This is a genomic window from Archangium sp. Cb G35, from assembly GCF_001896145.1.
GTDB classification, from domain to species: domain Bacteria; phylum Myxococcota; class Myxococcia; order Myxococcales; family Myxococcaceae; genus Archangium; species Archangium violaceum.
On the sequence record NZ_MPOI01000024.1, the window covers coordinates 56,244 to 111,183 of the forward strand.

56 protein-coding genes (2 of these 56 only partly in view) are annotated in these 54,940 nt (G+C 68.7%); 34 read left to right on the plus strand and 22 right to left on the minus strand.

Annotated elements, in window-relative coordinates; all coding sequences use genetic code 11:
* Positions 1 to 204, plus strand: partial view of a cell envelope biogenesis protein TolA gene (locus BO221_RS49545; RefSeq protein WP_073568012.1) — the end only. The gene continues 858 nt to the left of window position 1, outside the view; 204 of the gene's 1,062 nt are visible here — the last part of the coding sequence; the start codon falls outside the window, past its left edge; the stop codon is at positions 202 to 204.
* Positions 205 to 337: 133 nt separating this feature from the next.
* Here the strand turns inward: BO221_RS49545 and BO221_RS54580 are convergent, their stop codons facing one another.
* On the minus strand, positions 338 to 1,897 hold the full coding sequence (locus BO221_RS54580) for a kelch repeat-containing protein (RefSeq protein ID WP_143196149.1): 1,560 nt from the start codon (positions 1,895 to 1,897) through the stop codon (positions 338 to 340).
* Between the two features lie 114 nt (positions 1,898 to 2,011).
* On the opposite strand from BO221_RS54580, the gene BO221_RS49555 reads away from it, so the two are divergent.
* The 4 genes from BO221_RS49555 to BO221_RS49570 all read left to right on the plus strand — a co-directional run bounded on the left by BO221_RS49555 (position 2,012) and on the right by BO221_RS49570 (position 6,445).
* The gene (locus BO221_RS49555; RefSeq protein WP_073567949.1) at positions 2,012 to 3,553 is read left to right on the plus strand and encodes a HAMP domain-containing sensor histidine kinase; all 1,542 of its coding nucleotides are present in this window, start codon (positions 2,012 to 2,014) and stop codon (positions 3,551 to 3,553) included.
* Positions 3,550 to 4,845 (plus strand): pitrilysin family protein, encoded by a 1,296-nt coding sequence (locus tag BO221_RS49560; protein ID WP_073567950.1) that lies wholly within the window; start codon positions 3,550 to 3,552, stop codon positions 4,843 to 4,845. Before BO221_RS49555 ends, BO221_RS49560 begins: the two co-directional genes overlap by 4 nt.
* Positions 4,846 to 4,956: 111 nt before the next feature.
* Positions 4,957 to 5,670 carry a lipase gene (locus BO221_RS49565; RefSeq protein WP_073567951.1) on the plus strand — a complete coding sequence of 238 codons (714 nt, stop codon included), beginning with the start codon at positions 4,957 to 4,959 and terminating at the stop codon, positions 5,668 to 5,670.
* A gap of 166 nt (positions 5,671 to 5,836) precedes the next feature.
* Positions 5,837 to 6,445, plus strand: coding sequence for a DUF2378 family protein (locus BO221_RS49570; protein WP_073567952.1), 609 nt, complete (start codon positions 5,837 to 5,839; stop codon positions 6,443 to 6,445).
* On the opposite strand, the gene rd is transcribed toward BO221_RS49570, so the two are convergent.
* From rd to BO221_RS49585, 3 genes are all read right to left on the minus strand, one after another.
* A complete protein-coding gene (rd, locus tag BO221_RS49575; RefSeq protein ID WP_073567953.1) occupies positions 6,442 to 6,609 on the minus strand; it encodes a rubredoxin in 168 nt (55 codons plus the stop codon). The two genes, BO221_RS49570 and rd, sit on opposite strands and share 4 nt — an antisense overlap.
* A 9-nt stretch (positions 6,610 to 6,618) precedes the next feature.
* A complete protein-coding gene (locus tag BO221_RS49580; protein ID WP_158080054.1) occupies positions 6,619 to 7,149 on the minus strand; it encodes a zf-TFIIB domain-containing protein in 531 nt (176 codons plus the stop codon).
* Positions 7,150 to 7,214: 65 nt separating this feature from the next.
* Complete coding sequence (locus BO221_RS49585) at positions 7,215 to 8,021, minus strand: SDR family oxidoreductase (protein WP_073567955.1); 807 nt, start codon at positions 8,019 to 8,021, stop codon at positions 7,215 to 7,217.
* A 79-nt stretch (positions 8,022 to 8,100) separates the two neighbouring features.
* On the opposite strand from BO221_RS49585, the gene BO221_RS49590 reads away from it, so the two are divergent.
* Both BO221_RS49590 and BO221_RS49595 read left to right on the plus strand, forming a co-directional pair.
* Positions 8,101 to 9,105, plus strand: coding sequence for a class I SAM-dependent methyltransferase (locus tag BO221_RS49590; protein ID WP_073567956.1), 1,005 nt, complete (start codon positions 8,101 to 8,103; stop codon positions 9,103 to 9,105).
* A 66-nt stretch (positions 9,106 to 9,171) separates the two neighbouring features.
* Positions 9,172 to 9,987: a class I SAM-dependent methyltransferase gene (locus tag BO221_RS49595; RefSeq protein WP_073567957.1), complete on the plus strand. Its 816-nt coding sequence runs from the start codon at positions 9,172 to 9,174 to the stop codon at positions 9,985 to 9,987.
* A 15-nt stretch (positions 9,988 to 10,002) separates the two neighbouring features.
* Here BO221_RS49595 and BO221_RS49600 read toward each other — a convergent pair whose 3' ends face one another.
* Positions 10,003 to 11,322 (minus strand): lipopolysaccharide assembly protein LapB, encoded by a 1,320-nt coding sequence (locus BO221_RS49600; protein WP_073567958.1) that lies wholly within the window; start codon positions 11,320 to 11,322, stop codon positions 10,003 to 10,005.
* A 40-nt stretch (positions 11,323 to 11,362) separates the two neighbouring features.
* On the opposite strand from BO221_RS49600, the gene BO221_RS49605 reads away from it, so the two are divergent.
* The 4 genes from BO221_RS49605 to BO221_RS49620 all read left to right on the plus strand — a co-directional run bounded on the left by BO221_RS49605 (position 11,363) and on the right by BO221_RS49620 (position 15,562).
* Positions 11,363 to 11,698: a hypothetical protein gene (locus BO221_RS49605; protein WP_073567959.1), complete on the plus strand. Its 336-nt coding sequence runs from the start codon at positions 11,363 to 11,365 to the stop codon at positions 11,696 to 11,698.
* 227 nt (positions 11,699 to 11,925) lie between these two features.
* Positions 11,926 to 13,545 (plus strand): PAS domain S-box protein, encoded by a 1,620-nt coding sequence (locus BO221_RS49610; protein WP_073567960.1) that lies wholly within the window; start codon positions 11,926 to 11,928, stop codon positions 13,543 to 13,545.
* A gap of 8 nt (positions 13,546 to 13,553) precedes the next feature.
* Entirely contained in the window at positions 13,554 to 14,015 is a 462-nt protein-coding gene (locus BO221_RS49615; RefSeq protein WP_233166615.1) for a response regulator, read from the plus strand.
* Positions 14,015 to 15,562: a response regulator gene (locus tag BO221_RS49620; protein WP_073567961.1), complete on the plus strand. Its 1,548-nt coding sequence runs from the start codon at positions 14,015 to 14,017 to the stop codon at positions 15,560 to 15,562. The genes BO221_RS49615 and BO221_RS49620 overlap by 1 nt, the downstream gene beginning before the upstream one ends.
* A gap of 235 nt (positions 15,563 to 15,797) precedes the next feature.
* Here the strand turns inward: BO221_RS49620 and BO221_RS49625 are convergent, their stop codons facing one another.
* Genes BO221_RS49625 through BO221_RS49640 form a run of 4 tightly spaced genes read right to left on the minus strand, consistent with a single transcriptional unit; the run spans position 15,798 to position 24,938 of the window.
* The gene (locus BO221_RS49625) at positions 15,798 to 17,300 is read right to left on the minus strand and encodes a DUF4388 domain-containing protein (RefSeq protein ID WP_073567962.1); all 1,503 of its coding nucleotides are present in this window, start codon (positions 17,298 to 17,300) and stop codon (positions 15,798 to 15,800) included.
* 17 nt (positions 17,301 to 17,317) lie between these two features.
* Positions 17,318 to 19,168, minus strand: coding sequence for a response regulator (locus BO221_RS49630; protein ID WP_073567963.1), 1,851 nt, complete (start codon positions 19,166 to 19,168; stop codon positions 17,318 to 17,320).
* Positions 19,169 to 19,205: 37 nt separating this feature from the next.
* The gene (gene dapF, locus BO221_RS49635; protein WP_073567964.1) at positions 19,206 to 20,060 is read right to left on the minus strand and encodes a diaminopimelate epimerase; all 855 of its coding nucleotides are present in this window, start codon (positions 20,058 to 20,060) and stop codon (positions 19,206 to 19,208) included.
* A gap of 15 nt (positions 20,061 to 20,075) precedes the next feature.
* On the minus strand, positions 20,076 to 24,938 hold the full coding sequence (locus BO221_RS49640) for a hypothetical protein (protein WP_073567965.1): 4,863 nt from the start codon (positions 24,936 to 24,938) through the stop codon (positions 20,076 to 20,078).
* Between the two features lie 101 nt (positions 24,939 to 25,039).
* Here BO221_RS49640 and BO221_RS49645 point away from each other — a divergent pair, with 101 nt between their 5' ends.
* The 3 genes from BO221_RS49645 to BO221_RS49655 all read left to right on the plus strand — a co-directional run bounded on the left by BO221_RS49645 (position 25,040) and on the right by BO221_RS49655 (position 27,047).
* Positions 25,040 to 25,885: an IF-2 protein gene (locus tag BO221_RS49645; protein WP_233166616.1), complete on the plus strand. Its 846-nt coding sequence runs from the start codon at positions 25,040 to 25,042 to the stop codon at positions 25,883 to 25,885.
* 96 nt (positions 25,886 to 25,981) lie between these two features.
* Complete coding sequence (locus BO221_RS49650) at positions 25,982 to 26,437, plus strand: dirigent protein (protein ID WP_233166617.1); 456 nt, start codon at positions 25,982 to 25,984, stop codon at positions 26,435 to 26,437.
* A 49-nt stretch (positions 26,438 to 26,486) separates the two neighbouring features.
* Positions 26,487 to 27,047, plus strand: a complete 561-nt coding sequence (locus BO221_RS49655) for an MmcQ/YjbR family DNA-binding protein (protein ID WP_073567966.1) — start codon at positions 26,487 to 26,489, stop codon at positions 27,045 to 27,047.
* A 66-nt stretch (positions 27,048 to 27,113) separates the two neighbouring features.
* Here the strand turns inward: BO221_RS49655 and hpt are convergent, their stop codons facing one another.
* Genes hpt through BO221_RS49670 form a run of 3 tightly spaced genes read right to left on the minus strand, consistent with a single transcriptional unit; the run spans position 27,114 to position 29,106 of the window.
* Positions 27,114 to 27,647, minus strand: a complete 534-nt coding sequence (gene hpt, locus BO221_RS49660; protein ID WP_073567967.1) for a hypoxanthine phosphoribosyltransferase — start codon at positions 27,645 to 27,647, stop codon at positions 27,114 to 27,116.
* Between the two features lie 10 nt (positions 27,648 to 27,657).
* Positions 27,658 to 28,473: a uracil phosphoribosyltransferase gene (locus tag BO221_RS49665; protein ID WP_073567968.1), complete on the minus strand. Its 816-nt coding sequence runs from the start codon at positions 28,471 to 28,473 to the stop codon at positions 27,658 to 27,660.
* 30 nt (positions 28,474 to 28,503) lie between these two features.
* A complete protein-coding gene (locus tag BO221_RS49670) occupies positions 28,504 to 29,106 on the minus strand; it encodes a thymidine kinase (RefSeq protein WP_043411671.1) in 603 nt (200 codons plus the stop codon).
* A gap of 134 nt (positions 29,107 to 29,240) precedes the next feature.
* Between BO221_RS49670 and BO221_RS49675 the strand changes: the two genes are divergently transcribed.
* From BO221_RS49675 to dnaB, 9 genes are all read left to right on the plus strand, one after another.
* Positions 29,241 to 29,642, plus strand: a complete 402-nt coding sequence (locus tag BO221_RS49675) for a DUF5658 family protein (protein WP_073568016.1) — start codon at positions 29,241 to 29,243, stop codon at positions 29,640 to 29,642.
* A 90-nt stretch (positions 29,643 to 29,732) separates the two neighbouring features.
* Positions 29,733 to 30,038 carry a septation regulator SpoVG gene (spoVG, locus tag BO221_RS49680; protein WP_073567969.1) on the plus strand — a complete coding sequence of 102 codons (306 nt, stop codon included), beginning with the start codon at positions 29,733 to 29,735 and terminating at the stop codon, positions 30,036 to 30,038.
* Positions 30,039 to 30,105: 67 nt separating this feature from the next.
* Positions 30,106 to 31,059, plus strand: coding sequence for a ribose-phosphate pyrophosphokinase (locus BO221_RS49685; RefSeq protein ID WP_047856544.1), 954 nt, complete (start codon positions 30,106 to 30,108; stop codon positions 31,057 to 31,059).
* A gap of 187 nt (positions 31,060 to 31,246) precedes the next feature.
* Entirely contained in the window at positions 31,247 to 31,942 is a 696-nt protein-coding gene (locus BO221_RS49690; RefSeq protein ID WP_073567970.1) for a 50S ribosomal protein L25/general stress protein Ctc, read from the plus strand.
* A gap of 72 nt (positions 31,943 to 32,014) precedes the next feature.
* A complete protein-coding gene (pth, locus tag BO221_RS49695; protein ID WP_073567971.1) occupies positions 32,015 to 32,593 on the plus strand; it encodes an aminoacyl-tRNA hydrolase in 579 nt (192 codons plus the stop codon).
* Positions 32,594 to 32,821: 228 nt separating this feature from the next.
* Positions 32,822 to 33,283: a 30S ribosomal protein S6 gene (rpsF, locus tag BO221_RS49700; protein WP_073567972.1), complete on the plus strand. Its 462-nt coding sequence runs from the start codon at positions 32,822 to 32,824 to the stop codon at positions 33,281 to 33,283.
* Positions 33,284 to 33,334: 51 nt separating this feature from the next.
* Complete coding sequence (gene rpsR, locus BO221_RS49705) at positions 33,335 to 33,679, plus strand: 30S ribosomal protein S18 (protein ID WP_043411652.1); 345 nt, start codon at positions 33,335 to 33,337, stop codon at positions 33,677 to 33,679.
* A 33-nt stretch (positions 33,680 to 33,712) separates the two neighbouring features.
* Entirely contained in the window at positions 33,713 to 34,159 is a 447-nt protein-coding gene (rplI, locus tag BO221_RS49710; protein WP_073567974.1) for a 50S ribosomal protein L9, read from the plus strand.
* A 216-nt stretch (positions 34,160 to 34,375) separates the two neighbouring features.
* The gene (gene dnaB, locus BO221_RS49715) at positions 34,376 to 35,749 is read left to right on the plus strand and encodes a replicative DNA helicase (RefSeq protein WP_073568017.1); all 1,374 of its coding nucleotides are present in this window, start codon (positions 34,376 to 34,378) and stop codon (positions 35,747 to 35,749) included.
* A gap of 3 nt (positions 35,750 to 35,752) precedes the next feature.
* On the opposite strand, the gene BO221_RS49720 is transcribed toward dnaB, so the two are convergent.
* From BO221_RS49720 to thiE, 4 genes are all read right to left on the minus strand, one after another.
* Positions 35,753 to 36,421 carry a hypothetical protein gene (locus BO221_RS49720; protein ID WP_073567975.1) on the minus strand — a complete coding sequence of 223 codons (669 nt, stop codon included), beginning with the start codon at positions 36,419 to 36,421 and terminating at the stop codon, positions 35,753 to 35,755.
* A gap of 80 nt (positions 36,422 to 36,501) precedes the next feature.
* Positions 36,502 to 37,242, minus strand: a complete 741-nt coding sequence (locus tag BO221_RS49725) for a bifunctional hydroxymethylpyrimidine kinase/phosphomethylpyrimidine kinase (RefSeq protein ID WP_073567976.1) — start codon at positions 37,240 to 37,242, stop codon at positions 36,502 to 36,504.
* Positions 37,239 to 38,000, minus strand: coding sequence for a gamma-glutamyl-gamma-aminobutyrate hydrolase family protein (locus BO221_RS49730; protein WP_073567977.1), 762 nt, complete (start codon positions 37,998 to 38,000; stop codon positions 37,239 to 37,241). The genes BO221_RS49725 and BO221_RS49730 overlap by 4 nt, the downstream gene beginning before the upstream one ends.
* On the minus strand, positions 37,997 to 38,674 hold the full coding sequence (thiE, locus tag BO221_RS49735) for a thiamine phosphate synthase (protein WP_073567978.1): 678 nt from the start codon (positions 38,672 to 38,674) through the stop codon (positions 37,997 to 37,999). Before thiE ends, BO221_RS49730 begins: the two co-directional genes overlap by 4 nt.
* Positions 38,675 to 38,769: 95 nt before the next feature.
* Between thiE and BO221_RS49740 the strand changes: the two genes are divergently transcribed.
* Genes BO221_RS49740 through BO221_RS49750 form a run of 3 tightly spaced genes read left to right on the plus strand, consistent with a single transcriptional unit; the run spans position 38,770 to position 39,966 of the window.
* Complete coding sequence (locus BO221_RS49740) at positions 38,770 to 39,006, plus strand: hypothetical protein (protein WP_073567979.1); 237 nt, start codon at positions 38,770 to 38,772, stop codon at positions 39,004 to 39,006.
* Positions 39,007 to 39,010: 4 nt separating this feature from the next.
* Entirely contained in the window at positions 39,011 to 39,310 is a 300-nt protein-coding gene (locus tag BO221_RS49745; RefSeq protein WP_043411630.1) for a DUF1844 domain-containing protein, read from the plus strand.
* Complete coding sequence (locus BO221_RS49750) at positions 39,307 to 39,966, plus strand: hypothetical protein (protein WP_073567980.1); 660 nt, start codon at positions 39,307 to 39,309, stop codon at positions 39,964 to 39,966. Before BO221_RS49745 ends, BO221_RS49750 begins: the two co-directional genes overlap by 4 nt.
* On the opposite strand, the gene BO221_RS49755 is transcribed toward BO221_RS49750, so the two are convergent.
* On the minus strand, positions 39,967 to 40,560 hold the full coding sequence (locus tag BO221_RS49755; RefSeq protein ID WP_073567981.1) for a hypothetical protein: 594 nt from the start codon (positions 40,558 to 40,560) through the stop codon (positions 39,967 to 39,969). It abuts the gene before it with no gap.
* A 143-nt stretch (positions 40,561 to 40,703) separates the two neighbouring features.
* Here BO221_RS49755 and clpB point away from each other — a divergent pair, with 143 nt between their 5' ends.
* Positions 40,704 to 43,307 (plus strand): ATP-dependent chaperone ClpB, encoded by a 2,604-nt coding sequence (gene clpB, locus BO221_RS49760; protein ID WP_073567982.1) that lies wholly within the window; start codon positions 40,704 to 40,706, stop codon positions 43,305 to 43,307.
* Between the two features lie 144 nt (positions 43,308 to 43,451).
* Positions 43,452 to 45,485: a TonB-dependent siderophore receptor gene (locus tag BO221_RS49765; protein WP_073567983.1), complete on the plus strand. Its 2,034-nt coding sequence runs from the start codon at positions 43,452 to 43,454 to the stop codon at positions 45,483 to 45,485.
* Positions 45,486 to 45,517: 32 nt separating this feature from the next.
* Here BO221_RS49765 and BO221_RS49770 read toward each other — a convergent pair whose 3' ends face one another.
* A complete protein-coding gene (locus BO221_RS49770) occupies positions 45,518 to 45,913 on the minus strand; it encodes a hypothetical protein (RefSeq protein ID WP_073567984.1) in 396 nt (131 codons plus the stop codon).
* Positions 45,914 to 45,931: 18 nt separating this feature from the next.
* Entirely contained in the window at positions 45,932 to 46,441 is a 510-nt protein-coding gene (locus BO221_RS49775) for a hypothetical protein (RefSeq protein ID WP_143196150.1), read from the minus strand.
* A 149-nt stretch (positions 46,442 to 46,590) separates the two neighbouring features.
* On the opposite strand from BO221_RS49775, the gene BO221_RS49780 reads away from it, so the two are divergent.
* The 5 genes from BO221_RS49780 (at position 46,591) to BO221_RS49800 (ending at position 51,315) form a co-directional block, all read left to right on the plus strand.
* Complete coding sequence (locus BO221_RS49780) at positions 46,591 to 47,208, plus strand: HmuY family protein (RefSeq protein ID WP_233166618.1); 618 nt, start codon at positions 46,591 to 46,593, stop codon at positions 47,206 to 47,208.
* A gap of 230 nt (positions 47,209 to 47,438) precedes the next feature.
* Positions 47,439 to 47,948, plus strand: a complete 510-nt coding sequence (locus BO221_RS56905; RefSeq protein ID WP_233166619.1) for a hypothetical protein — start codon at positions 47,439 to 47,441, stop codon at positions 47,946 to 47,948.
* Positions 47,945 to 48,553, plus strand: coding sequence for a head protein (locus BO221_RS49790; RefSeq protein ID WP_073567986.1), 609 nt, complete (start codon positions 47,945 to 47,947; stop codon positions 48,551 to 48,553). Before BO221_RS56905 ends, BO221_RS49790 begins: the two co-directional genes overlap by 4 nt.
* Positions 48,554 to 48,700: 147 nt before the next feature.
* Positions 48,701 to 50,377, plus strand: a complete 1,677-nt coding sequence (locus BO221_RS49795) for a serine/threonine-protein kinase (RefSeq protein WP_073567987.1) — start codon at positions 48,701 to 48,703, stop codon at positions 50,375 to 50,377.
* Positions 50,378 to 50,430: 53 nt separating this feature from the next.
* Entirely contained in the window at positions 50,431 to 51,315 is an 885-nt protein-coding gene (locus BO221_RS49800; protein ID WP_233166624.1) for a DUF2381 family protein, read from the plus strand.
* Here BO221_RS49800 and BO221_RS49805 read toward each other — a convergent pair.
* A complete protein-coding gene (locus BO221_RS49805) occupies positions 51,287 to 51,796 on the minus strand; it encodes a hypothetical protein (RefSeq protein ID WP_083682712.1) in 510 nt (169 codons plus the stop codon). The two genes, BO221_RS49800 and BO221_RS49805, sit on opposite strands and share 29 nt — an antisense overlap.
* A 538-nt stretch (positions 51,797 to 52,334) precedes the next feature.
* Positions 52,335 to 53,363: a lipopolysaccharide assembly protein LapB gene (locus tag BO221_RS49810; protein ID WP_073567989.1), complete on the minus strand. Its 1,029-nt coding sequence runs from the start codon at positions 53,361 to 53,363 to the stop codon at positions 52,335 to 52,337.
* Positions 53,364 to 53,538: 175 nt separating this feature from the next.
* On the opposite strand from BO221_RS49810, the gene BO221_RS49815 reads away from it, so the two are divergent.
* Entirely contained in the window at positions 53,539 to 54,393 is an 855-nt protein-coding gene (locus tag BO221_RS49815; protein WP_073567990.1) for a hypothetical protein, read from the plus strand.
* Here the strand turns inward: BO221_RS49815 and BO221_RS49820 are convergent.
* Positions 54,366 to 54,940 carry the 3' portion of a GNAT family N-acetyltransferase gene (locus BO221_RS49820; RefSeq protein ID WP_083682714.1) on the minus strand. 115 nt of this gene lie beyond the right edge of the window, so only the last 575 of its 690 coding nucleotides appear in the window; its start codon lies beyond the right edge, outside the window — the gene reads right to left on this strand; the stop codon is at positions 54,366 to 54,368. The genes BO221_RS49815 and BO221_RS49820 overlap by 28 nt on opposite strands.

Genomic DNA, 54,940 nt, shown 5'->3' on the forward strand with positions numbered 1-54,940 from the left:
ATGCTGGCCGAGCGCACGGAGCTGACGCCGGACGAGATGGCGGCGAGCGACCGGAAGGTGGAGGAGGCCTCTCAGGCCCGGGCCACGGCGGAGGCGGCGCAGCAGCAGGCGGTGGCGGCGGCGAGCGAGCCCACGACGCCGGGTGAGCAGTCGGCGAAGACCGAGCCCCAACAGGACGAGAAGGCCCAGACGCCGAGCGCCTGAGCCTCACTCCCATCCAGCAGTTCCCCCAGCAGTTCCCTCTACCCCCAACATCCCCTCTCCCCTCGGGAGAGGGACGGGGTGAGGGTATCGGGGGTCCCGGGTTGCACCACACCGGGCCCCCACCGTAGGTCCGTCAGTCCAGCGGAACCGGCGTGTAGACGAGGAGGTCGTCCAACGTCGTCCGCTCGCTCCCATCCGCTGACTGACCACCGGCGATGAGCACCGAGCCATCCTCCAGCACCGTGCACGAGTGGTGATGACGCGGCTTTGCCGGCGGCGTCAACCCGAGCAGGGCCGGAGCGGCGCCATCCCGGCCGGGGACGAGCAACTCCACATGCGGGTCGCTCATGGGCCCGCGCACGCCCCCGAGAGTCATCACGCGGCCATCCGGGAGCGCCACCGCGCACAGCCCGCTCCGGGCGAACACCTGGGGCCCCGGGGACACCTGTGCCGCCGCATCGGGAGAGACGAGCTCCGAGGAGGCCAGGAGGCGCGCGTCCTCCACACCGCCAGGCGAGGCATGTCCCCCCACGTACAGCAAGCGCTCCGGCCCACCGAACGGCACGAGCGCCGCGTCGCGCCGGGGCTCCCGGAGCCGGGCGCCCTCGCCCACCGGGACGAAGGAGCCACCCTCGAAGGAGAAGAACAGCACCTCCGGCCGCAACTCCGCTCCATCCGAGCCGCCCACCACGGCGATGCGCCGGCCGTCCTGCACCGGCATCGCCGCCATGCCCACCCGGGGCACCGGCGTGCTCACGGACAACACCTGGCCCGTCGCGGAGTCATACCCCTCGGCCCGAGCCACCACCTCGCCCCCCGCTCCCACTCCGCCGACGAACAGCACCCGTCCGCCCGCGTCCACCGCCGCCGCGTGGTGACTGCGCGCCACCGCCAATTCCACCTCGGTGGAGGTGCCCTGGGCCACGTCCAGCACCCGGGCGCTCCGCATGGGCAGCACGCCCTCCACCGTTCGCACCTCACCGCCCGCCAGCAGCACCTTGCCGCCCGGCAGCCGCGTCGCGGTGTGGAACGCCCGCGCTGAATCCAACGCTGGCACCGGGGTCACCGTGCCCGTCATCGGATCGAACAGCTCCGCCGAGGACACCGTGGAGTCCATGCCGTCCGAGCCGGTCCGGTAGCCCCCGGCCAGCAGCACCCGGCCGTCCTCGAGCAACGTGGCGGTATGGGCCGCGCGAGGCTCGGCGAGCGACCCACACTCCCCCTGGGCCGTGCTCGGATACGTGTACGTATCCACCTGGCGGATGGCGACGGAGACGGTCGGACGCGCATCCCCGGCCGACGCCGGCACCTCGAAGGCACGGGAGCGGCCCAGGGCCACCACGCGGCCTCCCGCGCGAGGCAGGTCCGTATAACCGCGCACCTCCAGCACGCGCCCCTTTCCGGGCGGGACGATCGGCAATTCCGCCGTGCCCTGCTCCACCGGGACATAGCGCTCCACGGGCTCCATGTCGGGGGCCGTGACGCGGAAACGCAGGTAGCGGGTCCGCCCCGGCGCGGGGCGGGTCGCGCAGATCTGGGAGAGGAGATTCACCTCGTAATGAGCCTCCCAGGGCCCACAGGCACTCAGGAGCCCCAGCGCCGCCACCCCTGCCTTCCAACCGGGCGAACGGCCCCTGCCCTTCGCGATGCCCCCCCGGGCGGACGAGGTCCACCCGTTGATACTCCGGCCCATGGTGTTCCCCTTTTGCGGTATCCGGCCACGGCGCAGGCAAAGATGGCTTGCGCTCGGACCGTCGCGAGCGTAGCGATGGCTTCCGGCCGTGGTCAACGCGGCCTCTGCCCCTGAATGAAGCTCTCGCTCGCCACCCGCATCTTCCTCGGTTACGCGGTGGTGCTCGTCACCTTCGGCGCGGTGTCTCTCTTCAGCGTGGCCGAGCTGCACCGCAACCGTCTGGAGATCCGCCTGGTGAGCCAGGGCTACCTCCAGCTGTCGCAGGACGCGGCCGCGCTCGAGTCCTTCCACACCAACCAGGAGAAGGACACCGAGCGGCTGCTCGAGGAGGGCAGCGTGGAGACGCGGCGGGCCCTCATCCGGCTGGCGCGGCTGTACTTCCCCTCGCTCATGGCGGAGCGGCTGCAGGCGGCGAAGGCGAGGGCCGGCGAGGTGCGCACCATGGCCCCCACGGGGGAGGTGCACTTCGTCCAGGATCTGGAGTCGCGCCTCGGGGAGCTCTCCAACCGCTACCAGGCCTACGGGCGGGCGGCGGAGGCCGTCTTCACGGTGCTCTCCAACGAGCAGCCCCTGGCGGAGGAAGTGGCGCGCGCCACCGCCGAGCTGCGCCAGCAGGAGTCCTCCATCGGCCGGGACATCCGCTTCCTGCGCGCCGCGCTGAGCAACCGCATCCGCGAGCGCGTGGACGGGGCCGAGGACCGCGAGCGGCGCACGGGCCTGGCCATCATCACCCTGTCCGTGCTGGCCATCGGCGTGGGCCTGGGCGCCACCGCCTGGTCCGCCCGCACGCTGCGCCCGGTGCGCACCCTCATCGAGGGCGTGTCCCGCATCGGCAAGGGCGACTACAGCGCCCAGCTGGGCGTGCGCGGCGATGACGAGGTGGCGGTGCTCGCCCGCGAGTTCGATGCCATGGCCCGCTCGCTCCAGGCGCGCGAGGCCCAGCTCAAGGCCCAGGCCGAGGCCCTCATGCGCGCCGAGCAACTGGCGGCCGTGGGCCGCATCTCCGCCCAGGTGGCCCACGAGGTGCGCAATCCCCTGTCCTCCATCGGCCTCAACGTGGAGCTGATGCAGGACGCCTTCGAGCGCGCCCACTTCGAGTCCCCGGCCGACGCCCGCGAGTCGCGCGAGCTGCTCGCCGCCGTCACCCGCGAGGTGGATCGGCTCACCGAGGTGACGGAGCAGTACCTGCGCATGGCGCGCCCACCCCGGCCCAGCCTCGAGCCCACCGACGTCACCGAGGTGCTGGCCAGCGTGCTGGACTTCTCCCGCGAGGAGCTGGAGCGCGCCCACGTGGAGGTGGCGCGCGAGCTCGCCGAGGCTCCGCCCCAGGCCCTGGCCGACGAGGGCCAGCTGCGCCAGGTGTTCCTCAACCTGCTGCGCAACGCCCGCGAGGCCATGCCCGACGGCGGCCGGCTCACCATCACCACGCGCGTGCACGAGCGCGAGGTGGAGGTCCGCATCCAGGACACCGGGCGCGGCATGACGGACGCCGTGCGCTCGCGCATCTTCGAACCCTTCTTCACCACCAAGGAAGACGGCACGGGCCTGGGGCTCGCCGTCAGCCAGCAGATCCTCAAGGCCCACGGCGGCGCGCTCGGGTGCCAGAGCGAGCCCGGCCAGGGCACCACCTTCTCCGTCAGGCTTCCCCGCGCATGAGCTTCACCTACCACCGCGACGTCCTGCCCAACGGGCTGCGCGTCGTCACCGTCGAGACCCCGCACCTGCACACCGCCCTGCTCGCGGTGTACGTGCGCACCGGCAGCCGCCACGAGATGGCCGCCAACAACGGCGTCAGCCACTTCCTCGAGCACCTCTTCTTCCGCGGCAGTGAGGGCTGGCCGGACACCGTGAAGATGAACTCCGCCGTCGAGGAGGTGGGCGGCAACCTCAACGGCGTCACCACGAGAGATCACGGCTACTACTACACCCCCCTGCACCCGGCGCACCTGGACGTGGGCCTGGAAATCCTCGGGGACATGCTCACCCGCCCCAGGCTCACCGACATGGAGGTGGAGCGGAACATCATCCTCGAGGAGATGCTCGACGAGGTGGACGAGAAGGGCCGGGACATCGACATCGACAACCTGTCCAAGCGGATGCTCTTCCCCGGCCACCCGCTCGCCTTCAAGATCGCCGGCACGAAGGAGTCCGTCTCTCTGCTCTCCCACGAGCAGATCCGCGAGCACTTCGCACGCCACTACGTCACCGGCAACATGGTGGTGACGGCGGCGGGCCGGGTGAAGCACGACGAGGTGCTCGCGCGGGTGGAGCGCCACTTCGCCCGGCTGCCCCGGGGCCCCGAGAGCGTCGAGCTGCCGCCGCCGCCCACGCCCGCCGGGCCCCGGCTGCACGTGGTCACCCACGACGAGGCCCAGACGGAGTTCCGCATCAGCTTCCGCACCGTCCCCGAGCACCACGAGGACTGGCCCGCCCTGCAACTGCTGCGGCGCTTCCTGGATGACGGGCTGTCCTCGCGGCTGCCCTTCGAGATCGTGGAGAAGCGGGGACTCGCGTACTCGGTGCACGCCTCGCTGGAGGCCTTCCACGACGCGGGCATCTTCGAGATCGAAGCCGCGTGTGCTCCGGACCGGGCGTCGCTGGTGGTGGCGGAGGTGCTCCGGGTGCTGGGAGAGCTGAGCACCACGCCGGTGGGCGAGGAGGAGCTGGCACGCGCCAAACGGCGGCACCGGATGCTGCTGGAGTTCTCGCAGGACTCGCCGGGCGAGCTGGCCGGGTGGTTCGGCGGGACGGAGCTGTTCCGCCGGCCCGAGTCCTTCGGCTTCCGGGCGGACCTGGTGGACGCCGCCAGCGCGGCCCACGTGCGCGACGTGGCCCGGCGCTACTTCGCCCGGGAGAACCTCACCGTGGTGGCCGTGGGCCAGCGCAAGGGAATCAAAGCCCTCGAGAAAGTCGTCGAGACCGCCGAGGGATTGCCCTCCTCCCGCTGATCCACTGCTTTCTCTGAATCCGGGAATCCGTTCTTGACACCTGAATCATGATTCATGAAGGCTCCCCGGCCGTACCGTCCCAGGAGGACGGCACTCCCCCGGAGGAGCACCATGGAGCTGAAGCGGCTGTCGAGCGCAGTGCGTTTTCTGTCCGTCCTCGCCGTCGGGTTCGCCGCGGCTACCGCCAGCGCGCAGACGTGCCGGGACGCGGTGGTGCTGGTGCACGGCAACACCTCCTATCCATCGGACTACAACAACACCTACAACACGCTGATCTCCCGCGGGTACGCCGCCGCGGACATCTTCCGCCCCAGCTGGGGCTCCAAGACGTGCGCCGCCTGTAACGACCACTCCGGCTCGGAGGAGACCCCGGTCCGCGACGCCATCAACCAGGCCCTCTCCCGCTCGTGCACCGGGAAGATCGACGTCATCGGCCACTCCATGGGCGTGACGCTCGCCATCAAGGCCATCCTCGATCTGGGCGTGCAGAGCCGCGTGGATGCCTTCGTGGGCATCGCCGCCGGCTACCGCGGCCTGTGGACCTGCGGCACCTACCCCTTCAACGTGATCACCTCCACCTGCGGCTACTGGGGCCTGTCCGTGAAGAGCCCCTTCCTCACCGGTATCCACGGCAAGCGCATGGCCACCCGCATCTACTCCCTCAAGAGCAACTCGGATGAGATCGTCTGCGCCACCGGCGTGTGCACCGTGGACGGCGTCCACTCCAGCCAGCTCGCCAACGAGAACGCCAGCTACACCCTCTCCGAGGGCCACTTCGGCCTCGTCCGCAACACCGCCACCCGCCAGGCGGACCTCATCCAGTAGCGCCTCTTACAGGGAGGACGATGTCCTACCTTGGGACACAACTCCGGGACCCAAATCTCCGGAGATGGTGGTAGATGCCACCACGTAGGGGGTACCCTGCGCCCGGACTGGTCACGAATGAGGGCCAGATCCTGAGCTGGGTACCCATTCGTCCCAGGGATGCTCGATGATGACCGCTGCCGTGACCCGGAAGGAACCCGTCATCTTCAGTCAGGTGGTGGAGGCCCTCTTCAAGCACGCCTTCAAGGAGCGGCTCGACTCCCATACCCGGGCACGGCTCAAGAAGATCGGCATCGACCTGGATCATCCGTTCCTCGTCGCCTACTCGGTGCCGACGTGGTTCGCCGCCGTCGGGGTGTGCGCGGAGGTTCTCTTCCCGGACGTCTCCAATGAGCAGGCCCGCTACCGGATCGGCCGCAAGCTGGTGGACGGGTACGGCCAGACCACCATGGGCCGGGCCGTGTTCGCCATGCTGCGGATGCTCGGCTGGGAGCGCTCGCTGGGCCGGATTTCACGCGGGCTGCAGTCGGGGACCAACTTCCTGTCGGCCCGGACCCGCTTCCTGCCGGACGGCGCGCTCGAGGTCACCTTCGAGGTGATGCCCGAGTTCTACGCCGCCCTGGGCTCTACGCCGGGCATCGACCCGCACTTCATGCACGGCAACATGGACGCGATGATGGAGCTGGTCGGCGCGCCCTTCACCCAGAGCGAGATCCAGCCCATCGAGCCCGGCTCCCAGCGCGTCGTCTACGTGCTGCGCCGCCCCGCCGCTTAGCCCTCCATCGGCTCGAAGTCGGCCTTGCCCGCGCCACACTGGGGGCAATACCAGGTGTCGGGGATCTGCTCGAAGGGCGTGCCTGGCGGAATGCCGGAGTCGGGATCGCCCGCGGCTGGATCATAGATGTAGTCGCACATGGTGCAGCGGTAGCGCTTGTTCATCCCGTCTCTCTAACTCCGGCCGAACCACCGGCTCAACCATCCGCCCACCTGTTTCACCGGCTGTTCCTCCTCGGCGGGAGGCGGCTGCGCGGCAGGGGCGCAGCCCGGGCAGTGCAGCCCGCCCTCTCCATTCCTCGCCTCGTTGAGCGGGAAGCGCTCGCCACAGTTCACGCAGTAGAAGAAGAAGAACCGCTTCTCGGGGTTGACGTTCGCGGCGAGCGGCGCCGATTCCTCCGTCCCGAAGGAGAGGTGCTCCAGCTCGCCCTCGTCCATGTAGACGCCCCGGCAGCGCTCGCACGTCTCCACCGCGACGCCTCCGGGAAGCTGGGCGGTGCGCATCGGGCGCGAGCAGAAGGCACACGGGCGCTCGCTCCGGCCCGCCACCGGCCGCGGCGACACGTCCCTCAGGAGCACCTCGGAGAGCTCCCCCGCGTCCAGCCACACGCCCCGGCACGAGCGGCACCGGTCCAGCTCCACCCCGACCGCGAAGAACCGCTGCATCCGCCCCCGGCACGAAGGGCACCGCTTGTCCCCACTCATCGAACGCTCCTCCCCGGCCCATTCTGGAGGCAGGAGGCCCCCGCTGGCCATGGGCGCCCTCCCCTTCAGGAGCCGCTCGCGTTCATGTACCCGGCGATGCGCAGTCTCAACGCCAGCGGAGCCAGCGGCATGAACCAGGCCGAGAGACGGTTGGGGAGCCCGGGTACCACCACCGCCTTGCCCCGCTTCAGGGCCCGGTAGCCCGCCTCGGCCACATGGCGCGCGGTGCTCGTCCCCATGGGCCCGCTGAAGAGCCGGGCCTTCTGGTGCTCCGCCGCCCGCGCGGCGAACTCCGTCTCGGTGAACCCCGGGCACAGCGCCGTCACCGTCACCCCCTGCCCCTTCAGCTCCGCGTGCAGCGCGGTGGAGAAGGACAGCACGTACGCCTTGCTCGCGTAGTACACGGACATGAAGGGGCCCGGCGTGAAGGCCGCCAGCGAGGCCACGTTGAGCACGTACCCGCGCCGCCTCGCCACCATCCCCGGTACCAGCTCGCGGGTGAGCACGGTGAGCGCCCGGACGTTGAGGTCCAACATCCCCACCTGCTGCTCCGCCGGCAGCGCCTCGAAGTTCCCCGCCAGGCCGAAGCCCGCGTTGTTCACCAGCACCTCCACGTCCAGCTGGCGCTTCTTCAGCTCGTCCACCACGGTGGGCACGCCCTCGGGCGAGGCCAGGTCCGCTCCCAGCACCACCGAGGGCACTCCATGGGCCTGCTGGAGCTGATCCGCCAGCTCCTGCATGGGTCCGGTGCGCCGGGCCACCAGCACCAGCGCATACCCCTCACGCGCCAGCAGCGACGCCAGCTCCCGGCCGATGCCACTGGAGGCGCCCGTCACCACCGCGTACCTGGTTGCCCGCACCATGTTGTCCATGACGCCACGCTTCCAAGGGAGCGAGCCCGGCGTCAATGGCCATGTGGATCACCCCGGGTGTACCTTCTGGGAGAACCCCATGAAGCCCTCTCCCATCGATTGGCGTGCGCGCCTGGAAGCGTGTGGATTCGAAGGGGCGGAGCTCGTGCCCGCCACCTACGCGGCCCATGTGCTGTGGTCCTGGCGCGAGCCGCTGGCGGCGGAGGCGGCGCTGCGCGAGCACCTCGACCAGCAGCCGGACGACAAGGACTCGCTGAAGATGCTCATCTCCATCCTCCAGGAGAACGGGCGCGCCAGCGAGGTGGTTCAACTCCGCCGCCACCTGCACGCGCGGCGCTGCCACGAGATGCGCATCCCCGAGCCGGCCCGGGAAGCGGCGATCGCCTATATGGAAGCGGCCGAGACCGGCGGCGCCCCTCCGGAGCGCATGGCCGACGCCCATGTCGCCGCGCTCTTCGATCTCTACGCCCCCAGCTTCGACGACAGCCTGCGCGGCTTCCTCTCCTATCGCGCGCCCGAGCGGCTCGTGGACGCGGTGAGCTCGGTGCTCGGCGGACGGCGGGAGCTCGACGTGCTCGACCTGGGGTGCGGCACCGGACTGGCGGGTCCCCTCCTCCGGCCCTTCGCCCGGCGGCTCGAGGGCATCGACCTGTCCACGGGCATGCTGGACAAGGCGCGCGAGCGCGGCGTGTACGACGTGCTCCGGGCCGGGGAGATCACCGCGGAGCTCGCCGCCTCCACGGAGAGTCACGAGCTCATCGTCGCCGTGGACGTGCTGGTCTACTTCGGCGCGCTGGAAACACTCTTCCAGCACGTGGCCCGGCGGCTCGCCCCCGGTGGCCTGTTCGCCTTCACCGTGGAGAAAGGCACCGCGCCGGGGTACCGGCTCCAGCCCAGCGCGCGCTACGTCCACCACCTCGATTACCTTCGGAGTTGTGCCAGCGCGGCCTACCTGCACCCGGTGTTGGAGCGGGAAGAGACTCTGCGCAAGCAGGCCGGTCAACCCGTCACCGGCCACGTGGTCGTGCTGTCCAGAAGTGAAAGCAAGAGGGTCCCACCGGAGGGGAGTGGGTCCGCGTTGTGAGGGGGGTCGGAAAGCCTGGGGTCCACACGCTATGCTCGCGCCCCCAATACATCTCGGGTGGACCACATGACCTCACAGGTCGAGACGGTGGCAGCGAAGATCCAGGGCTACAAACAGGACCTGGGCAACTCCGGCGTGCAGGGGCGCCAACGGTTGCAGGCCATCGAGGGGATGACTGATCACATCACCTTGCGGCGCATCGAGGGGTTGGGCATCAAGGAGGGCTGGCGCTGCTTCGAGGTGGGCTGTGGCAGCGGCTCCATCGCGCGCTGGATGCGCTACCGGGTGGCACCGCACGGCCATGTGCTGGCCGTGGACATGAACACCGAGTTCGTCGCCGACGCGGCCGGGCCCACCCTCGAGGTGCGCCAGCAGGACATCCGCACGATGAGTCCTCCCGAGAAGACCTTCGATCTCGTGCACTCGCGGATGGTGCTCCAGCATCTGGCCGAGCGGGAGGAGCTGGTGGAGCGGCTGATCGCGACGCTCAAGCCGGGCGGCTGGCTGCTGCTGGAGGAGATGGAGACCTTCTCGCTCTTCCAGAACGAGACCGGGCCCTTCCTCCAGGTGGTGGAGATCATGCACGCCATGGGACGCGCCGCCGGCACGGCCGTGGACTGGGCCCGGACGCTGCCGCGCACCTTCCAACGGCTGGGGCTGCAGAACGTCAACGCCGAGGGCGAGATGCTCTACTTCTCCGGGGGGACGCCCACCGCCGATTTCCACCGGCTCACCGGCGAGCAGCACTGGCCGTACGCGGAGAAGACGCGGCTGCTCACGCGCGAGCAGTTCGACGGGTTCTCCGAGAGCCTGAGGGATCCGAACGCCTGGTTCTACGGCCCCACCATCTTCGGTGTCTGGGGACAGCGTCCGCCCGCGTAGCCACGGGCGGTCCCCTCAGCGCCGACCGCGGATGATGATGGGCCCTGACGACTTCTTCTTGGGCAGGGCTTTCTTCAGCGCCTTCTGGATGTCCAGGTACTCGGGGTTGCCCGGGTCCCGCTTGAGCGCCTCGGCGATGAGCTTCAGGCCCCGATCGGGCCGCCGCCGCGTCTGCGCGTACAGGTTCGCCAGCCCCACCTTCTCCTCCGGCGAGGCCTCGCCCGAGTCCACGAGCCGCTCCACGGTGACCAGCGCCTCCTCCTTCTCGCCGGCCTTCTCCTGCAGCCGCCACATCCGCGAGAGCGCCGGCGCCAGCCGGGGATTGTGCTGGAGGGCGGCGCCGAAGTCCTCCTTCGCGCGCTTCAGGTCCCCCTGGGTCTCATGCACCCGGCCCCGGACATAGAGCGCGCGGGCCGAGTCCGGCTGCGCCTTCAGCGCCTGCTCCACCGCCGCCAGCGCCCCGGCCTTGTTCCCCAGCGTCAGCCGCGTCTCGGCCAGCCGGGCGATGAGGTCCGCGTTCTGCGGATACTTCGCCACCGTCGCCGTCAACAGCGCCTCCACATCCGCGTGACGCTCGAGCTTCGTGAGTATCCGCGCCTTCAGCGCGACGAAGTCCGGCTTCGTGGCCTCCTCGCCCTGGACCGCCGCCAGGTCCTGCTCGGCGTACTCCGCGTAGCCACTCTGGAGGAAGTAGCGGGCGCGCAGCTTCCGCGCCGCCGTGAGTCCCGGCTGCTCCTCCAGGAGCCGGTCCATCAGCTTGCCGGCGAGCACCTCGTCGCCCTTGGCCAGGAGGATCTCCGCCTCCACCACCTTGGCATCCACGTCGTCCGGGCGCTCGCGCAGGATGCGCTCCAGCGTCTTGAACGCGGCCTGGTGCTCCCCCATCTCCGTCTGCAGGTGCGCCAGCCTGAGGACGTCCAGGTCCCCGAGCTCGTCGGACTCGCGCAGCTCCAGCAACAAGGAGATGGCCTCGCGCAGGCGCCCGTCCTGCTCGTGGCGCTCGGCGAGCTTCCGTTTGATCTCCGGCGCCTGCGCCGGATTGAGCGTCATGGCCCGCTTGAGCGCCAGGATGGACGCCCCCGTGTTGCCCTCCCGGCGCCGGGCCTCGGCCATCATGAGCAGGGGCTCGGGGTTGTCGGGCCTCAGCCCCGAGGCCACCTCGAAGGCCCTCGCCGCCTGCTCGGGCTCACCACTGTCGAGCAGGGCCTGGCCCTCGCTCATCTTCGCCTGGAACTTCTGCTCCTGGGTTTGAACGGAGAGTGTTTCCGGGTCCTTGCAGGCAAGCGGAAGCAGCAGGGGCAGGACGTAGAGCAGGCGGGGAAATATCGATTGCATCGCTGAGATGCAGGGTAGCGGATGTTATCCTGCGGCGTCGATGGACCCATTCGTTCGGCGCCTCGTGGAGAGGCTCCATGATCCCGCGCGCCCCCTGTCGCGCAACCGGCACTTCCACACGTTCGACACCCCCGAGGGTCGGATGGCGCTGAAGGTGTCCCGCCGGCTGAAGAGCCTCCACCAGGACATCCTCGCCTGTGTGCGGGAAGGCCGGCGCGCCCGCCTCTTCCGCCACATCGACGCCGAGGGCGAGCACCGGCTCGAGCTCCACTTCGAGCGCATCGCCGGCCGCCGCGTCTCCCATTTGAAGGCCGCCGAGCTGGAGTTGCTTGCCCAGCTACCCGGCGTGCGGGACGCCCTCGCGGGAGACCTCTGATTTCCCTGGAGCACCGGGTGTCCGGCCCTTTCCGTGAAGAACCCTGGACAGTGTAGCGGCCCGGTCTGTCGCGGCGGATTGAGCCTGGCTGGGACTCCTGGATCATCCCTTCACCAGGGTTCCCGCTCTGGGGGTGAAGCATCCGGCCGCCCGTCCATGGAAGCCTGTCGCCCGGATGACTCCTGCTCGGGGGAATCGCTATGCTCGACGGGCCTCCAGCCCATCCCATGACCGCGACGCCTTCCTCGACCCTGCCCCCTGACGAGCTGGCCGAAAGCCTCTTCCAGCCTCAGTACCAGCCCCTGCTGCGGGCCATCCTCGACAACGCGGCGGAAGGATTGGCCGTCGCGGACGCGAAGGGCCAGCTGCTCTACTTCAACGACACGGCCCGCAAGATTCTGGGCGTGGGGCTCGTGGCCGACGCGCCCGAGGTCTGGAGCGATCGTTACGGCGTGTTCCTGCCGGACACGACGACGCTCTGCCCCTCCGAGCGGCTGCCCATCTACCGCGCCCTCCACGGCGAGGAATCGCCCGAGGAGGACCTCTTCATGCGCAATGCAACGCACCCGGAGGGCCGGCACGTCCACTCGATCGCCCGCCCCGTGCGCGACAGCCAGGGGAACATCCTCGGAGTCACCCTCAGCCTGCGTGACACCCACGAGCAGCGGATGGCCGAGGCCGATCAACGCCGCACCGAGCTGCGCTTCCAGCTGCTCGTGGAGTCCGCGCAGGAGGGACTCTGGACCGTGGACGTCAACGGCCACACCGTCTACGCCAACCGCTACCTGTGCCAGATGCTGGGCTACACGGTCGAGGAGATGCTGACCAAGGCACTCTTCGACGTCATCTGCCCCGATGACATCCCCCTCATGCACCAGTACGTCGAGGATCGGCGCCAGGGCAGGTCCGCCGTCCTCAACGACTTCCGCCTGGTGCGCAAGGACGGGACGATCCTCTGGACCCTGGTGTCCACCGGTCCCCTCTACGACGAGACCGGCAAGTACATCGGGGCCATGGCGATGATCACCGACATCACCCAGCGCCGTCAGGCCGAGGAGCAGGTGCGCCAGCTCAACGCGGAGCTGGAGCGCCGCATCGCCGAGCGCACCGCCCAGCTCGAGTTCTCCAACCGCGAGCTGGAGGCCTTCGCCTACTCCGTGGCCCATGATCTGCGCGCCCCGCTGCGCAGCATCTCCAACTTCACGCTCGCCCTCTCCGAGGATTGTGCCGACAAGCTCGACGCCACGGGCCAGGACTACCTGCAGCGCATCCGCGCCTCGTCCCAGCGCATGGCGGAGCTCATCGACGGCATCCTCGCGCTCTCGCGCGTCAACCGCACCGAGTTCGTGGAGACGGACGTCAACCTGTCCGGCATCTCGCGCTCCATCTCCGAGCAGCTCCAGCGCTGGCAGCCCGAGCGCACCGTGCGCTTCCAGCTCCAGGACGGCCTGGTGGACCGCGGGGACTCCCAGCTGCTGCGGCTGGTGCTGGAGAACCTGATGGGCAACGCCTGGAAGTTCACCCGCGAGAAACCGGTGGCGGAGATCGAGTTCGGCACGCTGCCGGAGACCGGGAGCGGACGCGTCTACTTCGTCCGGGACAACGGGGCGGGGTTCGACATGGAGTACCAGAGGAAGCTCTTCGGCGTCTTCCAACGGCTGCACACGCAGCAGGAGTTCGAGGGGAACGGCGTGGGTCTGGCCACCGTGCAACGCATCATCCGCCGCCACGGAGGGCGCGTGTGGGGCGAGGGCCGGGTGGGCCAGGGCGCGACCTTCTTCTTCACCCTCCACGAGCCCGCCGCACTTGCAGCGCCTCCCGTGGCCAGCGCGGCCGGCGGCAATTGAGAACCGCCATGATGTATGATTCACACCAGCGCATCATCCTGCTCGTCGAGGACAATGCCGATGACGAGCTGATGACCCTCCGGGCGTTCCGCAAGAGCAACATCCACAACCCGGTGATCGTCGTGCGCGACGGGGCCGAGGCACTCGACTACCTCTTCGTGCAGGGCCGGCACGCGGAGCGGGATCCAGACATCCGGCCGCAGGTGGTGCTGCTGGATCTCCACCTGCCCCGCATCGACGGCCTGGAGGTTCTGCGGCGCATCCGGGCCAACGATCACACACGGACGCTGCCCGTGGTCATCCTCACCTCGTCCAAGGAAGAACGGGACCTGGTGGAAGGCTATGAGCTCGGCGTCAACAGCTTCGTCCACAAACCCGTGGACGTCACCGCCTTCTTCGAGGCGGTGCGACAGCTGGGCATGTACTGGCTCGTCCTCAACGAGCTCCCTACCCCGAGACGGAGTGCTTGATGCCCACACCGCTCCACCTGCTCCTCATCGAGGACTTCGAGGACGATGCCCTGATGGTGTTGCGTGAGCTGCGGCGCAGCGGCTACGACGTGACCCACAAGCGCGTCGAGACAGCCGAGGCGCTGGCGAGCGCGCTCGACTCGGGTCCCTGGGACGCCATCATCGCCGACTACGCCCTGCCGCGTTTCGACGCGCTGGCCGCCTTCTCGCTGGTGCAACAGCGGGGACTGGACGTGCCCTTCCTCATCGTCTCCGGACAGATTGGCGAGGACACCGCCGTGGCGGCGATGCGGGCCGGCGTCCACGACTTCCTGCTCAAGGACCGGCTGAGCCGGCTGGGACCCGCCGTGGCCCGCGAGCTGCGCGAGGCGGCGCTCCGGGCCGAGCGCCGGAAGATGCAGGAGCAACTGCTGCTATCGGACCGGCTCGCGTCGCTGGGTCTGCTGGCCGCCAGCGTGGCCCATGAAATCAACAACCCGCTGGCCTCGCTCATGGCCAACCTGGACTTCGTGCTGAATCCGGAAGCGGGCTCGACCAACGTCTCCGCGGACCAGGAGCAGGCCCTGCGCGACTGCATGCTGTGCTCCGAGCGCATCCGGGAGATCGTCCGCGACATCAAGATCTTCTCCCGGCCGGACGAGAAGCAGAGGGGCCCGCTGGACGTGCACCGGGTGCTCGACTCGTCGCTGCGGATGGCGTGGAACCACATCTTCCACCGCGCCCGCATCGTGAAGGACTACACGGCGGTGTCCCCGGTGCTCGGCAGCGAGGCCCCCCTGGGCCAGGTCTTCCTCAACCTGCTGGTCAACGCCGCGGACGCCATCCCAGATGGTGACAGCACCACGCATGAGATCCGCGTGGTGACGCGCCAGGACGGGCCCAGCCACGTCCGGGTGGAGATCCACGACACCGGCCGGGGCATCCCCGCGGAGCTGCGCGAGCGCATCTTCGAGCCCTTCTTCACCACCAAGCCGGTGGGGGTGGGCACGGGCCTGGGACTGGCCATCTGCCGCCGCACCCTCAACGAGATGGGCGGGGAGATCTCCGTGGAGAGCGAGGTGGGGCACGGCACCGTGTTCCACCTCCGGCTGCAGACGGCCCACGGCGACATGGAGAAGCCCGAGAAGCCCGCTCCGGGCAAGGTGCTCAAGCAGCGCCTGCTGATCCTCGATGACGAGACGGTCGTCGGACGGGCCCTCCAGCGGCTGCTGCAGGCGCACTGCGAGGTGCTCGTGCTCAGCCATGGCCGGGAGGCGCTGGCGTTGCTGACCTCGGGCCGGCGCTTCGACGCCATCCTGTGCGACCTGATGATGCCGGAGATGAGCGGTCCCCGGTTCTACGAGGAGCTGTCGCGGCTGGCGCCCGAGCAGGCCAGGCGGGTCATCTTCATGACGGGCGGAGCCTTCACGGAGCAGTCGCGCGCCTTCCTGGCCACCACGGGCATGCCCTGCATCGACAAGCCCGTCGAGTTCCAGCGGCTGCGCTCCCTGCTCGCCGCGATGCAGCCGCTGACCGGAGAAGAGGACGCCACGACCAAGACGGCCTGAGGGAGGTGTGAACCCCCTCCTTCAGTGACCAATATCCCCTCTCCCCTCGGGAGAGGGACGGGGTGAGGGTATCTGTCCCCGTTCTCCAACCCGTGGCCCTCAAGTGGGGACAGGGGGTTCAACCCGGGATGCGTGGCACCCTCACCCCGTCCCTCTCCCGGAGGGCGAGGGAAGATGGGCGCGTTGCCGGCGCTTTTCCTCAGGGGCACACTTTCGCGGACATCCCTGAAGGGGCTCAGCCAGCGGTGACGTTGAGCCGGGGTGCTTGCGCCTGCGGCACACCCGGCAGCATCGGCGCCGGGTTGAGCGCCAGGAGCAGCAGGCTGCGCACCGCCTCGATGAGGTCCTCGCCCACGCTGGCCGCGCCCGCGGGAGCCCCCTGCAGCTCCGGCGGAACCTGATGGCCCACAAGCACCACCGGCATGCGGATGTCCCAGGCCAGGAAGTGCGCCAGCTTCACCGCCGCCTCCGAGGCGTCGAAGAGCAGCGCACCCACGCCCCCCGAGCTGAACGGACGCCACAGCGGCCTCGCCGCCTCCGCCGGAGGCAGCACGCAGAAGTCCAGGTGCAGCAGCTCGTTGAGATCCAACCGCCCCAGCGTCCCGAAGCCGCTCCGCACCGCCGGGGGCTCGGCCGCCACGGCCGCGATGCCCGGCAACTGGGACAGCAGCCGCCTCGCCACCGCCGGGCCGCTGCCACAGACGAAAACCTTGGCGGTGGCCTCCCGCGAGGGACCCCGGCCCCGGAGGATGCGTCCGCGCAACGAGTGCAGCTCCGCGGGCCCGAGCAGCGGACCACTGCCCTCGTCCCGCTCGGGCTCGGACATGCGGGCCACGCCCTTCTGGAGGAGCGTGTGCAGCACGCCCACCACCTCCAGGTCCGTGGCCGGCGCCAGGTCCAACACCTCGCCGAGCGCGCGCGGCTGACGCAGCAACTCCACCACCTGCGCCGTCACCGGGTGCTGGTCCTGCCCCAGGTCCGCCTCCGGCGCGAGCACCAGCCGGACATTGCGCGCCGGCAACCCCGGCAGCAGCCGGTTCACCTCGTCCGCCTGGCGCATCGCCTCCAGCAGGGCGTCGTCCACGGCGCGCTGGATGCGGGGCTTGCCGCCCGTGTTCCCGGGGGAGAAGGTGAAGGAGCCCTCGCTCCACACCAGCAGCCGGAAGAGGGCCTTCTCACCCTCGGCGCGGCCCACCCGCGCGTTCACCGGGCGGCCGTCCACCACGACGATCTCCCCGCGCTCGTTGCCCCGCTCCAGCGTCAGCTTGCCGCTGCGCTTGTTCATCCCGAGGATCTGCATCAGGTCCGGGATGCTCAACTGGCTGAGCGAGCCTTCGATTTCCTGGACCTCGGTCTTGAGCTCCTTCGCGGCCTCGTTGCGGCGGAAGACGTGCTCGATGCGGGAGAGCACCTCGTCGATGTTGAAGGGCTTGCGCAGGAAGCCGTCGCGCAGACCACGCAGCCTGTCCGCCTCGAACTGGCCGGTGGAGACCACCACCGGGATGTCGTCCGTGCGCGGGTTGGTGCGCAGGATGTTGATGAAGGTGCGCGCATCCAGCATCCGGCACGCCTCATCGAAGAGGATGAGGTCCGGATGGCGCAACACCGCCACCTCCAGCGCGCGCGAGCCATCCGGCGCGTAGTGCACCTGGTAGCCCCGCGTGCGCAGGGAGCGCGACAGCGGACGGACCGACTCGAGGTCGGGATCGGCGATGAGGATCTTTCGAACCTGGGCCATGGTCGCTCCCTACCGGGTCAGTACGGCTGCAGGTCGTACTCGACCTGCAGGCGGGTGATGAGCCCATCCACCACGGCGGTGTCCGACGAGTGGAATCCCCACGTGGCGCCGAGTCCCCGGCGCTGGATGAGCGCGTACGAGGCCGTCTCCGACATCCAGAGGATGAACTCGTGCCGGGCCATGCGCTCGTCCCCCTCCAGGAAGACGGGCGTGAGCGCCGGGTGCGAGTCCAGGTCCCCGCGCCGCCCCAGCAGGTAGATGCGCGAGGCCATCTCCGGCGAGGCCGACTCCAGCCCCTGGGCAATCGGCAGGTCCGCGCGGATCTCCGGCCCGCCCACGTACAACAGCCCGCGCGAGCTGGGATCCCTCATCAGCTCGCGGGCGATCTCCGACTGCAGCTCGTCGAAGAGGACGTCGGACACCTTGCCGCGGCGCGAGGGCTCCGCGCTCTCCTCCACCGGCAGCTTGGGGCTGGAGGCATTACCGAGCAGCAGGTCCACCTCGTCCCAGAAGGGCAGCGTGTCCAGCATCAGCTTGCGCTGCAGCGAGCAGCGCCGCTCGTCCATGCGCCGGCGGCAACGGTGCACCAGCTCGTCGAAGTCCTCGCCGTCCTTGGGGAAGGTGCTCGCCCCGCCCACCAGCGCCAGCGGCAGGCGCGACTCCACCTCCTGCGCCTCCGGCTCCGCGCGCACCGCGTCCAGGGCGCGCCGCACGAACATCATCGCGCCGAAGAAGTCCGTCTCCGGCAGCAGCAGGTAGAACTCCTGCTCGCTCGCCTTGGCGATGACGTCCGAGTCCCGGACGATGCGCCCGAACGCCTTGATGATGCCGCGCACCGCCAGCTTCGCGTCCGGCACGCCCAGGCGCATGCGCACCAGCGGCAGGTTGTCCACGGAGAACGTCAGTAGCGAGAACGTCCGCCCGTAGCGCCGCGCCTTGTAGATCTCCTTGGAGGCGTAGTCCGTGAAGTAGCTGAGGTTGTAGGCGGCGGTGTCGCGGTCCCGCAGGCCCAACCGCTGCAGCGCCAGCATCCGCCGGCCGTTCTTCACGCCCACCGCGGCCGAGTCGCCCAGAATCTTGGCGTAGCGCACGTGCTCGGAGCGGAAGTCACCGGCGACCGGATCCGACAGCTGCGCCAGGCCCATGATCTCCCCGCCGATGACGAAGGGGACGTAGAGCACCGGCGAGCGCTCGTCGCGGGCGATCCACGGCATGGCCTCGCGCAGACGATTGCCGAGCGGCCCATCCGGGCTCATGCGCTCGGCGAGGAACTGCTTGTCCAGCAGGCCCCGGTAGGCACGCAGGATGAGGTGCCCCCGGTCATCGGCGATCCACAGGGCGGCGCTCTGGGCATCGCAGACCGCGGCGAGCTCGGCCGCCACCCGCTCCTGGAGCCACTCGAGGTCCGGCTGGGAGAGGAGCTCCAGGCAGCGCTGGTGGAGGTTCTGGTAGCGGGCGAACTCCAGGTTCTCCGTCTGGAGCTTGGAGCGCTCGCGGCGCAGCTGGACGCGCTCCATGGCGCGCTCCACCGCGAGCAGCAGGTCCGACTCGTCGACGGGCTTGGCGAGCACCACCGCCACCCCGGCGCTCAGGGCCATGGCCGAGCCCTTCACGTCCGTGCGCTGGGTGACGAGGATGACCTCCTGCTCGGGGTCGCGCTCGCGCAGCTTCGTGGTGAGGCCGAAGCCGTCCAGCTCGGGCATCACCAGGTCGGTGATGACGATATCGAAGGTCTCGTGCGTGGCCGCTTCCAGGGCCTGGGCGGCGTTCGCGGCGGGGACGACGAGGTAGCCCTTCCGGGAGAGCATGTCGGAAGCGAGCTGCCGGAAGAAGTTGTCGTCATCGACGACGAGAATGGGGCCAGCCACGGCGGAGGACTCGACGGGAGGGGGGGAGACGGCGAGGTTACCGGCCCGGGAGATCCGGGACAACGCCCGTGAAGACGAAGGAGACAGGCCCACGGAGCCGAACGTCCGACAGGTCCGAGGGCACCCGGATGTGCAGGTCCCCGCCCGGCAGCGTGACACGCAGCCAGGCATCCGCCGGGAGCCGCCGGGCGAGCACCGCCGCCACGGCCGCCGCACAGGCCCCGGTGCCACAGGCCTCCGTCAGCCCACAGCCCCGCTCCCACACGACGATGGCCAGGCCCTCCTCGGTGATCCGGACGAACTCCACGTTGGTGCGCTCCGGGAAGCCCGGATGGCGCTCGAGCTCGGGGCCCAGACGGCCGGCGTCCTCCAGGGGCTGGTCGAGCAGGACGAGGTGGGGGTTGCCCATGTTGACGGCGTAACCACGCAGCCCGGAGTGGCCGGGAACCTCCTCGCCCAGGAAGGGCTGGCCGGTGGCGCCCGAGGGCAGGTTGGGGGCGATGAGCCGCGCGGGCCCCATGGAGATCTCCACCTCGGCGACACCATCCGTGCCGTACCCGGGCATACACGTGAGGATCCCCGCGCCCGTCTCCACCTCGATGCGCTCGGGCTTCTCGCCGGAGTGGTCCACCAGATACTTCACCGCACACCGCAGGCCATTGCCGCACATCTCCGCGATGCTGCCATCGGCGTTGTGGACCACCATGCGGGCCAGGGCGGTAGTCGAGGGCAGCAGGCTGAGCACCCCATCCGCGCCAACCCCCCTGCGCCGATCGCACAGCCACTGGGAGAACCTCGCGTCGATGTCCGTGCCCCCCTCGCGGTAGTCCAGCACGATGAAGTCGTTGCCGAGGCCGTGATACTTGAAGAAGAACTCTGCCGTAGTGCTCATGGTCGTCGGGTCTCTTCAGCCCGGGTCTTCGGGTTTCGGGGTGGACGCGGGGGGTCCAGAAGTGGGTGTGCTCCCCTTCGGACGGCGAAGCAACTCATTCTTGACCGCGTTCAGTTCGGCGTTGGCCCGGGCGTAGATGTCCTGCACGGTGTCGGCTCCCTTCCGGGCGGAGAGCCGCTTCAAGGAGGCCAACTCGGCCTCTTGCTCCTCCAACCTTCGCTTCTGCTCGGCCAGCGCCAGCTCGCGCTCGGCCAGGGTGGACTTCAGGGTGTCGAACTCGCCCTGAAGCTGCTCCAGCTCCTCGGACATCTCCAGGATGGCCTCGGAGTCCGACACCGGCTTGCGCGCCTGGAGCTGCTCGATGCGCTCGCGCATCCCGGCCCGCTCCGTCTCCAACATCTGGATGCGGTCGGCCAGCGCCTGGGCCGCCCTCGCCTTCTCGGCGCGCTCGGCGTCGAGGAACTTCACCGCCTCGGCGGAGGCCGCCTCCAGCGCCGTCACCCGGCCCTCCAGCCGGATGCGCGCCGCCCGGGCCACCGTGAGGTCCGAGTTGAGCCGCTCGCGCTCGGAGACGAGCGTGCCCTTCTCCATTTCCAGTTTGGCGAACTGCTCCTGGATGGCCTGCGTGGAGCCCTCGCGCTCCCGGACCCGCCGATCGGCCTCCTCGGCCCGGGCCTCCAGCTCGGCCAGTTTCGCCTCCAGCTCGGCCCGCTGCGCCTGAGCGGCGGACTCCTGCTCCCGAGCCTCCCGCCGGGCCTCCTCCACCCGGGCTTCCAGCTCGGCCCGCTGCTCCTGAGCGGCGGACTCCTGTTCCCGGGCCTCCCGCCGGGCCTCCTCCGCCTGAGCTTCCAGCTCGGCCAGCCGCGCCTCGATGGCGGCCTCCCGCTCCCGAGCACGGAGTCCGGACTCCTCGGCCTGGGCCTCCAGCCCGGACTGCTTCGCCTTCGCGTCCTCCAGCTCGCTCCGAGCCTCCGCCAGCCGCGTCTCCAGCTCGTCCGCCGAGCGCCGCGTCTCGGCCACCCGTTCCCGCTCCGACTGGTGCTCCTCCTGGGAACGGGCCAGCTCGGCGCGAAGCGACTCCAGCTCCTCCCGGGCGGTCTCCAACCCACCGCGCGCCGTCTCCAGCGCCTCCCGGACGCTCCCGAGCGTCGCGCGCTCCTCCTCGAGAGCCGACTCGAGCGAGGGCGCCTTGCCCGCGATGCGCCGCGCAGACTCGAGCTGCACGGTGACCAGCTCCATCTGCTCGTGCTCCGCGGCGAGCCGGGCCCGGACGTCCGCCATCTCCTTCTGGAGGTGGGCGATGTGCATGTCCCGGTCCCGCAGCCCCTGGTGCGCCTGCTGGAGCGCCATGGAAGCCTGGTGTGCCTGGAAGCGGGTGACATCGAGCTGCGCCACCTGGGCCCGCAGCGCCTCCAGCTCCTGGTCCTTCTTCGCGAGGTCGTCCCGGAGGCCCTCCAGCTCCATCCGCACTTCCAGCGCGTCACGCTTGCGGCTATCGCGCTCGGTGGAGACGGCCTCCTCGCGCGCCCGGGCCTCCGCGAGCGACTCCTTCAGGGACTTCTGGCTCGCGCGCTCCTCCTCCAGGGCGGCCCGGAGCTCCTCGACGAGCCGCTTCTGCTCCACCAGGGACGCGTCCAGCGCCTCGCCATCGCGCCGGGCCGACTCCAGCTCCGAGCGCAGCGCCGCGGACTCCCGCCGGGCCTCCTCCAGCGCCTCGAGCCGGGCCCGCTCGCGCTCGTCCGCGCCCGCCCGGGAGGACTCCAGGTCCGCGCGCGCCTCGGACAAAGACTGCGCCAGGGACTCGCGTCCGGCGCGCTCCTCCTCCAGCTTGCGCCGTGTCTCCTCGAGCGCCGCCTCGGACAGCTCGCGCGCGCGATCCAGATCCAGGCGCAGCGCATCCCGCTCCACCTCGAGCCCGGCGCGAACCTGGGCCAGGTGCGCCTCCGCCTTCTCTCGCTCCGAGACGAGCGACGCCTCGGCCTCGGTAAGCTGCCGCCGCTCGGCCTCCAGCTGCGTCCAGGCGAGCTCCAGCGACTCCTCGGTGCGCGTCCTGCTCGTGCGCTCCGCCTCCAGCTCGGTCCGGACCTCCGCGAGCGACGTCTCCACCCCGCTCCGCTGCCGCCGCTCCTCCTCGAGCTCGGCGAGCACCCGCGTGGTGGACTCCTTCGACACGCCATGCGCCTGCCACGCGGACTCGAGCCCGGCCCGCGCCAGGGCCAGCTCGGACCCCAGTTCGGAGCCCCGCTGCCGCTCGGCCTTGAGCTCGGCCCGCACCTGCGCCAGGGACTCCTCCACCAGGGTCCGCTGATGCTGCTCCACATCGAGCGCGGCCTGCACCTGCGCCAGCTCGGACGCGAGCCCGGTGCTTCCCTGCCGCTCGGCCTCGAGTCCGGCCTGAACCTCGGCCAGGGAGGCCTCCACGCGGGCCCGCTGCTGCCGCTCCTCGTCGAGCTCGGCGAGCACCTTCGCGGTGGACTCCTCCGACGCGCCATGCGCCCGCCGCGCGGACTCGAGCCCGGCCTGGGCCTGGGCCAGCTCGGACGCGAGCCCGGTGCTCCGCTGACGCTCGGCCTCGAACCCTTCCTGGACCTCGGCCAGGGACGCCTCCACCAGGGCCCGCTGCTGGCGCTCCGACTTCAGCTCGGTGCGGACACCCGAGAGCGCTTCGCGGGTCTCCTCGAGCCGCTGATGCTCCGCTTCCAACCGGGCCTGGGCCTGGGCCACGGCCTCCTCCAGCCGCGCCCTCCCCTCGCGCTCCTGCTCCAGCTCGGCCAGCGCCTGCTCGCGCTCCGCATCCGCCCGGGCCCGCGCCTGCTGCTCCGCCGTGATGGAGCCCTGCGTCGCCTTCAGCGCCGAGTCGAGCCGGGTGATCGACTCCACGTCCGAGTCCCGCACCCGCTCCAGTTCGGAGAGCGTCTCCTCGACCTCCACCACGCGCCGCCGGAGGGCCCCGCGCTCATCGGCCCACTGCTGCCGCTGGGCCTCCAGCTCGGCGAGGCCGCGCGAGGCCTCCTCCCGCGCGGCGGCCTCCACGCGCACCTGGTTCTCGAGCCCCTCGGCACGCGACTCCTGTTCTTCACGAGCGGCCTTCTCGCGAGCGGCCTCGGCCTCGGCCCGCTCCGTCTTCGCCCGCTCCTGCGCCACCCGCGACTCCGCGCGCTGGCGCTCCTCCTCGATGGTCTCCTCCAGCTCCGCGGCGGAACGGACCCGCTCCTCCTCGAGCGACTCCAGGCTGCCCCGGGCCTCGTGCAGCTCCTGCTCGAGCCGGGCCGCCGCCGAGCGGACGTTCTCCTCGGCGCGAGTACGGGCCTCCACCTCGGCGGTGAGCCGCTCCAGCTCGGCACGCGCCGCCGTGAGCTCCGTCTCGAGTCCGCGCCACTCGGCCTCGCGGGCCGTCAGGCGCACCTCCGCGTCGCGCCGGGCCGCCTCCGCCCCCGACACACGCCGGGAGCCGTCCTCCACCTCGCGCGTCAGGCGCGCCAGGTCCGCGTCACGCGAGCGCAGCAGGGACTCGGACGTCTGGCGGGCCTGCTCGGCCCTGGCCACGTCCGACTTGAGGAGCTCCACCGCGGCGAGCGACGTCGAGTATTGCTCGGCCAGGCGCAGCTCGCGCTCACGGGCCGCCTCCACCTGCCGCCGCAGCTCCTCGGACTGCTCCCGAGCGCGTTCCGACGAGAGCCGGTCCTTCTCGCGCTCGACGCGCAGCCCGGCCATCTCGTCCTGCAGCTCGCGCAGCTGGGTATAGGCCTGGGTGAGGCGCTCGCGAGACTCCTCCAGGGAGGTGTTCAGCTCCTCGCGGCGGGCGCGCTCCAACCGCAGCGTCTCCTGGGAGCCCAGGGTCTGGACCTCGGCCTCCTTCCGGGTGCGCTCCGCGGCCTCCAGCTCCAGCCGCTGCTGGCCGAGCCGCCGGTCCGCGTCGGCCACGCGCTCCAGGGCCACCTGCAGCTCCAGCTCGGTGCGGCGCAGGCGGGAGGACAGCTCATCGCGCTCGCGGGCGGCCTCCGGGGTGCCGCGCGACTGCTCCAACTGCGCGGTGAGCCGCGCCACCTGGTCACGGGCGAGCTCCAGGGCCGGCTTGAGCTGCGTCACCTCGCTCTCGCGATCGGTCAGCTCCGCGCGCAGCCGGGTGAGGGACTCCTTGAGGCGGCCGGTGCGCTCCTCCCAGCCCTTGGAGCGCTGGGCCACCTCGTCCAGCTTGCCGCGAGTGAAGGCGAGCGGCTCGGGAGGCAGCTGCACCCAGGTGGGGTCCACGATGCGGGCGGGCTCGGCGCCGGCCATCACCACGTAGTAGGCGGCCTCGCTGCCGCGGATGAGGGAGCCATCCACCTGGAGGCCATCGCCCTTCTCGAAGGCGAGCTGGTAGCCCAGCACGGGCGCCTGCGTGGCGACTTCCACGTTCGGGAAGTGCGGCGAGAGCGCGTCGAGCAACTGCCCGTACGTGGGCGGCACGCCCTCCTCCACGTCCATGAGCTGCCAGAGGGCGAGCCCGGCCGTGTTGCGCAGGCCGCCGATGAGGTAGCCCTGCCGGCTGACGAGCCGCGCCAGCTCGGCCAGGAGCGTGGGGGCGCGCACGTAGGGGGCGAGGTCGGCCACGAGCACCAGATCGAAACTGCCGGGCTCGAGGTCGTCGTAGACGTTGGCGCGGTAGCGCAGCGAGGCGCCGCCATGGGCCTTCTGGGCCGCCGCCACGGCCGCGAGGTCCGCGTCACAGGCCACGACGGTGCGGGCGCCGCGCTCCAGGAGGAAGCGCGCGCTCTCGCCGCCGGTGGTGGCGACCGCGTCCACCTCCAACACGCGACGGCGTGCGAAGAGGCTCTCCGCGAAGATGTACCGGGGCAACAGCTCGCTGGTCCCCAGGCGGCGGAATGTGGGATGCATGAGTAGGGCCAACCGAGTATAGCCCTTGGGACGGTTGTCCCAAGGAAAGCACTGGGGCCGGGAAATCGGCTCGCCGCCTGGACGTCTGGGGAGCAAGCACCATGAATCCCATGATGAACCCACAGCAGAACCGGCCGGGCTTCGGCCGCCGGGCCACGAGCGCCTTCACGCGGCTGCTCGTCACCCTCCTCATCCTGGGCCTGGGAGGGGCGGTGGCCTTCCTGCTTTCGCAGCTCAACGCCCGCACCTTCACCCTGGCCCAGGAGAACGGGCAGTTGGTGGTGATGAAGGGGCGGCTGCTGCCCACGGGGGCGGCGCCCTACCGGCCCGGGGACGCGCGGCTGGCGGACGCCTACGCCCCCCTGCCCACCGAGGGCCGGGACGTCTCGGCGCTCCTGGAGCAGCGCTTCACCGAGCGGGACGAGCTGGACCGGGCCCTCTTCCCGGTGCTGGAGGGGCTGGCCCGGCCGCGGGTGCAGTCGGACGACCCGGCGGTGCTGGAGAAGGGACTCTACTTCCTGCGTCGGGCGGAGCTGCTGTCCGGACTGACGGAGGAGCAGCGCCGCACACTGGAGACGATGAAGGCGGACGTGGCCTTCTTCCAGGCGAGGCAGAAGCTGGAGCAGGCGCGGCGGGACGTGACGGAGGCGCTGACGCAGCTGAAGATCGCGTCGGAGAGCCGCAACCGGAACACGCAGCGGGCCAACCAGATGCTCAGCGTGGTGGGCCCGGCGGCCCAGGCGCTGGAGAAGGCGCTGAGGGCGGTGGACGCCAGCCTGGCCGAGGCCGGCTCTTCCCCGGCGCCGTCCGGAACGGGCCTCCCACCTCCGGCCCCCGAGGGACAGCAGGCGGCCCCGCCCCAGGGCACCGGGGCCACGCCGCCGCCCACGACGCCTCCCGAGGGAGTGCGGACCAGCGACAGCGAGAGCCAGCAGCGTCCCCAGTAGCGCTCCAGTCCAGCAGCCGGGGAATTTGCCCGGACACCCTCCAGGGGTTAGGTGCGCGGGATGGCTCGCAAGTGAGCCGTCCCAAGGAGGGACGAGATGCGCAAGACCCTACTCATGGCTGTCGTGACCGCGGCACCGATGTTGAGCTGTGCCAACAACGCACCCGCGGAGGAAGCCTGGACGCTGAACACCATCGCGGATGCCCGCAGCGGCATCGCCACGCCGGTGGATCTGGGTCCACCGGGGGACTCGCCGGGCGACATGTTCGTGTTCGACCAGCCGCTGTTGAACGAGGCGAAGGAGACGATCGGGAGTAACAGCGGCTACTGCATCCGGACGCTGCCGGGGCAGTTCAGCGAGTGCCAGTGGACGCTGACGATGGCCGACGGGACCATCACGGTGGCGGGCCGGGAAGCCGAGACGGGCACGTCGCTGATTCCGATCATCGGAGGCACGGGCACGTTCGAGGGGGCGAGCGGCGTGCTGAGCACCACGCCGAATGGGGACAGGACGTTCACCCAGGTGCTCACCCTGTTGAAGCCGAAGAAGTGAGGCGTGTCCGCGTGGGGTATATCTGGGGCCCCACGAGGAGACGCACGCCATGACGATGACGCCGGTTCCCCCCGAGATGAAGCGACTCGAGCCCTTCGAGCTGGCCCTGCGCGAGACGGGCATGGGCTATCCCGAGGTGACCGAGGAGTTCCCGTGGGGACACCGGACGCTCAAGGTGAAGGGGAAGGCCTTCGTCTTCCTGACGCTGACGGGCGAGGGCCTGTCGATGTCCGTGAAGCTGCCGCAGTCGAACGGGGCGGCGCTGATGCTGCCGTTCGTGCAGCCGACGGGGTACGGCCTGGGCAAGAGCGGCTGGGTGTCGGCCAACTTCGGCGCGCGTGACACGCCGCCGCTCGACATGCTGCGCAAGTGGCTGGACGAGAGCTACCGCGCGGTGGCCCCGAAGAAGCTCGTGGCGCAGATGGACAGTGGCGCGGGAGCGCCCAGGGCGGAGGCAGCGCCCGCCAAGGCCCGGAAGTCCGCGCCGGCCGCCGCGAAGAAGGCGCCCGCGAAGAAGGCCGCGGTGAAGAAGGCGCCCGCGAAGAAGGCGCCAGCGAAAAAGACCGCGGCGAAGAAGGCCCCGGCCGGGACCCGGACCCGGCGCGCTTGAGCCCATCACGCCAGGGGACGAGCTGCTGAGGAGCGACGGCCCCCGGACGTGGCGGACGACTCGGGACTACTTCCCCTTCATCACGCCGATGAAGGGCAGGTTGCGGTAGCGCTCGGCGTAGTCGAGCCCGTAGCCCACCACGAAGACGTCGTCGATGACGAAGCCCTTGTAGTCGATGGGAATCTGGGTGCGGGCGCGCGAAGGCTTCTCCAGCAGCGAGCACACCTTCAGGGACGCCGGGTGGCGGGCCTTCAGGTTCTCCAGCAGGAAGCTCATGGTGAGCCCGGTATCGATGATGTCCTCGATGATGAGCAGGTGCTTGCCCGCCATGGGCTTGCTCACGTCGGTGGTGATGCGCACCTCGCCCGTCGTCTCGGTACCGCCCTGGTACGAGGACACCCCGAGGAACTCGATCGTCAGCGGCAGGTCCACGTAGCGCGCCAGGTCCATGGCGAAGAACGCCGAGCCCTTGAGCACGCAAACGAGCGTCAGCTCCTTGCCCTGGTAGTCGCGGGTGATCTGCTCACCCAGCTCGCGCACGCGCGCCTGGAGCTTCTTCTCATCGATGTGGACGCCGACATCCTGCTCGTAGAAAGCCACGGTCGTACCTCTACACGTACGCGTTGTTCATGATCTCCCCGAAGCCGCCGCCACCGGGGACGATGTATTGCCGGTCATCCAGCCCCCGCTCCTTCTCCCACAGCTCGCCGGGCACCGTGCCGAACACCTCCGGTGGTGACAGCCCGCGGTCCAGGCGCAGCGCGTACACCACCACATCCGGATGCTCGCGGGAAATCCTCCGCAGGAACTCGGGGGTGACGATCAGGTTGAGGCTCAGGATTCGCCGGGGCGTGCCGGGGACCTTCTCCTTGTACATGGACACCGCGGTGCTCAGGCTGCCGCCGGTGGCGCCCATCGGGTCCGGGAAGAGGACGATGGCGTCGTCGATGTCCCCGCCAATCTTGGCCCCGCCGATGTTCGAGCCCACCACGTGCTCCTTGGCGTCGATCATCCGGCTCATGATGATGTGATCCTGGCGCACCAGCACCGGATCCACCGTGGTGTTGAGCAGATCGTACGTCACCTGCGAGGGCAGCGTGCCGGCGCGGGCGATGTTCACCGTCACCGCGCGCACCGCCGGATCGATCACCTCGCCCTGGTACATGCCCTGCGGCGTGTGATCGATCATCCGGGTGGGCATGGCCACCATCTTGCGGGGGAACTCCGCGTTGATGACCGTCTTCACCAGGTCCGTGTAGAGCAGCGCCACCAGCCGGTTGATCTCCGGCTGCACGGTGCCCTTGCTGCACAGCTTCGCCAGTTGCGAGAGCAGGAAGGGGTTGCCCACCAGGTGCACGTTGGAGCCATACCGGTGGGGCATCTCGCTCAACTGGAAGGGAACGTTGGCGTAGAGGGTGTCGCGCATGGCCGGACCTCTGGAGCGGCAGTCAGGGCTTCAGTGTTCGAACAGATCGAGCGTCTGGGGAGGCGTGGCCTCGGTGGGCTCGGCCCGGTGGCACTTGCGGCAGCGGGCCTCGTAGGCCCCGGCGGCGCCCACCACCACACGCTCTCCACTATCCACCAGACGCTGCGAGCGGTTGGCCGGATTCCCACACACCACACAGATGGCCAGTTGCTTCGTCACGTACTCGGCGATGGCCAGCAGCTGCGGCATCGGCTCGAAGGGGCGGCCCTGGTAGTCCTGGTCCAGCCCCGCGACGACCACGCGGATGCCGCGGTTGGCCAAGGCCTCACACACCGCCACCACCTCGGTGCCGAAGAACTGCACCTCGTCGATGCCCACCACCTGCGTCTTGGGGGACAGGTGATGGAAAATTTCTTCAGCCCGTTCGATCGGAATGGACGTCAATTTGAGCTGGGAGTGGCTGACCACCTGGGTCTCGTCATAGCGGTTGTCCAGTCGAGGCTTGAACACCTGGACGACCTGCTTGCCGTAGACGGCCCGCTTGATTCGGCGGATCAACTCCTCCGTCTTGCCGGAGAACATCGAGCCGCAGATGACCTCTATCCACCCGATGTCATTGGGAAATTGTTGCACGCGGAGGGCTCGTCGGGAGGCTGTGCGGGAGCGCGGGTTTCCTCTGTCACGCCCCTTCTGGCACGTCAACTTTCAAAAGCCGTCCGCGCTTCCCGCACCAGGCCTCCCGAGCCCCCCGCGCGTTGGCAAGCATCTTGAAGAACCCCGCTCCGGATTCCAACGGGGAGGTCCGGGTGGCGGCGACGACGCAGGCAACACGCTGGGCAGGTATCGAGGGAGCTTCGTTCCACATGGCGCCAGCGGCGGTACTTCTGTTGGTGCTCAACCTGCTGGACGGGCTCTTTACCCTCACCTTTTTACAGCTGCAGGTGGCCGAGGAACTGAACCCGCTGATGCGGGTGGCCTACGAGCACTCGCCCCTGGCCTTCATGGCCATCAAGGTCACCATCGTGAGCCTCGGGCTGACGCTCCTGTGCCTGCACCGCTCCATGCGGCTGAGCCAGCGGGCCATCCAGGCGGGGGCTGCCCTCTACGTCGTCATCGACGTGTACCACCTCGCGTTCCTGGCCCACATGTGTCTCCGAGGCATCGGTTGACGCACAAGAAGCCCCGCAAGACTTGCTTTTCCGGCCCGGTCCGATTCAGGCTCCCCCTCAGCTCGTACCTCGAGGGTCTGTGGGGGGACCATGAACATCACCGACGTCAAGGTGTACCCGGTCGACGAAGATAAGCTGAAGGCCTACGTGACCATCACCCTGGACCACTGTTTCGTGATCCGGGATTTGAAGGTGATTCACGGAGCGTCCGGCTTGTTCATCGCCATGCCGGCCAAGCGCCGCAAGGACGGGACGTACAAGGACATCGCTCATCCGCTCAACGCGGACACGCGTAACCAGATGGAGCGGACGATCCTCCAGGAGTACGAGCGTCAGCAGCACATACCGGGCGGGGCGTCGAGCCCCTTCCTGGCCGCTGCGGGCGACCACGACTGAGCACCGGCCCGAGGGAGCAGGTGGAAGGGGCTTCCCTTCCGCCACGGGGCGCGTTAGTAGCGCGCCCATGCAGCAGCCCCGCGACTTCAAGGTGTTCACCGGGAGTTCCAACCCCGGTCTGGCCCATCGCATCTGCGACTATCTCAAGCGTCCCCTGGGAAAGGCCTCGGTGGGCCGCTTCTCGGACGGGGAGATCCACGTGGAGATCGGCGAGAACGTCCGCGGTCTGGACGTCTTCATCGTCCAGTCCACGTGCCCGCCGACGAACGACAACCTGATGGAGCTGCTCATCATCTGCGACGCCCTCAAGCGGGCGAGCGCGGGCTCCATCAACGCCGTCATCCCGTATTACGGATATGCCCGGCAGGACCGCAAGGTGGCGCCGCGCACCCCCATCACCGCCAAGCTGGTGGCGGATCTGCTGGAGGTGGCCGGGGCCACACGCGTGGTGTCCATGGACATGCACGCCGGGCAGATCCAGGGCTTCTTCAACATCCCCTCGGATCACCTCTACGCCTCGCCGGTGTTCCTGGATGATCTGCGCAAGAAGTTCCCGGACACCCAGGACATGGTCATCGTGTCGCCGGACGCGGGCGGCGTGGAGCGGGCGCGCGCCTACTCCAAGCGGCTCAACTGCGGCCTGGCCATCATCGACAAGCGCCGGCCGCGGCCCAACTCCTCCGAGGTGATGAACCTCATCGGAGACGTCAACGGCAAGGACGCCATCCTGGTGGACGACATGGTGGACACCGCGGGCACGCTCACCCAGGCGGCCGCCGCCCTCAAGGAGCGGGGCGCACGCCGGGTGGTGGCCTATGCCGTCCACCCCATCCTCTCCGGGCCCGCCATCCAGCGCATCCAGGACTCGGTGCTGGAGGAGCTCGTCATGACGGACACCGTCCCGCTCTCGCCCGCCGCCCAGGCCTGCGGCAAGCTGAAGATCATCACCACCGAGCGTCTCTTCGGTGAGGCCATCGCGCGCATCCACCGCGCCGACTCGCTCAGCTCCCTCTTCGTCTAGGCGAAGAAGGGCCCTCCTGTCCGCCGGGCGGCTTGACTCCGGGCGCCCGCGCTGGCATGTCGCACCCACACCACGCTGGCCCTTCGCAGTCTGGAAGGCGCCGTCTCGGGGCCCGCCACGGGGGCGGGATGCCAGAGGCGCCAGGGCTCAGCGCGGTCACATCGCAGTCCCCATACCGAGGAAATCCATGTCCATCGACAAGAGCACGCTCGAGGTGAAGACCCGTGAGGGCTCCGGCAAGGGCGCCGCCCGCCGTCTGCGCAGCCAGGGCCTGGTGCCCGCCGTCGTCTACGGCAAGCACCTGGAGAAGCCCCTGAGCGTGGCCGTCGACCCGAAGGCCGTGCGCGCCGCCATCAACACCCCGCACAAGCTCAACACCCTCATCACCCTCAAGGGTGTGGGTGCCGACCAGCAGGTCCTCTTCAAGGACTACCAGCGGGATCCGGTCTCCCGTGACATCCTCCACGTGGACTTCATCGCCGTGCGCGAGGAGGACCAGGTGAAGGTGAACGTGCCGCTCGTCCTCACCGGCAAGGCCGAGGGCACGGCCGATGGCGGTCTGCTCACGCAGATCCGCCGTGAGCTCGAGGTCTACGCCAAGCCGCGCGCCATCCCCGTGCAGATCGAGGTGGACGTGACGCCGCTGAAGATCGCCATGGCCATGCACATCAATGATGTGAAGCTGCCCGAGGGCGTGGTGGTGAAGACGAACGTCAACTACACCATCGCCGTCGTGAGCGCGCCCGAGGGTGCGGTCGAGGCGGCTCCCGCGGCGGCGGCTGCGGCTCCCGCGGCTGGTGCGGCCAAGCCCGCGGCTGGTGCGGCGGCGGCCAAGCCCGCGGCTGGTGCGGCGGCCAAGCCCGCGGCCGGCGCGAAGAAGTAATCTCTTCGTCCTGCCGTCCACGCGGGGTCAGCCCATTGGGGCTGGCCCCGTCTGTTTTTCGGAGTCACCGCCATGAAGATCATCTGTGGACTGGGCAATCCCGGGCGCGAGTACGAGCGCCACCGTCACAACATCGGATTCATGGTGGTGGAGGCGCTACTGTCGCGCGCGCGCGCCGATCTCAACCACGAGAAGTTCCAGGCCCGGGTGGGCCAGGGCACCCTGGGCGGCGAGAAGGTCCTCTTCCTGGAGCCGCAGACGTACATGAACCTGTCCGGCCGCTCGGTGGCCGAGGCGGCGCGCTTCTACAAGGTGGCGGTGGAGGACATCCTCGTCATCCACGACGAGTTGGATCTGCCCTTCGGGCGGCTGCAGCTCAAGGCGGGCGGGGGCAGCGGAGGCCACAACGGGCTGAAGAGCACCGTCTCCAGCCTGGGGGCGGACAGCTTCATCCGGCTGCGCTTCGGCATCGGCAAGCCCCAGGGCCCCAACGCCAAGGAGCGGGTGGCCGGCTACGTCCTGTCCAATTTCGATGACGGGGAGCGCCGGGAGCTGGACGACCTGATCGCCCAGGCGGCGGACGCGTCCGACACCTGGGTGCGTGACGGACTGGCCACGGCCATGAACCGGTACAACAAGCGGGCGCCTTGACTCGGGGTCCTCCCCCCCGTAGAAGGCCCCTTCCCCGCTGGCCGGAAGCTTTGGCCCGGTGGGTCTGTTCTTTTCCATCATCCCGGGTGCGCGAGCCTCCGGGACGAAACGCGAGGGAGACGGGCGCGTGGTTTTCCCGTTCCCGGCGGACGGTCCCCCTTGGACCGGCTGACCGTTTCCCCGCTCCTCGGATTTCCGGGGGGCACTCAACCCCAAGGGGAGAGAAACATGGCTGAGACGCAGGCCGCCAAGCGGCTTCGTGAGTACGAGACCATCTTCCTGGTCAAGCCGGACCTCACCGACGACAACGTGGACAAGCTCAAGGAGCGCGTTCGCGGCATCGTCGGCCGTGAGGGCGGCAAGGTCCTCCGCTTCACGGTGTGGGGCAAGAAGAAGACGGCGTTCCCCATCGCCAAGCAGCCCCGCGCCATCTACGTGCACGCCAGCTATCTGGGCGGCACGGGCGTGGTGGCCGAGCTCGAGCGCAACCTCCGCAACTACGACGAGGTCACGCGCTTCCTGTCCACCAAGCTGGCGGACGAGGTGGATCCCGAGAGCCGTCCGGTGCTCGAGGATCTGAAGCTGGCCGGTGACGTCGAGGAGACCCGCCCGGGCGCTGCTCCCGGTGGCGAGCGCGCCTCGGCTGACGAGGGCGCCGAGACCGAGGAGGAGGGCACCGAGGAGGCCTAGTGCCCCCGAGGTCGTCTTCTACGGATCCATTCCAGAGAAGAGGAAATACTCATGATTGGCAACGACAGGAACGCTTCCCGCGGTGGTGGTGACCGGGATCGCGGCGGTGACAGGGACCGGGGTGACCGCGGTGACCGAGGCGGCGCCGGTGGTGATGACGAGAAGCGCGGTGGCCGTGGTTTTGGCCGCAAGAAGGTCTGCCGCTTCTGCGCCGAGAAGAACTCCAAGGTGGACTTCAAGGATCAGCCCACGCTGAAGTACTTCGTCACCGAGCGCGGCAAGATCATCCCCCGCCGTATCTCCGGCAACTGCGCCAAGCACCAGCGCGAGATCGCCACGGCCATCAAGCGCGCCCGCGGTCTGGCGCTGCTTCCCTACAACGCGATGGTCGGCTGATAGCCGGCTCCCACGCACCAACGGAGACATCACATGAAGGTCATTCTTCGTGAGGACGTCGCGAACCTGGGCAAGTCCGGTGAGCTCGTGACGGTGAAGGACGGCTTCGGCCGCAACTACCTGCTGCCGCGCAAGATGGCGGTGCTGGCCACCGAGCAGAACGTGCGCCAGCTCGAGCACGAGCGCGCGGTCATCTCGGCGCGCAACGCCAAGCTGAAGGGCGCCGCCGAGGAGCAGGCCAAGAAGATCGGCTCGGTCAAGGCCGTCATCCGCCGCAAGGTGGGCGAGCAGGACAAGCTGTACGGCTCCGTCACCGCGCTGGACATCGCCGAGGCGCTCGCCTCGCAGGGCCAGACGGTGGACCGCCGCCTCATCCACCTGCCCGAGCCCATCAAGGCCACGGGTCAGTACGAGGTGGAGCTGCGGCTGCACCGTGACGTGGTGGCGAAGATCAAGGTCGAGGTCGCCGCGGAGGCCTGAGTCCCCATCCCCTCTCCCCCCGGGAGAGGGCCGGGGTGAGGGTATCCATCACCGTCTTCGGTACCTGTGAAGACAAGGGCCGTCCGGGAGTCAACCCCCGGGCGGCCCTTTCGTTTGCGGGAGAAAAGCCAGTCCCGGGGCCCGGGCATGTCAGAGGCCACGATCAGGCTGCTGCGCTACATCCTCGTAGCGGAGCCTGTAGACTGGCCGGGCACCATGGACAACATCCTCGACATTCGGACGGGCGGGCGCAGGTCTCACGAGGACCTGGCCGCGGAGCGCGCGGTGCTGGGCGCCGTGCTCGCGGACAACACGATCATCGACAGCCTGGCGGAGGTGGTCCACCAGGACGACTTCGCCAGTCCGGCGCATGCGCAGATCTTCGCGGCGATGGTGAAGCTGGCCGGCTCCTCGCGGCAGGTGGATCACCTGACGCTGGCCGAGGAGCTGAAGGTGCTCGGGCAGCTGGCGGCGGTGGGCGGCCCGGCCTACCTGATGAGCCTGGATCAGGTGGTGCCCGTGCCGGGCAACGCCGTCCAGTACGCGAAGATCGTCAAGGACCAGGCCCTCCGGCGGAGGCTGGCGAACGCGGGGCGGGAGATCCAGGAGCTGGCGAGCCAGGAGGTGGGCGAGCTGGACGTGCTGCTGGACGAGGCCGAGCGCAAGGTCTTCCTCCTGGCCGAGAAGAAGCGCGTGGGAGATCTGCGGCCCGTCAGCGAGCTGATGGAGCACACACTGGACCTCCTGGACAAGATGAAGACGGCGACGACGGGCATCACCGGCCTGTCCACCGGCTACGCCGACCTGGACCAGGCGCTCACGGGTCTGCACGCCGGCGAGCTCCTCATCCTCGCGGCGCGCCCCGGCGTCGGAAAAACGTCCTTCGCGATGAACATCGCCACGCACGTGGGCCTGGCCGAGGATCCCAAGGCGGCGGCCATCTTCAGCCTGGAAATGCCCGCGGATCAGCTCCTCATGCGTCTGCTGGCCTCGAGCGCCCGCGTGGACATGAAGAAGCTGCGCGGCGGCCGGCTCACCCCGCACGACGAGGAGAAGTTCCAGGAGATGGCGGGCAAGCTCTACAACGCCCCCATCTACATCGACGACTCGGGCGGTCTGTCCCCGTTCGACCTGCGCGCCAAGGCGCGGCGGCTCAAGCAGCGGGATCCCCGGCTCTCGCTGATCATCATCGACTACCTCCAGCTCATGCATCAGAAGGGCAAGGTGGAGAGCCGCCAGCTGGAAATCTCGGAGATCTCCCGAAGCCTCAAGCAGCTGGCCAAGGAGCTGGAGGTGCCCATCATCGCGCTCTCGCAGCTCAGCCGTAAGGTGGAGGAGCGCAAGGGCGGCAAGCCGATGCTCTCGGACCTCCGCGAGTCGGGCGCCATCGAGCAGGACGCCGACGTGGTGATGTTCATCCACCGCGAGGACCAGGGCGAGAACGCTGAAGGCGGCGAGGTCCAACGCACCAGCTCGGCCATCCCCGTGCAGCTCGTCATCGCCAAGCAACGCAACGGCCCCATCTGCGACATCGACCTGGTCTTCCTCGCCGAGTACACGCGCTTCGAGAGCCGGGCGCGCGTCGAGTAGCGCTCAGACCACGAACACGGCCCGCACGCGCCTGCGTCCCTTCTCCAGTTGCCTCACGAGGGACTCGGGCGTGTCGCCGGACTCGCTCCAGGCGTCGATCTCATCCAGCTCCCACTCCTCGAAGATGCCCGCCCCGGAGAAGCCGGGGATGAAGCCCTCGCGCATGGCCTGCTGCACCCCGCGCAGCGGCCCCACGACGACCACGTCTCCGAAGCCGAAGAAACGCATCGGCGAGCCGGTTGGCTCCAGCGCCGCGTTGAGCAGGGCCAGCACCGCGTTGATGTTGAAGAAGTCCGAGAAGTCGTGGAACGTGACGCTGTACCGCCGCCCCGCGTGCCGCAGGCGCAGCGTGTACCGGGTGTCCAGTCCGCGCGCCTCCTTGCCGGCGTCCTCCGGTGGAGGGGCCTGCTCCTCCCCTTCCGGATCGGCGTCTCCCGGCAGCACCTGCGTGAAACGCGCTCCGTCCAGCAGCGGCGCCACGAGTCTCGCGAGATCCATCACCAGCTGCCCGTGATTGACCGGATATTGGCCCGCCTCCGGGTCGAAGCCGTAACCGCGCCCCAGGCGCATGAAGGTTTCGTCCCAGTACTCGGGCCTGTCGTCCTCGGGTATCCAGGCATCGCGTGGAATCTGCAGCAGCTCGCGCAGTCGGTGCTCGTTCTGGATGGCCATGTCTCCTCTCCGTGCTTGGGACCTCCTGTGTCCCATACCGGTCTGACAGTCCTTGCACGGATGTCCTGACTCGAGGAGGTTCAGTCCCGGCCGGTGCGCAGGTAGCGCGTCACGTAGGACTTCGCCCGGCGGGCCGCGGCCGTAGGCGTTTTGCCCCGCCCCAGTTCCACCGCCAGGGCCGAGGCCAACCGGCACCCCGTTCCCCGGCGATCGGGTGCACGTTGCAGTCGCTCCCCTTCCAGCAACACGTCCCGCTCCGGCAGGCACAGCACGTCCACCGCACCCGTGTCCCGGTGCCCGCCCTTCACCAGCACCGCGCCGAAGCCGTGGGCCACTAGCGCCCTCCCCGCCTCGCGCGCCTCCTCCACCGAGCGCACCTCGCCCCCTCCGAGCAGCCACGCCGCCTCGTCCAGGTTCGGGGTGAGCACCACCTTCGGCCCCGCCAGGCCCAGGTAGTGCCGCCGTGTCAGCTTCGAGAGCGGCTCGCCCCGCGACGTCCGCACCACCGGGTCCACCACCCACCACGCGTCCACGCCGTCGAGCGCCTCGCTCAGCGCGTCCAGCAGCGCCGGCCCGGGCACCTGCCCCAGCTTCACCGCGTGCAACGGCCCCAGCTCGAGCGCCGCTTTCACCTGCGAGCCCAGCACCCGCACCGGCGTGGGCTGGTACAGGAAGGTCTCCCGGCCCTGCGCCGTCTGCGCGGACGGCACAGCCACCGGGGCTCCACCGAGCGCCCGCACCGCGGCCACGTCCGCCAGCAGTCCCGCGCGGCCCGTGGGCTCATGGCCCGCGCACAGCAGCACGCGCGGTGCTCCGCTCACCGCCGGTGCTCTCGCGCCTTCTGGATGAACAGCCGGTACACGCCCACGTGGATCGGCACCGTGTGGAGCATCAGCTCCGGGTGCCACTGCACGCCCAGCGCGAAGCCGTATTGGGTGGACTCGATGGCCTCCACGATTCCATCCGGCGACACCGCGCTCACCACCACCTGCGCGCCAATCCGCTGCGCCGCCTGGTGGTGCGTGGAGTTCACCATCAGCTGGCCCTTGCCGAGCGCCTCCGCCAGCAGCGTCCCATCCCGCACATCCACCGGGTGCTGCGGGTGCGTCCGGTCGTGCTTCTGCTCGTGCTCGTGCGCGCCCTTCACCTCGCGGCCGATGTCCTGGTGCAACGTGCCGCCCAGCACCACGTTGAGCAGTTGCATGCCCCCGCAGATGCCCAGCACCGGCATGTTCCGCTTGAACGCCCCGCGCATCAGCGCCGTCTCGAAGGCCGTGCGCGGCAGCTTCAGCGGCCCCATGCCCTCGCGCGCCGTCTCGCCATAGGCCTCGGGCGGAATGTCGAAGGCCCCGCCCGTCACGAGCAGCCCGGAGATGCGATCCAGGTACGCGTCCACGCACGCCAGCTCGTCCGAGTACGGCAGCACGAAGGGCAGGCCCCCCGCGCGCAGCACCGCGTCCGCGTAGGGCACCTTCAACTCGTAGTACGGGAACGGCGAGTCCGGCCGGCTGGCGCTGAAGTCCGGGGTGATGCCGATGTTGGGCCGGCGCGGTGCCTGGCCATGGCCATGAGGTTTCATACGTCTCCGCCCACGAGGCTAGCCCCCTGGGCGCCCCTGTCAAAAGCAGCCGACAAACGCCGGACACGCTCGGCGATGTCCTCGGCGAGCAGGGCATCGGACGCCACCGCTCCACCGTGTGCCCCCGTGGCCGCCAGGCCAGCGATGTTCTCCAGCTTCACCCCGCCAATCCCCACCACCGGCAGGGGACTCGCGCGCACCACCGCGGCGAAGCCCTCCAACCCCAGCACCGGCGCGGGCACCTGCTTGGTCGTGGTGCCGAAGACCGGCCCCAGGCCCACGTAATCCGCCCCGGCCGCCCTCGCCGCCCTCGCCTCCTCCAGGCCTCGCACCGTCACCCCCACCAGGGCCTCCGGGCCCAGCAGCGCCCTCGCCTCCTCCGCCGGCAGGTCCTCGTCTCCCACATGCACCCCATGCGCGCCCGAGAGCAGCGCCAGGTCCACCCGGTCGTTCACCAGGCACACCGCCCCCGCGCGCCGGCAGACGGCCACCACCTCGCGCGCCTCCGCCAGCGCCTCCCGCAGGGGCGTCCGCTTCATGCGCAGCTGCATCACCCTCGCCCCTCCGGCGAGCAGGCCAGCCGCCTTCTCCCTCAGTGGCAGCTCGGGGCGCACGGTGTCATCGCAGAGGACATACAGGCCTCGGGGAAGGGATGGACGGACGGGGGTGTTCATCGGCTCCGGACGGGGGTGGGTTCAGCGGCGTTGACAGAGGGTAGCCCTGCTATAAGGTGGCGCGCCCTTTTCCAAGAGATTCCGAGGAGTTGACCATGGCCAACCCGACAGACCCCAAGCAGCTCGACAAGCGTACGGCCGAGCGTTACCTGCGCTCCGGCGCCGTGGACGAGAAGGCGTACCAGCGCCACATCGAGTCCCTCCCGGACGTCTCCGAGAAGAGCGTCCCCGTCGAGACGGTGATGCACGACGAGCTGGAGAACGACGAGGACGAGGATTTCGACGACGAGGACGAGGACGAGGTCGACGAGGACTCCGAGTCGGACGAGTGATGCCATGAGCGAGGAGAAGCGCGGAGAGACCTTCGTGATGAAGGGTGAGGTGCCCGAGGCGGCCATCACCTTCAGCACCTTCCTCATCGGGCTGGCGTCCAGTGCCCTCATCCACCTGGGGGAGGCGCCCAACCCGGAGACGGGCCAGGCCGGCAAGGACCTCGTCCTCGCCCGTCAGAGCATCGAGTTGCTGGGAATGCTGCACGAGAAGACGCGCGGCAATCTCACCCCCGAGGAGAAGCAGCTCTTCGACAACCTCCTCGCCGACCTGCGCCTGCGCTTCGTGGAGGCGAACAAGCGGTGACGTCCCCAAGCTCCCCCACCCCGCTCCTGCCGCGGCGCATCCGCTTCGCGGCGGCGGTGTGCCTCGTGCTCGCCGCCCTCACGGGCTTCTCGGCCCTCCGGGAGACCCTGGAGCTGGGCCACCTGGGGGAGCTGCGCGACGAGGTCAGCAACCTGTCGCGCTTCTCCAAGGACCCGGATGTGCTCGTCGCCGCGCACATCTCCGAGGCGCAGATCGCCGCGCTCGAGCCCATGCGCGAGTCGCGCTCGCTGGTGCTCGGGGCGCTCTCGGTGGCGTGCTCCTTCGCCTTCGTGGCCGCCGGCCGGCTGCTCCGGCCCGGAGGACTGCCCCTGGAGCGGATGCGCCGGGTGCTCTCCGTCTCCGCCATCCTCGCCGCCCTGCTGCGTACCATCGACGGTGCCCAGTGGGCCGTGGTGGCGCGGCGCATCGGCCCCGTCATGGCCGATCACCTCAGCACCCTGCCCGCCTTCCAGAATCCCCAGGCAGCCGCCCAGCTCAAGGCCATGCTGCCCGGGATCGCCGCGGCCTTCGCCATGGGCATGACGGCCCTCATCGCCGGCACCTTCGCCCTGATCGGCCAGTACTTCCGCTCCGAGAGCGTCCGCCAGGCCATCACCGCCCAGGATGGCGAGTTGGCCGTGGAAGAAGAGGACTGACTACGCCGCGACGCCCCTCAGCAGGTGCTCCAGCGGCCGCTCCGACTCCGGCTCCGAGCCGTTGAGCCCCAGCCGCGCCCCCTGCATGCGGTGCAGTTGCAGCAGCAGATCCCTCTCCACCCCGTACACCCACGCCAGGTGGCCCAGCGGCCAGCGCTCCTGCATCCGCGCGAAGGCCTCGTCGTCGAAGTCCCCGTCCAGGCACTCGGGCAGCTCCACCTCGTCATAAGGGAGCCGCTCCCCGCCCACGTTCTGGCCTCCACCGAAGGCCATGACCTCCTCGTACTCCTGGGGGTCGTAGACGTAGGAGTGGACCGTGAGGCCCGCCTCCTTGGACAGCAGCCGGGCGAGCGCCTGATGCTCGCTGTACCAGTGCGAGCCCCGGCGTCCCGCCGTGTGGGGGCCGTCCAGCGCCAGCCGGATGATCTTCCGCCCGCGGTAGACGCACACCGACAACTGGGTGTCCGCCGGAGCACCGTCCTCGACGAGCGCCCGCCGGGCCAGCTCCAGGAGCTTCAGGCCGCCCAGGGATTCAGTTCGGATGAGATAACCGCCGTGCGCTTCCAGAGGATGCCCCCCAAGATGGGCGCGCATATACCCGGGGTGGTAGGAGAAAGGCAACTCCCGGAGAGCCTGGAAGTTACTAGAGGCTCCAAGCATCCAGGCCCACGCGACAAGTGAAATGTGGGCGGCCCCCGAGTTCTTGCCAAGGCTCCCCCGGCCCTTACGTTGGGGTCATGAGACTCGACAAGTACACAGTCAAGGCCCAGGAGGCCATTCAGGAAGGCCAGTCTCTGGCGCGCCGGGCTGACAACCCGAACTACGAGCCGGAGCATCTCGCCACCGCGCTGCTCGGGCAGAAAGAGGGCATCGTCGAGCCGCTGCTGCGCAAGATTGGCGTGGACGTGAAGCTGTTCGCCGGCCGGTTGGGCGAGGCGCTGCAAAAGCTGCCGCGGATGCAGGGCGGCGAGGGCGCGACGCTCAGCCAGCGGCTGCTGAAAACATTCGACAAGGCCGAGGACGAGGCCAAGTCGCTCAAGGACGAGTTCGTCTCCAGCGAGCACCTGCTGCTGGCGCTCGCGCAGGACAAGGGCGCCGTGGGCGAGGTGATGAAGTCCTCGGGCGTGACGCGCGAGCGCGTCCTGTCCAGCCTGAAGGAAGTGCGTGGCTCCAGCCGGGTGACGAGCCAGGACGCGGAGTCCACCTACCAGGCGCTGGAGAAGTACGGGCGCGATCTGACGGAGGCGGCACGGGCCGGCAAGTTGGATCCCGTCATCGGCCGGGACGAGGAGATCCGCCGCTGCATCCAGGTGCTGAGCCGGCGCACGAAGAACAACCCGGTGCTCATCGGTGAGCCGGGCGTGGGCAAGACGGCCATCGTCGAGGGCCTGGCGCGGCGCATCATCGACGGGGACGTGCCCGAGGGGCTGAAGAACAAGCGGCTGGTGACGTTGGACCTGGGCGCGATGGTGGCCGGGGCCAAGTTCCGCGGCGAGTTCGAGGAGCGCCTCAAGGCCGTCCTCAAGGAAGTGGCGGACGCGGCGGGGGAGATCATCCTCTTCATCGACGAGCTGCACACCCTGGTGGGCGCGGGCAAGGCCGAGGGCTCGATGGACGCGGGCAACATGCTCAAGCCGGCGCTGGCGCGCGGTGAGCTGCACTGCATCGGCGCGACCACGCTGGATGAGTACCGCAAGCACATCGAGAAGGACGCGGCCCTGGAGCGGCGCTTCCAGCCGGTGGTGGTGGGCGAGCCCAGCGTGCACGACACCATCAGCATCCTGCGTGGCCTCAAGGAGCGCTACGAGGTGCACCACGGCGTGCGCATCCAGGACTCGGCGCTGGTGTCCGCGGCCAACCTGTCCAACCGCTACATCTCCGACCGCTTCCTGCCGGACAAGGCGATCGACCTCGTGGACGAGGCGTGCAGCCGCCTGCGCATCGAGATCGACTCGATGCCCACGGAGATCGACGACATCCGGCGGAAGATGAACCAGCTGGAGATCGAGCGCGAGGGCCTGCGCAAGGAGACGGATCCGCACTCGGTGGAGCGGCTGAAGAAGATCGAGAAGGAGCTGGCCGAGCTCAACGAGCGCTTCACCGGGCTGAAGGCGCACTGGGACTCGGAGAAGAAGGCCATTGCCGGCATCCGCGAGCAGAAGGAGAAGCTCGAGAAGGCGAAGAACGATCAGGCCGCGGCCGAGCGGCTGGGCGACTTCAACAAGGCGGCGGAGATCAAGTACGGCGTCATGCCCAGCCTGGAGAAGGAGATCGCCCAGCAGAACGCGAAGCTGGCCGAGCTGCAGAAGAGCCACAAGTTCCTCAAGGAGGAGGTGGACGCGGAGGACATCGCCGCCGTGGTGGGCAAGTGGACGGGCATCCCCGTCTCCAAGCTGTTGGAGGGCGAGGTCCAGAAGCTGGTGCACATGGAGGACCGGCTGGCGAAGCGGGTCATCGGGCAGCGCAGCCCCATCGAGGCGGTGAGCAACGCGGTGCGCCGGGCACGCTCCGGGTTGCAGGACCCGAACCGGCCCATCGGCTCGTTCATCTTCCTGGGCCCCACGGGCGTGGGCAAGACGGAGACGGCCAAGGCGCTGGCGGAGTTCCTCTTCGACGACGACACCGCGATGGTGCGCATCGACATGTCCGAGTACATGGAGAAGCACGCCGTGGCCCGGCTGGTGGGCGCGCCTCCGGGGTACGTCGGCTACGAGGAGGGTGGCCAGCTCACCGAGGCGGTACGGCGCCGGCCGTACACGGTGGTCCTGTTCGATGAGATCGAGAAGGCCCACCCGGACGTCTTCAACATGCTGCTCCAGATTCTCGACGAGGGCCGGCTGACGGACAGCCAGGGCAGGACCGTGGACTTCAAGAACACGGTGCTGATCCTCACGAGCAACATCGGCTCGCAGGCGCTGCAGGAGGGAATGCAGGGCAAGGAGGAGCTGGACGAGGCGACGCGCGATGACGTGATGGGGATTTTGCGCCAGCACTTCCGGCCGGAGTTCCTCAACCGCGTGGACGAGGTCATCATCTTCGAGCCGCTGCGCAAGAAGGACATCCGGCGGATCGTCGAGCTGCAGGTGGCGCGGCTGCAGAAGCTGCTGAGCGACAAGCGGCTGACGCTGGAGCTGACGGAGAAGGCGCAGGATGTGTTGTCCGACCGCGGTTACGATCCGACGTACGGCGCGCGGCCGCTGAAGCGGGCCATCCAGAAGTACCTGATGGATCCGCTGGCGCTGAAGGTACTCGGGGGCGAGTTCCTGCCCGGGGACCACATCGTGGTGGACGCGGGCAAGGATGGGCTGACCTTCGGCAAGGGCCAGGCGAAGGCCGCATAACCCTCCCCTCTCCCCCCGGGAGAGGGACGGGGTGAGGGTATCGAGGGCCCCGGGATTCAACCCGGGGCCCTTTCTCATTTCGCGAGTCTGCTCGCCTGGAGTGCGCCCATTGACGATCGGGGGCATCCGGCCGAGAGTCACCCCGTGATCCTCCCCCTGGTGGCCGCCCTCGTGGTGAGCCAGCCGATCGACCCCCAGCAGCCCGGCGCGGCCGTCCCCAGCCCCGACGCCGCCGGGCCCGTCATCTCCGAACCCGCCCCCGCCCCGCCCCCGGCGGCCCCCGAGCCCGAGGAAGCGGACCGGCGCAAGCAGACGGTCATCACCGCCACACGCTCCGAGCGCAAGCTCGAGGACGTGGTGGTGGCCACCGAGGTCATCACCCGCAAGCAGATCGAAGCAGTGGGTGCGCGGGACCTGGGCCAGCTGCTGCAGCAACACCCGGGCGTGGAGCTCGTGCAGACCTTCCGGGGCACGGGCATGCGCCTGCAGGGACTGGATCCCGAGTACGTGCTCATCCTCGTGGACGGTGAGCGCGTGAGCGGCCGGGTGGGCACCACGCTGGACCTCGGACGCTTCAGCCTGCGCGACGTGGAGCGCGTGGAGATCGTCAAGGGGCCCGCGGCGGCGCTCTATGGAGCGGATGCCATCGGCGGCGTGGTGAACCTCATTTCACGGCACGTGCAGCGCCCGCTGGAGCTGGGAGTCCGGGGCTCGTTCGGCACGCTGCTGGAGGGCGACGTCCGCGCGAACGCGGGCACGAAGCAGGGCCCCTTCGAGGTGCGCCTGGGCGGCGGTTACCGCACCCGCAACCCCTACGACTGGGTGCCCGCGGATGCGGCGACGAGCGGCTCGGGCATCCGCCGGATCGACGGCGACGTGGCGCTCGCCTACGCGCCGGATGACCGGTCGCGCCTGTGGCTGCGCAGCCAGTACACCTTCCGCGACGAGAACGCCGTCGACCTCAACCCCTCGGGTGCCGTGCTGGACCGGCGGCAGCGGCAGGAGCAGTTCGATGTGTCGCTCGGCGGCAGGAACCGGCTCGCCAGCGACACCTCCCTGCAAATCCGGGGGCACTTCGGCCTGTTCCGCGACCAGTTGCTGCAGGACCAGCGCGGCTCGCGGGCGCTCGACGACTACACGCAGAACGTCAACCGGCTCTACGAGGGCGTCGTCCAGGCGGATCACCGGCTCGGCGACCACGCGATCACCGGCGGAGTCGAGGTACTCGGCGAGCGGCTCACCTCGGCGCGGCTCGCGGAAAGCCCGGTGGCCCGCATCCGGGGCGGCGCGTTCCTCCAGGACGAATGGGATGTGGCACTGTCCTCGGAAGACTCCGGACCGAAGCTGAAGGTGGCACCGGGATTCCGCTTCGATCTGGACTCACAGTTCGGCGGAGCCCCCTCGCCGCGGCTGGCCCTCAAGCTGGACCCGAACCCGGCACTGACGATGCGCGCCTCGGTGGGACTCGGGTTCCGCCCGCCGTCCTTCCAGGAGCTGTACCTGCTCTTCACCAACCAGGGCATCGGCTACATCGTCGCGGGCAACCGGAGCCTCACGGCCGAGCGCTCCGCGGCGGTGAACGCGGGTGTGGATTGGCGTCCTCCCATCGACGGGTGGGTGCTCTCGGCGAGCGCCTTCCACACCCGGCTCACCAACCTCATCAACATCACGGCCGGAGGGACGCCGGACCCGGACAATCCGGTGACCTTCAGCTACGAGAACGTGGCCAGGGCGTACACGCAGGGCTTCGAGGTCAACGGGCGCTTCAAGCTGCCCATCCGGGCCACATACCTGGACCTGGCGTACATGCTGCTGGACGCGAAGGATCAGACGCGCAACCGCCCGCTGGAGGCGCGCTCGCGGCACCGCGTCAACGCGCAGCTGTCCACGAGGTACCGCCCGTGGAACCTGGAAGCCACGGTCCGGGGCTCGTGGGTGAGCAGACGGCCGTACTACCTGGGCACGGACGGCGGTGGCATGGTCAACGTGATCGGCCTCGGCGAGGAGCGCGAGGTCTGGGCGCCCGCTTACTTCGATCTCGAGGCCCATGTCACCTACAGGGTGCGGGGCGGGTTCGACGTCTTCATCAACGCCTACAACCTGCTCAACGTGGGCGACCAGCAATTCAACCCTCGGCCCCCGCGCGGCGTGATGGGCGGAGTCCAGTGGGAGTATTGAGCCCGGAGACAGGAGCCGAGCCCCCTCGGCGCCTACTCCTCGGAATCATCCTTCCATTCGTCCGTCTCCAACTCCTCCGGGAGAGGGGCGATCATGAAGTAAAACTTCCCTGACACCTCGACCACCATGAAGCCCTTGCCAGCGATCTTCACGCGCTCGGTATGCACAGCCTTTCCACTGGCAAGCCATTGGTCCGCCTCTTCCCGCGTCGCGAACTCATGAGCGACCTCGACCGTGAAAGAGGTGTCAAAGCATGCTTTATAGAACTTTTCGAACTCATCCCCCTTCACGCGGTAACGAATGAAGAGCAACGCAATCTGAGCAAGCCCGAACAACCTCCTCTCCTTCGAGCCTTCCGCATGATTCTCGATAAAGGGGTTCAGAAAATAGATCGCTTCATCCAAATCAAATCTTGGAATGTCTGCCATCTCAGCACCAGGCCTTCCTCACAGCGGGGCCAGAACCAACGCGCCACCCACGACAGCAATGACGTAAGGAGCGGCGGCCATGCCCCCCACGATGACGACTGTTCCAATCGCTACCTCGGTCTTGTGTTCCCTGAGCCAGCCGAGTGCAGCATTGATGGTTGGGAAATCAAGCTTCTTCTTCTGTGACTCCTGCCGTTCCAACTCCTCCTGTTCCTTGACGCACCTCATGCGTTCTTCGAGGCACGTCGTGGTACAGTATTCATGATGCATGCCGGAGCCCTTGGGAATGCTTGAGATTCTGGGCTTGCGCCTCCAGCACTTCTTGAAACACTGTTTCTCCATTTCGCTGCAGTAAGCTTCCGCGCCAGCTCCGCCCGTTCCGCTCTCGAGGTTCGAGCCCACTCCGCTCGCGTCCTCGGAAATGACGTAGACCCGTCGCTCCGGATTCTGTGTGTGGGAGCATCCGCCACTGGCCACAGCCACGACCATCAGCAGAAACGTCCATTGCGCCAGGACCACCGACCTCATTGCACGCTCCCTCATGCCCGTACGGCACTTGCCTGCCCGCCGGCTCGGACGGTACCAGTCGCGAACACCCCCAGGCCGACAAGTCGCTCCTCGTGACACGGACTGCCTACCTCTGGACAGCCCCCCTCCTCGCCTGGGAGAAAGCCAGGGTGAGGATCGACATGCGGATACAGATGCACGGGACGGTGCTGCTCCTCGGGCTCGCGGTGGCAGGATGTGCCCCGGACCTGCGCTCGGACTACCCCTTCGATGGTCAGACGAACAGCGGGCCCCTCGTCGAGGTGACACCACAGGACGATGGGAGTTCCCACGCGCTGATCGACGCGACGAACAAGTCCGCTCTGGTCTTCTTCGACATCGATGAAGGCCGGGAGATGAAGACCGATGAGGCCTTCGAGACCAACGCCTGGGACCTGGCATTCCAGCGCTACACCATCACGATGAACGGCGGTGGCGGCAACCCCACGGGACAGGTACGGGTGGCGGTGATCAAAAACACGCCATGGGACTCACTCACGACCGCGCCAACCGAGGGCTACCAGCAAGACGCCTCGGAGCCCGTGTTCAACGGAGTTGAGAGCGGCTGGTACTTCTACGATCTCTCCGTGCACCGGCTCAGTCCTCGCGAGGAGTTGGCCTACGTGGTCCGCAGCAGCAACGGGCAATTCTTCAAACTGCAGATGCTCTCGTACTACGACAGCGCTGGCACACCGGCTCGCCTCTCGTTCCGCTACCAGCCCCTGCCTCCGCCCGCCGCCGCGCCCTGAGATATGGGACTTTTTGCTCCATGATTGCTTGCTTGATGCGAGTCCGTCAGATGACCCGCGCACCTTGTCGCATTACACTGGCGACAGTGCTCCTTTTCGGGACGCTCGTGTCCAGTTGCGCTGCGGCGCCCGTCATCGCCCCGGATCCAGCCAACGATACGAGCCCTCGTGAGTTCATGGGGATGACCAGCGACAGATGGTCCCCAGCCGTCGAAGAGCTTGACCGATACGTGCTCCTCCTCCAGAAATCATCCAGTGGTCACATCACTCACCAGTGGCGCACCATCGACGAGTTTGACTTTTCGCGATTCACGCTTCAACCACACGCGGAGAGGACATGCGGGCGTATCGTGCTCGCGGCTGCGCACCAACGCGACTGCCATGCGGAGTTCACGGACTGCATCGACACGTGTATGGATCGACCTCTTTCAGAGGACTATGCGCACATCACTTCGGCTGGAGCCAAGCGAACGCATTGCACGAAAGGCTGCTGGCAGCCCTATCGCGATTGCGAGGATTTGAAGAACCTCCGCCCTCAAGAGTTTTCGGCCACGACTCAGGCAATTGATTGGTTGAAGCGCAATCGCGATGAGGCGCTGGTGGGAAGCATTGTCGTCGTCGCGGGAGTTGCCTTCCTGGTGGCGTTCCCCCCTGGGGCCCTCATCGCACTGGTGCCAGTGGCCGCGCTGGCTTCATCGGAAGTGGCCTGCGATCCCTACATCACGGCGGAGGCACCGTGACGATCTTCGACCGAATCATCGAAGCGCAGGAGCTCCTCGGAAAAAATCGTGAAGACACGCAGTCTCCGAAGGAGAAGGAATTGTTTCTCCTGGCCATCGACGCACTCTGGTTCATCTGGAGAGATGGCCGGGCGAATGATTTCGAGGGTTATCGGAGGGATGTCGAATCCAAGGCCCCTGCCCGGGTGATTGCGGCCTTCAAGACGCGCGAAGAAGCGGAGGCCTGGCTCAGAGCCAATCCAAATCCGCCCGAACTGGCCTATGTCCTGATCGACGATGAATACCATGTCATCATGTCTTCTCGTGATGGCAAGCGCTGCTCGTTGGTCCCTCACCCAGACCTCGAATACCATCTCGAGGAGATGACGAGAGACGGCCTTCCGCCAGTCGTGGCCACGTTCGAAACGCGTGAAGAGGCAAGCGCCTGGTTCAACAGTCAGACCGATCCTCCCGCTCAAACCGTCATACAGATTGGCGGCCAGCACTACCTGGCGGCGTATTACCGCAACATCCATCACCGCGCCCTCTTCCCCTTCTCGCTCGTCGAGAAGCTCCATGAAAGGCGGAATAAAAGAAAACAGGAGGGGCGAGGAGAGGAAGATTAGAAGCACAGCCCTCCGTGAAGCATGCTGGAGTTGGAGCCGACCCCGCTCGCATACCCGAGCCTGGTCCTCCACCTGTTACCCTACCCCTTACATCCAGGTCACGAGCCCATCTCCCTGGTAGCTTCCGAGGTTTTTGGAGGCAGGGAGATGCTCGACGAGAGGGGTGGGCTTTCCGGACTGCGCTTCACACCGGGTACGGAGGTCGCGGGGTTCACCATCGAGGAGCCGATCGCCTCCGGCAGCTTCGGCACCGTGTACCGCGCGAGTCGGAGCGGCCGGCCCTACGCCATCAAGCTGGTGCGCATCGATCCACGAGGAGATCGGGAGGCGGCCGCACTGCGGCTGATGCGCCACCCCAACGTGGTGTCCTTCCATGGGTATGGCCTCTGGCCCGAGGATGAGCCGGACTGGCTCGTCCTGGCCCTGGAGCTCGTCGAGGGCCTCACGCTCGACGCCTGGGCGGCCCGGGAGAATCCCTCCGCGCTCGAGCTGGTGACACGGGTGTTGTTGCCGTTCGCGCTCACCCTGGCGGACGTGCATGACGCGGGCGTGGTGCACCGGGACATCAAGGAAACCAACATCATCGTTCGCGAGACGGATGGGCAACCGGTCCTGGTGGACTTCGGTGCGGCGGGCATCAAGGAAGGCGCGCCACGTCTGACCCTGCGGCTGCCGCCGGGCACCGCGGAGTACCGAAGCCCCGAGGCGTTGCGCTTCGCCCGGCAGTGGGAGGGCGAACCCTACCCCTTCGCGCCCGGAGACGACCTGTGGGCCATGGGCGTCGTCATCTACATCCTGATGACGCGCACGCTTCCCTTCGGAGACCGGAACGGCCCGGAATTGAACCGGGCCATCCTCGAGAAGACGCCACCGGCTCCGCATGAACTCAACCCGCGCATCCCCCTGCCCCTGAGCGAGTTGTGTATGGGGATGTTGGAGAAGGAGCCCGAGGCCCGCTACCCGGATGCACGAGCAGTCGCGGAGGACCTGATGGAGCAGTGCACCCAGGCGGACAAGAGCTGGCGCATCCGGCTGTTCCCAGAAGCCAGACAAGAGCAGCGCCCTGCCCCCGCTCCGGCGAAGCCTCGACTCCGGGTCCATGGGCGATGGTGTGTTGCCGGGCTCGCGCTCGCCGTCGTGCTGGGGCTGTTCGGAGTGTTTTCGCTGGAGATGCCTCCTGGCCAACGCAAGGAGTCTCCTTCCCAGTCCCCATCCCAGCAGGACGTTCCTCGCCAGGAATTGGCACCAGAGGGGTTGACGGTAGAGGTTGGCAGCGGCGCGGTACCTGAGAAGGCATCCACTCCCGAGCCCGCCGCCACCACGACGAACCGCGAGGAGCCTCCCATGACGAAGTCCAAGACGACCCGAACCCTGCTCGCTGCTGGCTGCATTGCCGGTTCCGCTTGCGTGAGTGGTCCGCAGCACCGGCAACCTCCGAAACCTGCGGATTGCCCTCCCGGTGCTGCCGCGACCCACAAGCGCTTCAACATCATCCCGGAGAGACCGGACCCCATCATCATCCGTCCCTACGACACCCAATCCCCCGAAACCTTGGTTTCGGAGGGGCCAGCTACTGCCGAGATCCTGCCTCCGTGGGGAGATCTCCCGCCACGGATCCGCATCGATGGCGAACTATTTTTCGCGAAAAACCACGTTTATGGCCGATTCACCCGCGCACACCTGCCCAACGGTGAACTCGTTCCGGTTTGCTTGCAGGTGCGGACGACGAAAGGACTCGGCATTGCCATGGAGCCCGGCAGCACGCCCGAGCAGGCCCGTGTCTCCAACATCATGTCCATCCAGCCGGTATCGCGCTTCGAGTAACCCCATGCCGGAGGCGACTGTCCGTGCTCCCCCATTCCTGTGTCCTGGGCCTCATGCTTCTACAAGGCACTCCCCTCCTCCAGCCGCCCATCGCCGCGGCTTGCAAGGAATTGCAGCGCGTCGAACTCGCATTGGCCCCTGCGGCAGCGGGATGGGAGATTTGCATCAGCCCGGGGCTCATGACGAACTTTGTTTTCGACGCCCCAGTCCAGGTGGAACTGCAAGATGAGGTTCGCTTCCTCGAGGTGGCGCAAGGGCGCGGCACTCTCAGCCTTCTCCCTCCCCCAGACTTGATGCCCGGAGAGCGCCTCCGGCTCACCACCCGCCTTGGGAATGGGGCCAACCAGCAGCGTGTCACCTTCTCCCTGGTCGCTCACCTGGGACAGGCAACCCACCAGGTCGAAGTGTACCGCGACCAGCGCTCCCGAGAATCTCTGTGGCAGGAATTGGCCCAAGAGCAGGCAGAGAATCGGCAGCTCCGTGATGAGCGCGAGCAGATGCGGACCCAAATCGAACGATTACAGGTCAAACTCGAGCAATCGGGTGGGATCCGAGACCTGCTGGCCCACCGAGCGCTCAGCTCACGCGGAATCCAGTACGGAGAATTCAGCAGGAAGGAACTCATCCGTTCGGAAGGAATCCTCACCTACGAGTGGGGCTTCGGCTACCGCTCTGACAAAAGCATCGCAGCGGAGTTGGGGTTGAAGAACTTGAGCCCCGAGCCCTGGACAGCAGTTGTTGGCTCGCTGGTGGACGCCCAGGGCAATGAGGTAGGGAGAGTGAAACTTCGGCAGGAGACTCCCATTGCGCCCAACAGCCAAGGTTCGCTCATCGTGGAGGTGGACGCACTGCGGACCGAGGGCCTTGGCGAATTGACGCTGTCGCTGAAGGATGAAAGCTCGCGCGGCATCACCATTCCCGGGTTGACGTTCCCATAGGAAGAGGGGGACGCGGCACTCTGGCGACCTTTCTCGCGTGTGCGATGGCCTCCATGTGTTCCTCGCGCAGAGGGTTCTCTCGACGGAGTCGGCGCACCCTGCGCTCGGCATCCTCCAACATTCCCCATGCCTCGCGAGCCTGCCGGGGATAGAGATGAAGAGACTGCACGTAGAGGCAGGTAACGTGGACACGCATGCCCAGATCGCGGAAGCCGAGTTGCTGCAGGCGACGAAGCCACCGGCCAAACTCCTTCCATGGCATCCTGTCGCCGTAGGCCTCGGTGAAGATGGTACTTGCGATGATGCGCTGCACCGCGAGGCGCTGAGCAGGGGTCTTTGCCTTTTGCAACCAGCGATTCTCCAGCTTCAGGAGTTCGCGCTTGCATCGCTCGTAGGGCGCCTTCTCCTTGAGCAACTCCAAGTAGTGAAGGTCGAGTTCCTGGCTGAAGGTGACAGGATGTTCCTGGAGTGAAGTCTTCATGATTACGCTCCGGGACAGGCCTTCCCATTGGCACGTAGGGGCCAGTAACCGTATCGCATGCAGGCGCTGAAGCACGCCTTGCAATGCGACTCTCCCCAGACCCGGCCGTCATGCCTCCCACTTCTGCACTTCTCGTAGTGCGGTAGGCAGATGTCCTTCTCCCACCGTTCCCTTTCGTCTTGCGTCGGAAGTTCAGGTATCGGCGCAACCTCCAACTCAGGCTGCGCTACCGTTGTTTGCCCTGGCAGCAACTGGTTGGGCTGAGGCTGCGAATTCGGTGGAGCTGCCGCCGCGCACCGCTCGTATTGGCCGGGGTTTTCCTTCAAGCAGCATGAGACCGTGCTATCGGTCGGATTGCACTCGCCAACATGCGCACACCCGGCCAGAAAGGCCAGACCTGCCACGGCAAGCACCCATCGGCACGGCTGGCCATGGCCGATGACTCGAGATGGTTGCATGACTCACTCCATTGGCAGGGGGAATCCGGCTGACTGGAGTTATCGGGAGGACAACAGGCGTAGTTGCTTCCTACCAAGAATCACCCGCGAGCCCCAGGAGCAACCCAGTCCGCAAGCCCGAGCCGAGAGGCAGCCTCCCTCGCCGCCGCGCTCTGTGGGTCCCGCTCGAGTACCAGTCGCCATGCCTGCCGGGCCCGCTCACCCTGGCCAAGCTTCTCGAGGCAATCGCCCCACGCGAGCAGCGCACTCCCGCCCTGCCCCTTGTACGGGTGTGCCGCACCGGCCTCGAAGTGGCGTGCGGCCTCCTCCAGCCGCCCCGCCGCCAGCGCGATGTGCCCGAGCATGAACAGCCCGTTCCTCGTGCTCGCCACCCGGCGCGCCAACTTCAGCCCCTCCCGCGCCTCGTTCCCGGCTTCGTCGTACCGCCGCAACGCCAACAACGCCGCCGCACGGGTGAAGGCCACCTCGCTCCAATACACCCGGGGAATGTCCTCGCGGTTCAACCGCTCCAGGGTCACGAGCGCTTCCGCTCCCTGCCCGCTGTGCGCCTGGATCCACGCCCGCTGCATGAGGAGCGCGTGCCGGAGCAGGGGCTCCCCGGCCGGCGATTCCTCCACGGCCCGGAGGCACTCGTGGGCGGCTTCCCAATCCCCCAGGTTGTAGAGCGCCTCGCAGAGGTTGAACCGCGCCAGGGCCTCCTGCTCGTCAGGCCCCAACTCCTCCGCGTCGTCCACCCCTCGCGGTCCCCACCGGCGCTCGACCTCGAGCGCATCCTGATAGAGGCCCGCGTTGATGAAGGTGTTGATGGCCGTGTTGGCGAGACTCCAATCTCCCACCGCCCTCGCCTCGTCCGCGAGACGCCGCGCTCCCTCGACGGCTCGCGCCGTCTGTCCGAGCGCCTCGTGAGCGTGTACCCGGAGCTGCCGCAGCGATCGCCGCATGAACTCATCCGCGCCCAGCATCCCGATGACCCGGGTGATGCGAAGCGTGCCGCGATAGGCCCCCCACTGGAAGCTGCACTCCTCCGCCAGCGCGAACAGCCCCTCAATGAGCGGCTTCCGCAGCAGCACGGCGATCATGGCGAGGAGAGCGAGGGCGAGCCAGGGCATGAGGTGACCCGGGCCAGCCTACCGTGCATGCGTGCGCGAGGAAGAAATGACGCCTGCCCGGCCGCACCACGGGAAGCCCGACCTCCCGTCTACCGTTCCCGGCCCGCCCCTCGGGGGCGTATCCTCCGGCCTGGAACAGGGCCCCCTTCGAGGCCCGGAGTCGGACGGACACGCCATGGCAGGCGCACTCAACGGCCTCGTGGGCATCTGGGATCGCCCCTTCATCAACCTCGAGCCCTACCTCGACCTGGATCAGCTCGCCTCGCTCGATGAGGAGATCTGCTACGCGCTCGCACAGGTGGGCACCACCTACACGGGCGGCAGCCACAAGGCCATGGGCATCGTCCCGCCCTCGCTCGCCAACGACCCCTACATCGACTACGGCCAGGTCATCCGCGGCTTCTCCGAGAAGGAGTTCGCCACCTTCGTCTCGCTCGGAAACGACTCCGGCGCCTTCGATCCGCGCCGCCGCCAGGAGTACGAGTTCGGCGAGGAGCGCGACCACCCGCTCACCCGCGAGCAGATGCGCTTCCTCGAGTTCAAGCACGGCGTCTACTTCCCCTGGAAGGTCTTCTACGAGCTCGTCCCCGGCGGCTACTGGAGCGAGAAGAGCACCAGCGCCGGCAAGGATTTCACCCGCGAGGCCCGTCTCTACTTCCCCCGCACCGTGGCCTTCGTGAAGTCCCTCCCCTTCCGGGAGATCGGCCGCTGCACCCTGCTCGGGCTCAACGCCAACGACCACGGCACCGTCCACCGCGACGGCGAGCCCGAGGACCAGACGGCCCCCGACCACTTCATCACCGTCTGCCCGCGCGGCAACAAGCGCCTCTACCTCTGGAACGAGGAGCGTCAGGAGAAGACGCACGTGGACGGCCGCGCCTACTGGTTCAACGACTTCGACTACCACGGTGTCGAGGCCGCCCCCTCCTTCCGCTACTCACTGCGCGTGGATGGCGTCTTCGAGCCCGCCTTCCTCGAGCAGCTCCAGCGGGACCATGCGACTCAAGGCACGCGGGCTCCCTCCTCGTAGGCCACCGGCGGCGGCACGCGGGACAGGCTCCGCCACCGGCACGTGGGACCCATGATCGTGAGCGCCCCCTGTGCCGCCAGCGCCAGCAGCGAGCGCAGCAGCTCCGAGCTTCCCCGCGCCGGCGCGCCCAGCGGCACGCTGAAGCACAGCGACTCCTCGTCCTGCTCGGGCTCGCAGGGCGCGAGCGTCTGGACGAGCTTGTACATGGGCACGTTGCCCGCCAGCACCCGGAAGTCGAAGCGCTCCACACCCCGCTCGCGCGCGGCTTCCACCAGCTTGTCCAGCAGGATGCGGCCGAGCCCCTTGCCCTGCGCATCATCCACCACGGTGATGGCCACCTCGGCCACCTCGGGGGCGTGCTCCAGGCGGAAGAACCGGGCCACCCCCAGCCCCAACTCCTTCCCCGCCGGGCTCCACGTCACCGCCCCGATGGCCACGTGCCGCTCCCCATCCACGCTCGTGAGGTACCTCAGCTCCTCCGCCGACAGCCGGGGCTTGGCCGACAGGAAGCGCTGAAAGCGCGAACGCGGGGAGAGCCGCTCGAAGC

Bases quoted from the DNA above. Each gene is read 5' to 3' on its own strand.
- BO221_RS54580 (WP_143196149.1), bottom strand. From the start codon at position 1,897: ATGGGCCGGAGTATCAACGGGTGGACCTCGTCCGCCCGGGGGGGCATC.
- BO221_RS49555 (WP_073567949.1), top strand. From the start codon at position 2,012: ATGAAGCTCTCGCTCGCCACCCGCATCTTCCTCGGTTACGCGGTGGTG.
- BO221_RS49560 (WP_073567950.1), top strand. From the start codon at position 3,550: ATGAGCTTCACCTACCACCGCGACGTCCTGCCCAACGGGCTGCGCGTC.
- BO221_RS49565 (WP_073567951.1), top strand. From the start codon at position 4,957: ATGGAGCTGAAGCGGCTGTCGAGCGCAGTGCGTTTTCTGTCCGTCCTC.
- BO221_RS49570 (WP_073567952.1), top strand. From the start codon at position 5,837: ATGATGACCGCTGCCGTGACCCGGAAGGAACCCGTCATCTTCAGTCAG.
- rd (WP_073567953.1), bottom strand. From the start codon at position 6,609: ATGAACAAGCGCTACCGCTGCACCATGTGCGACTACATCTATGATCCA.
- BO221_RS49580 (WP_158080054.1), bottom strand. From the start codon at position 7,149: ATGAGTGGGGACAAGCGGTGCCCTTCGTGCCGGGGGCGGATGCAGCGG.
- BO221_RS49585 (WP_073567955.1), bottom strand. From the start codon at position 8,021: ATGGACAACATGGTGCGGGCAACCAGGTACGCGGTGGTGACGGGCGCC.
- BO221_RS49590 (WP_073567956.1), top strand. From the start codon at position 8,101: ATGAAGCCCTCTCCCATCGATTGGCGTGCGCGCCTGGAAGCGTGTGGA.
- BO221_RS49595 (WP_073567957.1), top strand. From the start codon at position 9,172: ATGACCTCACAGGTCGAGACGGTGGCAGCGAAGATCCAGGGCTACAAA.
- BO221_RS49600 (WP_073567958.1), bottom strand. From the start codon at position 11,322: ATGCAATCGATATTTCCCCGCCTGCTCTACGTCCTGCCCCTGCTGCTT.
- BO221_RS49605 (WP_073567959.1), top strand. From the start codon at position 11,363: ATGGACCCATTCGTTCGGCGCCTCGTGGAGAGGCTCCATGATCCCGCG.
- BO221_RS49610 (WP_073567960.1), top strand. From the start codon at position 11,926: ATGACCGCGACGCCTTCCTCGACCCTGCCCCCTGACGAGCTGGCCGAA.
- BO221_RS49615 (WP_233166615.1), top strand. From the start codon at position 13,554: ATGATGTATGATTCACACCAGCGCATCATCCTGCTCGTCGAGGACAAT.
- BO221_RS49620 (WP_073567961.1), top strand. From the start codon at position 14,015: ATGCCCACACCGCTCCACCTGCTCCTCATCGAGGACTTCGAGGACGAT.
- BO221_RS49625 (WP_073567962.1), bottom strand. From the start codon at position 17,300: ATGGCCCAGGTTCGAAAGATCCTCATCGCCGATCCCGACCTCGAGTCG.
- dapF (WP_073567964.1), bottom strand. From the start codon at position 20,060: ATGAGCACTACGGCAGAGTTCTTCTTCAAGTATCACGGCCTCGGCAAC.
- BO221_RS49640 (WP_073567965.1), bottom strand. From the start codon at position 24,938: ATGCATCCCACATTCCGCCGCCTGGGGACCAGCGAGCTGTTGCCCCGG.
- BO221_RS49645 (WP_233166616.1), top strand. From the start codon at position 25,040: ATGAATCCCATGATGAACCCACAGCAGAACCGGCCGGGCTTCGGCCGC.
- BO221_RS49650 (WP_233166617.1), top strand. From the start codon at position 25,982: ATGCGCAAGACCCTACTCATGGCTGTCGTGACCGCGGCACCGATGTTG.
- BO221_RS49655 (WP_073567966.1), top strand. From the start codon at position 26,487: ATGACGATGACGCCGGTTCCCCCCGAGATGAAGCGACTCGAGCCCTTC.
- BO221_RS49665 (WP_073567968.1), bottom strand. From the start codon at position 28,473: ATGCGCGACACCCTCTACGCCAACGTTCCCTTCCAGTTGAGCGAGATG.
- spoVG (WP_073567969.1), top strand. From the start codon at position 29,733: ATGAACATCACCGACGTCAAGGTGTACCCGGTCGACGAAGATAAGCTG.
- BO221_RS49685 (WP_047856544.1), top strand. From the start codon at position 30,106: ATGCAGCAGCCCCGCGACTTCAAGGTGTTCACCGGGAGTTCCAACCCC.
- BO221_RS49690 (WP_073567970.1), top strand. From the start codon at position 31,247: ATGTCCATCGACAAGAGCACGCTCGAGGTGAAGACCCGTGAGGGCTCC.
- pth (WP_073567971.1), top strand. From the start codon at position 32,015: ATGAAGATCATCTGTGGACTGGGCAATCCCGGGCGCGAGTACGAGCGC.
- rpsF (WP_073567972.1), top strand. From the start codon at position 32,822: ATGGCTGAGACGCAGGCCGCCAAGCGGCTTCGTGAGTACGAGACCATC.
- rpsR (WP_043411652.1), top strand. From the start codon at position 33,335: ATGATTGGCAACGACAGGAACGCTTCCCGCGGTGGTGGTGACCGGGAT.
- rplI (WP_073567974.1), top strand. From the start codon at position 33,713: ATGAAGGTCATTCTTCGTGAGGACGTCGCGAACCTGGGCAAGTCCGGT.
- dnaB (WP_073568017.1), top strand. From the start codon at position 34,376: ATGGACAACATCCTCGACATTCGGACGGGCGGGCGCAGGTCTCACGAG.
- BO221_RS49720 (WP_073567975.1), bottom strand. From the start codon at position 36,421: ATGGCCATCCAGAACGAGCACCGACTGCGCGAGCTGCTGCAGATTCCA.
- BO221_RS49730 (WP_073567977.1), bottom strand. From the start codon at position 38,000: ATGAAACCTCATGGCCATGGCCAGGCACCGCGCCGGCCCAACATCGGC.
- thiE (WP_073567978.1), bottom strand. From the start codon at position 38,674: ATGAACACCCCCGTCCGTCCATCCCTTCCCCGAGGCCTGTATGTCCTC.
- BO221_RS49740 (WP_073567979.1), top strand. From the start codon at position 38,770: ATGGCCAACCCGACAGACCCCAAGCAGCTCGACAAGCGTACGGCCGAG.
- BO221_RS49745 (WP_043411630.1), top strand. From the start codon at position 39,011: ATGAGCGAGGAGAAGCGCGGAGAGACCTTCGTGATGAAGGGTGAGGTG.
- BO221_RS49755 (WP_073567981.1), bottom strand. From the start codon at position 40,560: ATGCGCGCCCATCTTGGGGGGCATCCTCTGGAAGCGCACGGCGGTTAT.
- clpB (WP_073567982.1), top strand. From the start codon at position 40,704: ATGAGACTCGACAAGTACACAGTCAAGGCCCAGGAGGCCATTCAGGAA.
- BO221_RS49770 (WP_073567984.1), bottom strand. From the start codon at position 45,913: ATGGCAGACATTCCAAGATTTGATTTGGATGAAGCGATCTATTTTCTG.
- BO221_RS49775 (WP_143196150.1), bottom strand. From the start codon at position 46,441: ATGAGGTCGGTGGTCCTGGCGCAATGGACGTTTCTGCTGATGGTCGTG.
- BO221_RS49795 (WP_073567987.1), top strand. From the start codon at position 48,701: ATGCTCGACGAGAGGGGTGGGCTTTCCGGACTGCGCTTCACACCGGGT.
- BO221_RS49800 (WP_233166624.1), top strand. From the start codon at position 50,431: ATGCTTCTACAAGGCACTCCCCTCCTCCAGCCGCCCATCGCCGCGGCT.
- BO221_RS49805 (WP_083682712.1), bottom strand. From the start codon at position 51,796: ATGAAGACTTCACTCCAGGAACATCCTGTCACCTTCAGCCAGGAACTC.
- BO221_RS49810 (WP_073567989.1), bottom strand. From the start codon at position 53,363: ATGCCCTGGCTCGCCCTCGCTCTCCTCGCCATGATCGCCGTGCTGCTG.
- BO221_RS49815 (WP_073567990.1), top strand. From the start codon at position 53,539: ATGGCAGGCGCACTCAACGGCCTCGTGGGCATCTGGGATCGCCCCTTC.